This is a genomic window from Nocardioides insulae DSM 17944, from assembly GCF_000422825.1.
Lineage (GTDB): Bacteria > Actinomycetota > Actinomycetes > Propionibacteriales > Nocardioidaceae > Nocardioides > Nocardioides insulae.
Map to the genome: position 1 here is coordinate 1 of NZ_KE383929.1, position 56982 is coordinate 56982.

General features: G+C 70.4%; 56 protein-coding genes and 1 rRNA gene (1 of these 57 only partly in view). 39 read left to right on the plus strand and 18 right to left on the minus strand.

What is annotated here, in order from left to right; all coding sequences use genetic code 11:
• Positions 1 to 107 precede the first annotated feature (107 nt).
• Together rrf and G515_RS0114595 are read left to right on the plus strand one after the other, a co-directional pair.
• A 5S ribosomal RNA gene (gene rrf / locus G515_RS0114590) occupies positions 108 to 224 on the plus strand.
• Positions 225 to 624: 400 nt separating this feature from the next.
• Complete coding sequence (locus G515_RS0114595) at positions 625 to 1014, plus strand: single-stranded DNA-binding protein (RefSeq protein ID WP_245565424.1); 390 nt, start codon at positions 625 to 627, stop codon at positions 1012 to 1014.
• On the opposite strand, the gene G515_RS0114600 is transcribed toward G515_RS0114595, so the two are convergent.
• A complete protein-coding gene (locus tag G515_RS0114600) occupies positions 989 to 2107 on the minus strand; it encodes a DUF1015 family protein (protein ID WP_028660727.1) in 1119 nt (372 codons plus the stop codon). The genes G515_RS0114595 and G515_RS0114600 overlap by 26 nt on opposite strands.
• A gap of 179 nt (positions 2108 to 2286) precedes the next feature.
• Between G515_RS0114600 and G515_RS21660 the strand changes: the two genes are divergently transcribed.
• The 9 genes from G515_RS21660 (at position 2287) to G515_RS0114645 (ending at position 13521) form a co-directional block, all read left to right on the plus strand.
• On the plus strand, positions 2287 to 3282 hold the full coding sequence (locus G515_RS21660; protein ID WP_036555864.1) for an HAD-IIA family hydrolase: 996 nt from the start codon (positions 2287 to 2289) through the stop codon (positions 3280 to 3282).
• Positions 3279 to 3485, plus strand: a complete 207-nt coding sequence (locus G515_RS0114610; protein WP_028660728.1) for a hypothetical protein — start codon at positions 3279 to 3281, stop codon at positions 3483 to 3485. Before G515_RS21660 ends, G515_RS0114610 begins: the two co-directional genes overlap by 4 nt.
• Before the next feature lie 10 nt (positions 3486 to 3495).
• Entirely contained in the window at positions 3496 to 4407 is a 912-nt protein-coding gene (locus G515_RS21665; RefSeq protein WP_084653624.1) for a TlyA family RNA methyltransferase, read from the plus strand.
• Positions 4404 to 5417: an NAD kinase gene (locus G515_RS21670; protein ID WP_051218449.1), complete on the plus strand. Its 1014-nt coding sequence runs from the start codon at positions 4404 to 4406 to the stop codon at positions 5415 to 5417. The genes G515_RS21665 and G515_RS21670 overlap by 4 nt, the downstream gene beginning before the upstream one ends.
• Positions 5410 to 7212, plus strand: a complete 1803-nt coding sequence (recN, locus tag G515_RS0114625; RefSeq protein ID WP_028660729.1) for a DNA repair protein RecN — start codon at positions 5410 to 5412, stop codon at positions 7210 to 7212. The genes G515_RS21670 and recN overlap by 8 nt, the downstream gene beginning before the upstream one ends.
• Before the next feature lie 355 nt (positions 7213 to 7567).
• Positions 7568 to 9256: a CTP synthase gene (locus G515_RS0114630; protein WP_028660730.1), complete on the plus strand. Its 1689-nt coding sequence runs from the start codon at positions 7568 to 7570 to the stop codon at positions 9254 to 9256.
• Positions 9253 to 9846 (plus strand): NUDIX domain-containing protein, encoded by a 594-nt coding sequence (locus tag G515_RS0114635; protein ID WP_245565425.1) that lies wholly within the window; start codon positions 9253 to 9255, stop codon positions 9844 to 9846. The genes G515_RS0114630 and G515_RS0114635 overlap by 4 nt, the downstream gene beginning before the upstream one ends.
• A 14-nt stretch (positions 9847 to 9860) precedes the next feature.
• Positions 9861 to 10802, plus strand: a complete 942-nt coding sequence (xerD, locus tag G515_RS0114640; RefSeq protein WP_028660732.1) for a site-specific tyrosine recombinase XerD — start codon at positions 9861 to 9863, stop codon at positions 10800 to 10802.
• A gap of 103 nt (positions 10803 to 10905) precedes the next feature.
• Positions 10906 to 13521 carry a DEAD/DEAH box helicase gene (locus tag G515_RS0114645; protein ID WP_028660733.1) on the plus strand — a complete coding sequence of 872 codons (2616 nt, stop codon included), beginning with the start codon at positions 10906 to 10908 and terminating at the stop codon, positions 13519 to 13521.
• A gap of 22 nt (positions 13522 to 13543) precedes the next feature.
• Here G515_RS0114645 and G515_RS23945 read toward each other — a convergent pair whose 3' ends face one another.
• Positions 13544 to 14398 carry a helix-turn-helix domain-containing protein gene (locus G515_RS23945; protein ID WP_028660734.1) on the minus strand — a complete coding sequence of 285 codons (855 nt, stop codon included), beginning with the start codon at positions 14396 to 14398 and terminating at the stop codon, positions 13544 to 13546.
• A 50-nt stretch (positions 14399 to 14448) separates the two neighbouring features.
• Between G515_RS23945 and G515_RS0114655 the strand changes: the two genes are divergently transcribed.
• The 11 genes from G515_RS0114655 to G515_RS0114705 all read left to right on the plus strand — a co-directional run bounded on the left by G515_RS0114655 (position 14449) and on the right by G515_RS0114705 (position 23370).
• Complete coding sequence (locus tag G515_RS0114655) at positions 14449 to 14997, plus strand: maleylpyruvate isomerase N-terminal domain-containing protein (protein ID WP_028660735.1); 549 nt, start codon at positions 14449 to 14451, stop codon at positions 14995 to 14997.
• Positions 14998 to 15153: 156 nt separating this feature from the next.
• Positions 15154 to 15441 (plus strand): GNAT family N-acetyltransferase, encoded by a 288-nt coding sequence (locus G515_RS0114660; RefSeq protein ID WP_028660736.1) that lies wholly within the window; start codon positions 15154 to 15156, stop codon positions 15439 to 15441.
• A gap of 256 nt (positions 15442 to 15697) precedes the next feature.
• Complete coding sequence (locus tag G515_RS0114665) at positions 15698 to 16555, plus strand: ParA family protein (protein WP_051218450.1); 858 nt, start codon at positions 15698 to 15700, stop codon at positions 16553 to 16555.
• A complete protein-coding gene (locus G515_RS0114670; RefSeq protein WP_028660738.1) occupies positions 16537 to 16887 on the plus strand; it encodes a hypothetical protein in 351 nt (116 codons plus the stop codon). The genes G515_RS0114665 and G515_RS0114670 overlap by 19 nt, the downstream gene beginning before the upstream one ends.
• A gap of 16 nt (positions 16888 to 16903) precedes the next feature.
• Positions 16904 to 17782, plus strand: a complete 879-nt coding sequence (locus tag G515_RS0114675) for a segregation and condensation protein A (RefSeq protein ID WP_211221057.1) — start codon at positions 16904 to 16906, stop codon at positions 17780 to 17782.
• On the plus strand, positions 17779 to 18477 hold the full coding sequence (gene scpB / locus G515_RS21675) for an SMC-Scp complex subunit ScpB (RefSeq protein WP_051218451.1): 699 nt from the start codon (positions 17779 to 17781) through the stop codon (positions 18475 to 18477). Before G515_RS0114675 ends, scpB begins: the two co-directional genes overlap by 4 nt.
• Positions 18470 to 19219 carry a pseudouridine synthase gene (locus G515_RS0114685; RefSeq protein ID WP_028660740.1) on the plus strand — a complete coding sequence of 250 codons (750 nt, stop codon included), beginning with the start codon at positions 18470 to 18472 and terminating at the stop codon, positions 19217 to 19219. The genes scpB and G515_RS0114685 overlap by 8 nt, the downstream gene beginning before the upstream one ends.
• Before the next feature lie 116 nt (positions 19220 to 19335).
• Positions 19336 to 20511, plus strand: a complete 1176-nt coding sequence (locus G515_RS21680) for an LLM class flavin-dependent oxidoreductase (RefSeq protein WP_036555865.1) — start codon at positions 19336 to 19338, stop codon at positions 20509 to 20511.
• On the plus strand, positions 20508 to 21188 hold the full coding sequence (locus G515_RS0114695; protein ID WP_028660741.1) for an FMN reductase: 681 nt from the start codon (positions 20508 to 20510) through the stop codon (positions 21186 to 21188). Before G515_RS21680 ends, G515_RS0114695 begins: the two co-directional genes overlap by 4 nt.
• Positions 21189 to 21332: 144 nt before the next feature.
• Positions 21333 to 22286 (plus strand): YihY/virulence factor BrkB family protein, encoded by a 954-nt coding sequence (locus G515_RS21685; protein WP_084653626.1) that lies wholly within the window; start codon positions 21333 to 21335, stop codon positions 22284 to 22286.
• A 76-nt stretch (positions 22287 to 22362) separates the two neighbouring features.
• The gene (locus G515_RS0114705) at positions 22363 to 23370 is read left to right on the plus strand and encodes a potassium channel family protein (protein WP_245565468.1); all 1008 of its coding nucleotides are present in this window, start codon (positions 22363 to 22365) and stop codon (positions 23368 to 23370) included.
• Between the two features lie 31 nt (positions 23371 to 23401).
• Here the strand turns inward: G515_RS0114705 and G515_RS0114710 are convergent, their stop codons facing one another.
• Positions 23402 to 23836, minus strand: coding sequence for an acyl-CoA thioesterase (locus tag G515_RS0114710; protein WP_028660743.1), 435 nt, complete (start codon positions 23834 to 23836; stop codon positions 23402 to 23404).
• A gap of 93 nt (positions 23837 to 23929) precedes the next feature.
• On the opposite strand from G515_RS0114710, the gene G515_RS0114715 reads away from it, so the two are divergent.
• A complete protein-coding gene (locus G515_RS0114715) occupies positions 23930 to 25432 on the plus strand; it encodes a potassium/proton antiporter (protein WP_028660744.1) in 1503 nt (500 codons plus the stop codon).
• A 335-nt stretch (positions 25433 to 25767) separates the two neighbouring features.
• Positions 25768 to 26367: a flavin reductase family protein gene (locus G515_RS21690; protein WP_084653627.1), complete on the plus strand. Its 600-nt coding sequence runs from the start codon at positions 25768 to 25770 to the stop codon at positions 26365 to 26367.
• Between the two features lie 25 nt (positions 26368 to 26392).
• On the opposite strand, the gene map is transcribed toward G515_RS21690, so the two are convergent.
• Positions 26393 to 27169, minus strand: a complete 777-nt coding sequence (gene map, locus G515_RS0114725) for a type I methionyl aminopeptidase (protein ID WP_028660745.1) — start codon at positions 27167 to 27169, stop codon at positions 26393 to 26395.
• A 133-nt stretch (positions 27170 to 27302) separates the two neighbouring features.
• Here map and G515_RS0114730 point away from each other — a divergent pair, with 133 nt between their 5' ends.
• Positions 27303 to 27929 (plus strand): ClpP family protease, encoded by a 627-nt coding sequence (locus tag G515_RS0114730; protein ID WP_028660746.1) that lies wholly within the window; start codon positions 27303 to 27305, stop codon positions 27927 to 27929.
• Entirely contained in the window at positions 27926 to 28528 is a 603-nt protein-coding gene (locus tag G515_RS0114735; RefSeq protein WP_028660747.1) for a ClpP family protease, read from the plus strand. The genes G515_RS0114730 and G515_RS0114735 overlap by 4 nt, the downstream gene beginning before the upstream one ends.
• Positions 28529 to 28531: 3 nt before the next feature.
• Here G515_RS0114735 and G515_RS23950 read toward each other — a convergent pair whose 3' ends face one another.
• The 4 genes from G515_RS23950 to G515_RS22780 all read right to left on the minus strand — a co-directional run bounded on the left by G515_RS23950 (position 28532) and on the right by G515_RS22780 (position 30967).
• A complete protein-coding gene (locus tag G515_RS23950) occupies positions 28532 to 28855 on the minus strand; it encodes a helix-turn-helix domain-containing protein (RefSeq protein WP_028660748.1) in 324 nt (107 codons plus the stop codon).
• Positions 28856 to 28923: 68 nt separating this feature from the next.
• Entirely contained in the window at positions 28924 to 29265 is a 342-nt protein-coding gene (locus G515_RS0114745; RefSeq protein ID WP_157571133.1) for a hypothetical protein, read from the minus strand.
• 227 nt (positions 29266 to 29492) lie between these two features.
• The gene (locus tag G515_RS0114750; RefSeq protein ID WP_028660750.1) at positions 29493 to 30164 is read right to left on the minus strand and encodes an MBL fold metallo-hydrolase; all 672 of its coding nucleotides are present in this window, start codon (positions 30162 to 30164) and stop codon (positions 29493 to 29495) included.
• Complete coding sequence (locus G515_RS22780) at positions 30161 to 30967, minus strand: maleylpyruvate isomerase family mycothiol-dependent enzyme (RefSeq protein WP_051218453.1); 807 nt, start codon at positions 30965 to 30967, stop codon at positions 30161 to 30163. Before G515_RS22780 ends, G515_RS0114750 begins: the two co-directional genes overlap by 4 nt.
• 127 nt (positions 30968 to 31094) lie before the next feature.
• Here G515_RS22780 and uvrA point away from each other — a divergent pair, with 127 nt between their 5' ends.
• The 12 genes from uvrA to G515_RS0114815 all read left to right on the plus strand — a co-directional run bounded on the left by uvrA (position 31095) and on the right by G515_RS0114815 (position 43883).
• Complete coding sequence (gene uvrA / locus G515_RS21700; RefSeq protein ID WP_036555866.1) at positions 31095 to 34049, plus strand: excinuclease ABC subunit UvrA; 2955 nt, start codon at positions 31095 to 31097, stop codon at positions 34047 to 34049.
• 106 nt (positions 34050 to 34155) lie between these two features.
• Positions 34156 to 34641 carry a Rieske (2Fe-2S) protein gene (locus tag G515_RS0114765; RefSeq protein ID WP_028660751.1) on the plus strand — a complete coding sequence of 162 codons (486 nt, stop codon included), beginning with the start codon at positions 34156 to 34158 and terminating at the stop codon, positions 34639 to 34641.
• Between the two features lie 77 nt (positions 34642 to 34718).
• Entirely contained in the window at positions 34719 to 36698 is a 1980-nt protein-coding gene (uvrC, locus tag G515_RS0114770) for an excinuclease ABC subunit UvrC (RefSeq protein ID WP_028660752.1), read from the plus strand.
• A 5-nt stretch (positions 36699 to 36703) separates the two neighbouring features.
• A complete protein-coding gene (gene rapZ, locus G515_RS0114775) occupies positions 36704 to 37609 on the plus strand; it encodes an RNase adapter RapZ (protein ID WP_157571134.1) in 906 nt (301 codons plus the stop codon).
• Positions 37609 to 38586, plus strand: a complete 978-nt coding sequence (locus tag G515_RS0114780) for a gluconeogenesis factor YvcK family protein (protein WP_028660754.1) — start codon at positions 37609 to 37611, stop codon at positions 38584 to 38586. The genes rapZ and G515_RS0114780 overlap by 1 nt, the downstream gene beginning before the upstream one ends.
• A gap of 69 nt (positions 38587 to 38655) precedes the next feature.
• Positions 38656 to 39639 (plus strand): DNA-binding protein WhiA, encoded by a 984-nt coding sequence (whiA, locus tag G515_RS0114785; RefSeq protein ID WP_028660755.1) that lies wholly within the window; start codon positions 38656 to 38658, stop codon positions 39637 to 39639.
• A 231-nt stretch (positions 39640 to 39870) separates the two neighbouring features.
• Positions 39871 to 40056, plus strand: coding sequence for a DUF1918 domain-containing protein (locus G515_RS0114790; RefSeq protein WP_028660756.1), 186 nt, complete (start codon positions 39871 to 39873; stop codon positions 40054 to 40056).
• A gap of 148 nt (positions 40057 to 40204) precedes the next feature.
• On the plus strand, positions 40205 to 41200 hold the full coding sequence (gene gap / locus G515_RS0114795) for a type I glyceraldehyde-3-phosphate dehydrogenase (protein ID WP_028660757.1): 996 nt from the start codon (positions 40205 to 40207) through the stop codon (positions 41198 to 41200).
• Between the two features lie 14 nt (positions 41201 to 41214).
• Positions 41215 to 42414, plus strand: coding sequence for a phosphoglycerate kinase (locus G515_RS0114800; RefSeq protein WP_028660758.1), 1200 nt, complete (start codon positions 41215 to 41217; stop codon positions 42412 to 42414).
• Between the two features lie 3 nt (positions 42415 to 42417).
• Positions 42418 to 43236, plus strand: coding sequence for a triose-phosphate isomerase (tpiA, locus tag G515_RS0114805; RefSeq protein ID WP_245565426.1), 819 nt, complete (start codon positions 42418 to 42420; stop codon positions 43234 to 43236).
• A 30-nt stretch (positions 43237 to 43266) separates the two neighbouring features.
• Positions 43267 to 43497 carry a preprotein translocase subunit SecG gene (secG, locus tag G515_RS0114810; RefSeq protein ID WP_028660760.1) on the plus strand — a complete coding sequence of 77 codons (231 nt, stop codon included), beginning with the start codon at positions 43267 to 43269 and terminating at the stop codon, positions 43495 to 43497.
• A 26-nt stretch (positions 43498 to 43523) separates the two neighbouring features.
• Positions 43524 to 43883: an RNA polymerase-binding protein RbpA gene (locus G515_RS0114815; protein ID WP_028660761.1), complete on the plus strand. Its 360-nt coding sequence runs from the start codon at positions 43524 to 43526 to the stop codon at positions 43881 to 43883.
• A gap of 390 nt (positions 43884 to 44273) precedes the next feature.
• On the opposite strand, the gene pgl is transcribed toward G515_RS0114815, so the two are convergent.
• From pgl to tkt, 6 genes are all read right to left on the minus strand, one after another.
• On the minus strand, positions 44274 to 44999 hold the full coding sequence (pgl, locus tag G515_RS0114820) for a 6-phosphogluconolactonase (protein WP_028660762.1): 726 nt from the start codon (positions 44997 to 44999) through the stop codon (positions 44274 to 44276).
• Positions 44996 to 45913, minus strand: coding sequence for a glucose-6-phosphate dehydrogenase assembly protein OpcA (locus tag G515_RS21705; protein ID WP_036555867.1), 918 nt, complete (start codon positions 45911 to 45913; stop codon positions 44996 to 44998). Before G515_RS21705 ends, pgl begins: the two co-directional genes overlap by 4 nt.
• Positions 45910 to 47445 carry a glucose-6-phosphate dehydrogenase gene (zwf, locus tag G515_RS0114830; RefSeq protein ID WP_028660763.1) on the minus strand — a complete coding sequence of 512 codons (1536 nt, stop codon included), beginning with the start codon at positions 47443 to 47445 and terminating at the stop codon, positions 45910 to 45912. The genes G515_RS21705 and zwf overlap by 4 nt, the downstream gene beginning before the upstream one ends.
• Positions 47442 to 49115, minus strand: a complete 1674-nt coding sequence (gene pgi, locus G515_RS0114835; protein ID WP_028660764.1) for a glucose-6-phosphate isomerase — start codon at positions 49113 to 49115, stop codon at positions 47442 to 47444. The genes zwf and pgi overlap by 4 nt, the downstream gene beginning before the upstream one ends.
• Entirely contained in the window at positions 49112 to 50224 is a 1113-nt protein-coding gene (gene tal, locus G515_RS0114840) for a transaldolase (RefSeq protein WP_028660765.1), read from the minus strand. Before tal ends, pgi begins: the two co-directional genes overlap by 4 nt.
• Positions 50225 to 50346: 122 nt before the next feature.
• On the minus strand, positions 50347 to 52482 hold the full coding sequence (gene tkt, locus G515_RS0114845) for a transketolase (RefSeq protein WP_281168307.1): 2136 nt from the start codon (positions 52480 to 52482) through the stop codon (positions 50347 to 50349).
• A 139-nt stretch (positions 52483 to 52621) separates the two neighbouring features.
• Between tkt and G515_RS0114850 the strand changes: the two genes are divergently transcribed.
• The gene (locus G515_RS0114850; protein WP_028660767.1) at positions 52622 to 53560 is read left to right on the plus strand and encodes a heme o synthase; all 939 of its coding nucleotides are present in this window, start codon (positions 52622 to 52624) and stop codon (positions 53558 to 53560) included.
• 383 nt (positions 53561 to 53943) lie between these two features.
• Here the strand turns inward: G515_RS0114850 and G515_RS21710 are convergent, their stop codons facing one another.
• The 4 genes from G515_RS21710 to G515_RS0114870 all read right to left on the minus strand — a co-directional run.
• Positions 53944 to 54864 carry a COX15/CtaA family protein gene (locus tag G515_RS21710; protein ID WP_157571135.1) on the minus strand — a complete coding sequence of 307 codons (921 nt, stop codon included), beginning with the start codon at positions 54862 to 54864 and terminating at the stop codon, positions 53944 to 53946.
• Entirely contained in the window at positions 54861 to 55661 is an 801-nt protein-coding gene (locus G515_RS0114860) for an ABC transporter permease (protein ID WP_028660768.1), read from the minus strand. The genes G515_RS21710 and G515_RS0114860 overlap by 4 nt, the downstream gene beginning before the upstream one ends.
• Positions 55654 to 56598, minus strand: a complete 945-nt coding sequence (locus G515_RS0114865; RefSeq protein ID WP_028660769.1) for an ABC transporter ATP-binding protein — start codon at positions 56596 to 56598, stop codon at positions 55654 to 55656. Before G515_RS0114865 ends, G515_RS0114860 begins: the two co-directional genes overlap by 8 nt.
• Positions 56599 to 56772: 174 nt before the next feature.
• Positions 56773 to 56982 carry the final stretch of a xanthine dehydrogenase family protein molybdopterin-binding subunit gene (locus G515_RS0114870; protein WP_211221058.1) on the minus strand. The gene runs 2127 nt beyond the window's last position, so the window shows 210 of its 2337 coding nt (coding positions 2128-2337); its start codon lies off the right edge, out of view; it ends in the stop codon at positions 56773 to 56775.

A 56982-nucleotide genomic window follows, 5' to 3' on the forward strand; every position in this document is an offset into this window, starting at 1 on the left:
CACGGGACCCTGAAAATCGGGGTCTGGGTGTGTGGGGTGTGAATTGAATACAGGTTTCAACCCCACCCAAACCAGTTACTGGTTGTGTGGTAGGGGTTGGGTAGAGTTACGGCGGTCATGGCGAGAGGGAAACACCCGGTCCCATCCCGAACCCGGAAGTTAAGCCTTTCAGCGCCGATGGTACTGCAACCGAGAGGTTGTGGGAGAGTAGGACGCCGCCGGACAATTATTGAGCGTGTAGGGGCCACCCGTTGGGGTGGCCCCTACACTGCATTTCCCACCCAATATGCTGCCGACCCGACCCCGGGTTGCTGGACCAGGCCCGTCTCGGCTCTGTCACTGGTGCGTGATTGCCCCCGGTGACGGTCCGTTGCCGACCCGTGCCGGCCGGGTGAGGTGTCGGTTGTCGCGCGTTTCAGGTTTCGACGAGGGCCGGTTGGTCGCAGCACGTCGAAACGGGCTTCAGGGGTCGACACCCGCGGCGATGTCGGCCCCACATCCACTTGTCGGTCACGGCCGCCTTTCGCTCACAGACATTATCGCGGCCGGCCTTCTCCACCGTCCGGCGCCACACTCTCGTGCCCCGCCGCGCTGGCTGGAACCGTGAGAGGTGGAGGTGGGAGCGTGGAGTTTTCAGAGTGCGGGGCGGAGGCCCCAGTTCTCCCCAGCGGCATGGAGAGCCATGGGGATCTCAACGAGGTGCGCGTCTCCGGCAGGGTCTCCGGGGAGGTCCAGATGCGCGATCTGCCCAGTGGGGATCGGGTGCTGGCGTTCCGTCTGGTGATCCGAAGACCGTCGGGGCATGTCTCTCGGCAGTCGGTGGACGTGCTCGACTGTGCCGTGTGGAAGACCGGCCTGCAGCGACGGATGACGCGTTGGTCCGAGGGCGACCTGGTCGAGGTGAGCGGAGCCGTGCGACGACGGTTCTACCGCCGAGGTGGGGCGGCCGCGTCCAGGGTCGAGATCGAGGTCGCCGGAGGGCGCCGCCTCAGCCGTCGGGCAGCGCCCGGATGAGCACGCCGAGGCTCGGCTTGGGCTGGAAGGAGGTCGCCTTCTCCGGGAGCAGGTGCCCTCGAGCTGCGGTGGCCATGACCTGGTCGACGGTGGCCGCGGGGAGCAGCACCGACACCGAGCCGGGGTGGCGCGCGGCGAGGGCATCCTCGACGCTGTGGTGATGGTGGATCCCGCGCGGTCCACGCGGTAGGGCGGGGATGACCAGTTCGTGGAACAGGTCCACGGCGGTGTGATCGGCATCCACGGGTAGGCCCAGGCTCAGCCAGGTTCGGCCGTCCGTGACCACGGCGGTGACAGGGGTGAGTGCATCCAGCGGGCGATCATCTTCAACCGGATGATGAGGCAGGCCCAGGATCCGGCAGGCGTTGGCGACGTCCTCCATCCGCACTCCCGAGAGTGTGCGATGGATGGCCCCCAACTGTAGGGGAGTCTCGCTTTGATCGATGAGCATGGCCAGGCCCCGGTCGTGGGACCCGCCGGGGGAGCGTCCCTGTACCCGGAGATAGGCGGCGTAACGGTGATGGCCGTCGGCGATCACCGCGACGCTGTCGGCGAGTTCGTGCTGAACCTCCTGGCGGGTCTGGCCCGGCCGCAGGGCCCAGACCCGGTGATGCTGTTGCTCGTGATCCTCGAAGCTCCACAGTGGCTCACCGGCGCTGATCTCGCCCATCAGCCGTCCCAACCGGGGGCTACCCCGATGGACCAGCAGGATCGGGGCGGGATTGACCTGCATCTCCTCCATCCGGTCGGCGAGTTCGTCGGCCTGCCTTGGGTGCACACCTTCGTGGGGGAACACGGCCTGATCGGAGGAGCGAGTGGTTCGTCGGGTGAGATCCAGGGCGCCCACGAGGCCGCGGACGGTGAGCCCCGTCGCTGTGTACTCGTGGAGGTAGAGGGCGGGCGAGACGTCGCTGCGCAGCCTGTTCCTGTCCTCCCACTGATCCATCCGGTGGGTGACCTGACGCAGGGGCCGGGCGAACAGCCGCCTCGACGCGGGGTCGCCGACCTGTCTGGGCGCCAGTGCTCGCGCGCGGAACGGCAGGAGACGCAGGGGGCCGGCGAGAGACGGAGGCGTCACCACGCTGGCATTCATCCGCGCATCCTAGGAGACCGGCGAAGAACGATCCCGTGTACGCGCCGCGCCATCGGCGGCTGGGGCACCCGGCGGCTGGGGCACCCGGCGGCTCGGGCGGAGATAGCTGCCGCTCATACCCGCCGCGCCTTCGGCGGCTCGGTGGGTGGACTGTCGGTCCCGGGCCCTACTCTGGCGCCATGCTCGCAACGACGTCCGATCCACTGTGCAGCGTCCACGATCTGGTGATGCTCGATCTCGACGGGGTCGTCTACGTCGGCGATCGCGCGGTTCCGGGCGCGCCGGAGGCACTGAGCGCCATCCGCGCTCGAGACACTCGGGTCGCGTTCATCACCAACAACGCCGCGCGCTCGCCCGAGGAAGTGGCCCAACGGCTGGCGAGCCTCGGGGTGGAGGCCGACGCCACCGACGTGGTGACCTCCGCCCAGGCGGCGGCTCGGGTGCTCGCCCAGCGCTGCGGAGTGGGCGCTCGGGTCGCGGTCCTGGGCGGTGGAGGGCTGCGGTCAGCCATCCAGAGAGCGGGTCTGCTTGCCGTCGCGGTCGACGAGGAGGCGGACGCCGTTGTCAGCGGATTCGGTCCGGACGTGCCGTGGCGCGACATCATGCGTGCCGCCGTTCGCATCAAGGACGGTCTGCCCTGGGTGGCCAGCAACGCCGATCTCTCCCTGCCGACCGACTACGGGCAGGCTCCCGGGCACGGCGTCCTGGTGGAGACGCTGCGCCGGTTCTCGGGAGTGGAGCCGGTGATCGCCGGCAAGCCGGCTGCGCCGCTGTTCGACGAGACGATCCGTCGGTGCGGGGGAGAGCGGCCGCTGATGGTGGGTGACCGCCTCGACACCGACATCGCGGGAGCGAGGGCCGCCGGTCTGCCGTCGTTGCTCGTGCTGACCGGTGTGACCGGGCTGGCCGACCTCGTCGCTGCACCACCCGACCAGCGGCCGACGTACCTCGCCGAGGACCTGGGCGGTGTGCTCGAGGCCCACGAAGCACCCCTGGTGCGCGGCGATGCTGTCGAGCTCGGCGGCTGGTCCGGGCGAACCCCGGACGGTGTCCTGCAGGTGGACGGTGCCGGCGTCAGCGCCGACTGGTGGCGAGTGGCGGCGGCCACGGCGTGGCGACATCTCGATGCCACCGGGACCTCCGCACGACTCGACGCGGTAGCCTCACCCGCATGAGCGAGCAGCCACAGGACGGCGCCGCAGCCTCCACCGATGCCGGCTCCCCGGCGATCGGAGAGGTCGGGCTTCCCGAGATCGACGCCGCACTGGCGGAGGTCGGTGGGCTCACCGAGCGCCCGGTCGCCGAACACGTCGAGGTTTTCGAGCGAGCTCAGGACACCCTGCGTCGCACGCTCGAGACCTCCTCGGACGACGGCTGAGGCGGGGATCGTGCCTCCTCGCCGACTGCGTCTCGACGCCGAACTCGTCCGTCGCAGACTGGCCCGCTCCCGAGAGCACGCCAGCGAGATGATCGCCGAACAGCGGGTGCTGGTCGGTGGTGTGCTGGCGGTCAAGCCCGCGACCGGGGTCACCACCGACGTGGCGATCGTGGTGAAGGACGACCCGGATCGCCCGGACTACGTGTCGCGCGGTGGGCACAAGCTGGCCGGTGCCCTGGCCGCGTTCGCGCCCGCTGGTCTGACGGTCTCCGGGCGTCGCTGCCTGGACGCCGGTGCGTCCACCGGCGGGTTCACCGACGTCCTTCTCCGACACGGAGCCGCGCAGGTGGTCGCCGTCGACGTCGGCTACGGCCAGTTGGCCTGGCGCCTGCAGCAGGACGAACGGGTGCAGGTGCACGACCGCACCAACGTGCGCGAACTCAAGTTGGAGACGATCGGCGACCCCGTCGAGGTGGTGGTCGGCGACTTGTCCTTCATCTCGCTCGAACTCGTCCTGGACGCCCTGGTCCGAGTGACCGCGGCCTCGGGTGATCTCGTCCTGATGGTCAAGCCGCAGTTCGAGGTCGGCCGCGAGCGGGTCGGCAAGGGCGGCGTGGTGCGCAGTTCTACGCTTCGCGCAGAGGCGGTCAACTCGGTGGCCGATGCGGCGGCCGGCCGGGGGTGGGGAGCCCGTGCGGTCACGACCAGCCCGCTGCCCGGCCCCTCCGGGAACGTTGAGTTCTTCCTGTGGCTGCGGCAGGGGGCTGCGGAGCTCACCGCCGAGGAGATCGCCCAGGCCGTACACGACAAGGTCGGCCTCGATTCGCCGAACGACGCGGGCGAGGCAGACGACGCGGGGCACGCGAGCCACCCGGGCGAGGCAGGCGACGCGAGCGATCACGACGACGGGCGGGCAAGGTGAGTACGCCGCCGCCCCCGGAGCAGGATCCCGACCGGGCCGAGGGTCGCCGTGTCCTGGTCCTGACCCACACCGGCCGTCCCGAGGCGCGGGCGGTGGCCCTGGCGTTCTGCGAGGCACTCACCGGACACGGCATGACCGTCCGGGTGCCGGCCCAGGAGGCCGTCGATCTGGGCATGGACCCCGCCGGCTACGACCCGCCCATCGAGCTCACCGAACTCGGCGACTCACCGGGGGGCGGGCAGGACGACGTCCATCCGACGCTTGGCTGTGAACTGGTGCTCGTACTGGGTGGAGACGGCACCATCCTGCGCGCCGCGGAGCTCACCCATGGCTGCGGCACCCCGGTGCTCGGGGTCAACCTCGGGCACGTCGGGTTCCTCGCAGAGGCCGAGCACGACGACGTCGAATCGGTCATCCACGCCATCGTCCACCGCCGCTACACCGCGGAGGACCGGCTCACCCTCGAGGTGTGCGTGTTCCGCGACGGCGAGGAGGTCTTCCGGACCTTCGCGCTCAACGAGGCGACGGTGGAGAAGGGCGCCCGCGAGCGGATGCTGGAGCTCGTCGTGGAGATCGACGGCCGGCCGCTGTCCCGCTGGGGGTGCGACGGGGTCGTGTGTGCCACCCCCACCGGTTCGACCGCCTACAGCTTCAGCGCCGGTGGCCCGGTGGTCTGGCCGGGCGTGGAGGCTTTGGTGATGGTGCCGATCAGTGCGCACGCACTGTTCGCCCGTCCGATGGTGGTGGCCCCGACCTCGCGGCTGGCCATCGAGGTGATCGCACGCCCAGACGGAGCGGGCGTGCTGTGGGCGGACGGCCGCCGAGCGGTCGAACTACCTACCGGGGCGCGCATCGAAGTGACCAGAGGCAAGACGCCGGTCCGACTCGTCCGACTCCACGAAGCCCCTTTCACCGACCGGCTGGTGGCCAAGTTCGGCCTCTCCGTCGAAGGCTGGCGTGGAGCCGCCGAGCGCCGGCGCGAGGCACGCAAGGGAGGAACTCGTGCTTGAGGAGATCAGGATCGCGTCGCTCGGAGTGATCGACGCCTCCACGCTGGAGCTCGGTCCCGGGCTGACCGTCGTCACCGGTGAGACCGGTGCCGGCAAGACCATGATCGTGACCGCCCTCGGTCTGCTCCTCGGTGGCCGCGCGGATGCCGGCGCCGTACGCACCGGGCGCAAGCAGGCCCGCGTCGAGGGGGTCGTCGTCACCGAACAACTGCCCGACTTCGCGGCCGCGGTGGACGAGACCGGTGGCGAGGTCGAGGAGGATCGGGTCGTCCTCGCGCGCACCGTGGCCGCCGAGGGCCGATCACGAGCCTTCGTGGGCGGCGCGGCCGTCCCCATCGCCACCCTGGGCGGGCTGTCCTCGCCGCTGGTGGCGGTGCACGGGCAGTCCGACCAGCATCGGCTGCTGCGGGCCCGCGCCCAGCGAGAGGCACTGGACCGCTTCGGCGGCGAGGACCTCGGTGCGCTACTGGCCACCTACCGCACGCTGTACGACGAGTTGGCCGCCACCGAGCAGGAACTCGGCGAAGTGGTCGCCTCAGCCCGGGAACGCGCCCGTGAGGCCGACCTGCTCCGCTTCGGCCTGGGCGAGATCGAGGCCGTCGACCCGCAGCCCGGCGAGGACGACGAACTGGCTGCCGAAGAGACCCGGTTGGGCTTCTCAGACACCCTCCGAGGCGCCGCCGAGCAGGCCCGGGAGGCGCTGTCCAGCGACACCGTGGGCGCCCCGGACGCGCTCGCGGCCACCTCGACCGCGCGCGGTCTGCTGGACGGCGTACGCGATCACGACCAGGAGGCCGGTGAGCTGGCCGACCGGTTGGCCGAGGTCACCTACCTGCTCTCCGATGTGGCGGCCGACGTCGCCTCCTACGCCGCCCGCATCGAGACGGACCCGGCCCGGCTGGCGACCGTCTCCGAACGGCGCGCGATGCTCACGGCGCTGACCCGCAAGTACGGCGACACCGCGGCGGAGGTGCTGGCCTGGGCGGAGCGGGCCTCGAAACGACTGCTCGAGCTGGACGGCACCGACGACCGGATCCAGGTCCTCCGCGGTGAGCAGGAACGGCTGCGGGGGGAGCTCGCACACGCTGCCGGCGCGCTCTCGCAGGCACGCACGCGCGCCGCCGAGAGCTTGGCGGAGGAGGTGACCGATGAGCTCGGGCTGCTGGCGATGCCGCACGCCCGGGTGGCGATCGAGGTGCGTCAGCAGGAGACGAAGGAGCCGGCCACGACCTCGGCGGAGGAGCCCTCGGACCGCACCCCGGGTGGGGCGGAGGGGGAGGAGCGGGTCCCGCTGCTGGTCGGGGACCGTTGGCTGCGGTTCGGCCGTAGTGGCGTCGACGAGGTCGAGTTCCTGCTCGCCGCCAACACCGGCAGCGAGCCACGCCCCCTGCACAAGGGTGCCTCCGGCGGTGAGTTGTCCCGGGTGATGCTGGCCCTGGAGGTTTCACTGGCCGGCACCAGTCCGGTCCCGACGTTCGTCTTCGACGAGGTGGATGCGGGGGTCGGGGGAGCGGCGGCGGTCGAGATCGGACGCCGACTGGCCCAGTTGGCCCGGTCGGCACAGGTGCTCGTCGTCACCCACCTGCCGCAGGTGGCGGCGTACGCCGATGCGCACGTGGTCGTGGAGAAGGCCAGCGACGGCACCGTGACCAGTTCGGGGTTGACCCGGCTCGACGAGGCCGGCCGCGAGCGTGAGCTCTCCCGGATGCTGGCGGGATTGGCCGACTCCGACACGGCGCTCGCACATGCCCGCGAACTGCTCGAGGTCGCCCAGCCGGCCCGCGCTCTCGCCTGAGCCCGGGCCACCGGCCCGCGTCTGCTGCGCGCCGCCATCCGGCCGCGCCGCCGCCTCGTGGCGCCTCGACGAGCCTCTGACCTGCCCTCGACACTCTGTCCTCCAGACTCCGCCAAGCCGGCACCGCGTCCGGTGGGGTTCGCGACGGCGACCAGCGGTGGCTCCAGGCTGAGCAGACCCGGCCCGCGGGCGCCCGCCGGGACCGCTCAACGGTCGAGCTCCGCAAGGGCACGGCCGCAGCCGGCCGCGGCGGTGACGCCGACTCGGCGAAGGCGACCCAGATCACGGCCACCGGTCGCGACCTGGGCGCGTCAGGAATCGAAGCTTCCACCCGGCTGGGATAGGATCGAGACCCATGAAGTCGGGCTCCCAGACCAAGCACGTGTTCGTTACCGGGGGCGTCGCCTCCTCTCTCGGCAAGGGCCTGACGGCTTCGAGCCTCGGCCGCCTCCTCCGCTCTCGCGGACTGCGGGTCACCATGCAGAAGCTGGACCCCTACCTCAACGTCGACCCCGGCACGATGAACCCCTTCCAGCACGGCGAGGTGTTCGTCACCGAGGACGGTGCGGAGACCGATCTGGACATCGGTCACTACGAGCGGTTCCTCGACACCGACCTGTCCGGCAAGGCCAACGTCACGACCGGTCAGGTCTACTCCACGGTGATCGCCAAGGAGCGCCGCGGTGACTACCTCGGCGAGACGGTGCAGGTGATCCCGCACATCACCAACGAGATCCGCGACCGGATGCTCGCCATGGACGGCGACGACGTCGACGTCGTGATCACCGAGATCGGCGGCACCGTCGGCGACATCGAGTCCCTGCCGTTCCTCGAGGCCGCCCGCGAGGCGCGTCAGCAGATCGGTCGCACCAACTGCTTCTTCGTGCACGTCTCGCTGGTGCCGTACATCGGGCCCTCCAAGGAGCTGAAGACCAAGCCCACCCAGCACTCGGTCGCTGCCCTGCGTCAGGTCGGCATCCAGCCCGACGCGGTGGTGTGCCGTGCCGACCGCGATCTGCCGGAGGGGATCAAGAGCAAGATCGCGCTGATGTGTGACGTCGACTCCGAGGCGGTCATCACCTGCGCCGACGCGCCCTCCATCTACGACATCCCCAAGGTGCTGCACCGTGAGGGCCTGGACGCGTACGTCGTCCGCCGGCTCGACCTGCCCTTCCGCGATGTCGACTGGACCGTCTGGGACGACCTGCTCCGCCGGGTGCACCACCCCAAGGAGGAGATCACCGTCGCCCTGGTCGGCAAGTACATCGACCTGCCCGACGCCTACCTCTCGGTGGCCGAGGCCCTGCGCGCCGGCGGCTTCGCCAACGAGGCCAGGGTCGAGCTGCGCTGGATCCCCTCCGACGAGTGCGAGACGCCCGCGGGAGCGGCCAAGCACCTGCACGACGTCGACGCGGTCTGCGTGCCCGGCGGGTTCGGCATCCGCGGCCTGGAGGGCAAGCTGGGGGCGCTCACCTACGCGCGCACCCACCAGATCCCGACCCTCGGGCTGTGCCTCGGCCTCCAGTCGATGGTGATCGAGTACGCCCGCCAGGTGCTGGGCCTGGAGAAGGCGGACTCCACCGAGTTCGACCCGGAGACGCCGGAGCCGGTGATCGCGACGATGGCCGAGCAGCACGCCTTCGTCGAGGGCGCTGGCGACCTGGGCGGCACCATGCGGCTCGGTCGCTACCCCGCCGTCCTGCGCAAGGGATCGGTGGCGGCCGAGGCCTACGGTGCCACCGACATCGACGAGCGGCACCGCCACCGCTACGAGGTCAACAACGCCTACCGGGAGCCGCTGGAGAAGGCCGGCCTGGTCTTCTCCGGCACCTCCCCGGACAACAACCTGGTCGAGTTCGTCGAACTGCCGCGCGAGGTGCACCCCTACTACGTCGGCACCCAGGCCCACCCCGAGCTCAAGTCCCGACCGACCCGGCCGCACCCGCTGTTCTCGGGTCTGGTGAAGGCCGCGATCGTGCGCCAGAAGGATCAGCGCTTCCCGATCGACGAGGACGGTCTCTACCGCGACGCCGACGAGGCGTGACCCGGGTGGGGGTGCCACTGCGCGACGAGGACCAGCGCTGGCCGGTGGTCTCCACGACCGACCTGCATCGGGACGAGTGGGTGGTGGCGCTGCGTGCCGACGAGATCCAACGGCCCGGTGCGGAGGATGAGAGACCGTTCCGCCGGCTGGTGCTCGAGCACCCCGGCGCCGCCGTCGTGCTCGCACTGGACGAGGAGCACAAGGTGGTGTGCCTGCGGCAGTACCGCCATGCCGCGGCCCGGCGCTTCGTCGAACTCCCGGCCGGACTCTGCGACGCCGTGGGGGAGGACCCCCTGGAGGTGGCCCGCCGCGAACTGCGCGAGGAGGCACAGGTCTCGGCAGCCGAGTGGACGCACCTGACCTCGGCGTACTCCTCGCCGGGGCTGTCCGCGGAGCTCATCCACTACTACCTGGCCACCGAGCTCACCCCGGTGGACCGCGGCGACTTCGAGCTGGTGCACGAGGAGGCCGACATGGAGCTCCTCCGGGTGCCGTTCGCAGAGCTGTACGACGCCGTACTCGCCGGCCGGGTGACCGACGCCCCGCTGGTCGTGGCGGTGCTCATGGTCCGGGCGCGCGGTCTCGCCTGAAATACACTCACGCCATGACCACCCCCACGACCTCCTCCGCGCCCGTCCGCGCGGTGCAGGTGTATCTCGACCACCTGAGCGTGGAGCGGGGACTCGCGGCGAACACGCTGGCTTCCTACCGCCGGGACCTGCGGCGCTATCTGGGCTACCTCGGCCGGGAGGGCATCGAGGACCTGGATGCGATCGGCGAGCAGACAGTGGCCGGCTTCCTGGTGAGCCTGCGGGAGGGGGACGCCGAGCATCCGCCGTTGGGGGCGAGCTCGGCCGCGCGCACGGTCGTGGCGGTGCGCGGGTTCCACCGGTTCGCTGTGGCCGACGGCCTCGCCCGGCTCGATCCGGCGGAGGGGGTACGCCCGCCGAGGCCGGCCAAGCGGCTGCCCAAGGCGCTGCCCCTGAACGATGTCGAACGGATCCTGGAGGCCGCCGGTGCGCCCGGCACGACCCTCGCGCTGCGCGATCGAGCGCTGCTGGAGGTGCTCTACGGCACCGGGGCGCGGATCTCGGAGGCGGTCGGGCTCGATGTCGACGACCTCGATCCCGTCGAGGGCACGGTGCTGTTGAGCGGCAAGGGCGGCAAGCAGCGGCTGGTGCCGCTGGGCTCCTACGCCCGGGAGGCCGTGGACAGCTACCTGGTCCGGGGGCGTCCGGATCTGGCGACCCCGGCGACCCCGGGCGGAGCGCTGTTCCTCAATGCCCGCGGCGGCCGGCTCTCCCGGCAGTCGGCCTGGACGGTGCTGGTCAGGGCCGCGGATCGGGCCGGGGTGAGCGCGGACGTGTCGCCGCACACGTTGCGGCACTCCTTCGCCACCCACCTGCTGGACGGCGGTGCCGACGTCCGCGTCGTGCAGGAACTGCTCGGCCACGCCTCGGTCACCACCACCCAGATCTACACCCTGGTGACCGTCGACAACCTGCGCGAGGTGTTCGCGACCGCGCACCCGCGAGCGAGAGGATGACCTTGACCACCCCATTCGCCGGCTGGCAGCGCCCCGGCAGCCACCGGGACGCCGCCCGCCGGGTGCGCATCGCGGGAGCGGCACCGACGTTCGGACACCTCGCATGACGGCGTCGTGGGTCCCAGAGGTCGGCACCAGCCCCGACGACGTCTACCTCGCGGTCTCCGGGTGGACCGAGGACCGCGGCCTGGCTCTCTACCCCCACCAGGACGAGGCGATCATGGAGCTGCTGGCCGGCAGCAACGTCGTGCTCGCAACACCCACGGGGTCGGGGAAGTCGCTGGTGGCGGTGGGCGCGCACGCGGCGGCACTGGCCGATGACCGGGTCTCCTTCTACACCGCACCGATCAAGGCGCTGGTGAGCGAGAAGTTCTTCGACCTGTGCGAGGTCTTCGGCGCCGACAACGTCGGCATGCTCACCGGCGACGCCGCGGTGAACGCCGACGCCCCCATCATCTGCTGCACCGCGGAGATCCTCGCCAACATCGCCCTCCGCGAAGGCTCGTCGGCAGACGTCGGACTGGTCGTGATGGACGAGTTCCACTTCTACGCCGAACCCGACCGGGGCTGGGCCTGGCAGGTGCCGCTGCTGGCGCTGCCGCAGGCGCAGTTCCTGCTGATGTCGGCGACGCTGGGTGACACCACCGGACTCCGCGAGGACCTCACCCGCCGCAACGGTCGCGAGAGCGTCCTGGTGGATCAGGCGGAGCGACCCGTCCCGCTCGACTTCAGCTACGCGATGACCCCGCTGCCGGAGACCCTGGAAGAACTGGTCAGCACCGGTCAGGCCCCCGTGTACGTCGTCCACTTCACCCAGGCGGCCGCGGTCGAGCACGCCACCTCGCTGCTCACCACCCCGGTGGCGGGCCGCCCCCAGGACGAGCTGCTCGAACGGTTGGCCGGCGTACGCTTCGGCGCGGGGTTCGGCAAGACCCTCTCCAAGCTGTTGCGCAAGGGGATCGGCGTACACCATGCCGGCATGCTGCCGCGCTACCGGCGGCTGGTCGAACAACTGGCCCAGCGCGGGCTGCTCCGGGTCATCTGCGGCACCGACACCCTCGGCGTGGGCATCAACGTGCCGATCCGGACCGTGCTCTTCACCGGTCTGGCGAAGTTCGACGGGCAGCGTCAGCGGGTGCTGCGCCAGCGGGAGTTCCAGCAGATCGCAGGCCGTGCCGGACGGGCCGGCTTCGACACCATCGGCTTCGTCGTGGTGCAGGCTCCCGTGCACGTGATCGCGAACGAGGCCGCCAAGGCCAAGGCAGTTGCCCGTCAGGCGGCGGGCAAGAAGCGGAGCAAGGCCCAGTTGAAGAAGCCGGCCGAGGGCACCGTCGTGTGGAGCGAGCAGACCTTCGAGAAGCTCGTGCACGGGACACCGGAGCCGCTGGTGAGCCGGATGAAGGTCGACAACGCGATGATCCTCAACGTCGTCGCGCGGGCCGAGGACGCCTTCCCGGTGCTGCGCCGGATCCTGTTCGACAATCACGAGACCCGGCGCAACCAGCTCCGGCTTGCGCGGCGGGCGTTGCGGTTGACCCGATCGCTGGTGCACTCCGGCGTGCTGCGTCGGCTGGAGGCCCCCGATGCGGACGGCCGACGCTATGTCCTCACCGAGGAGCTGCCGGCCGACTTCGCGCTCAACCAACCGCTCGCGCACTTCGCCCTGGCCGCGTTGGACACGCTCACGCCCCCGGAGGAGCGAGCCGACGCCTCGGCGTACACCCTCGAAGTCGTCTCCGTCGTCGAAGCCGTGCTGGAGGCGCCACGCCAGGTGCTCTTCGCCCAGCAGCACGAGGCGCGCGGGGTGGCCATCAACGAGCTGAAGGCCGACGGGGTGGAGTACGACGAGCGGATGGCCCTGATCGAGGAGATCACCTGGCCCAAGCCGATGGCCGAGCAGCTCGAGGCGCTCTACGAGATCTACCGGCGCCGCCACCCGTGGCTGCGCGAGGACGCCCTGGATCCCAAGGCGATCGTGCGGGAGATGTACGAGCAGGGGATGAGCTTCTCCGACTTCTGCCGCCGCTACCAGTTGGCCCGCTCGGAGGGGCTGGTGCTGCGTTACCTCACCGACGCCTATCGCACCTTCCGTCACACCCTGCCCGACTCGGTCCGCACCCCCGAGGTGGAGGACCTGATCGAGTGGCTGGGCGAGACCATCCGGCAGACCGACTCCTCACTGCTCGACGAGTGGGAGGCACTCTCCGACCCCGACCACGTCGACCCCGCAGCGGTCGGCGGGTACGTCGGGCATCACGAGCCGCCGCCCAGCCCCCGTCCGATCAGCCAGCAGGAGCGCGCCTTCACCGTGATGGTGCGCAACGCGATGTGGGCGAGGGTGGACGCGGTCTCGCGCGACGACCTGGACTCGCTGGTGCGCCTGGAGCGCTCCGCCGCGGACCGGGTCGAGCCGGCGCGGGCGGTCGTGATGGGCCGCTCGTCGTGGGACGACGCCCTGGAGGCCTACTACGCCGAGCACGACTCGGTCGGCATCACCGCGGACTCACGCTCACCCAAGCTCCTCACCTGGTCGGCGGAGCGCGGTCTGCCCGCCGGCGTCGACCCCGAGGACCCCGACGCGCGGTTGTGGCGACTGACCCAGACCATCGACGACCCGGCCGGCGACCATGACTGGGTGATCGAAGCGACCGCCGACCTCGATGCCTCGGACGAGACCGGCGAACTGGTGCTCCAGGCCGTCACATTCCGTCGGCTGTGACCGGGGACTGAGACGCGGACGGTCACTCCGAGCGGGGCTCGGCGGCGAAGGTGCCGGGCGAGAGCCCGGTGACGGCGCGGAAGTCGCGGGAGAGGTGGGCCTGGTCGGTGTAGCCGAGCTCCGCCGCGACCCGGGCCAGGTCGCCGCGTCGTCCGGTCGCGGCGCCGGCGCGCAGCCGTCCGGCCACCTCGTGCAGCCGACGGCGCTGGATGAGCCACTTGGGGGTGAGCCCCACCCGACGGGCCAGCAGACGCTGCAGCGAGCGTTCTGACCGACCGGTCCGCTCCGAGAGCTGATCGACCCGCAGGACGTCGTCGTGCTCCTCGACGAACTCCACGATCCGGTTGACCAGGACCCCCTCCTCGTCGACCGGCAGGAGGCTGCGCAGTGCCTCTGCGATCACGGCGACCGCTTCGCGCCGGCGGTCCTCCGACTCCGGATCCCCGGCCATCAGGTCACGGATCCGTGCGACCACATCGTCTGCGGCGGGGAACCGGGTCATGGTGAGATCGCGATGGGTGTCGCGCAGTTCGGCCACCGGGGCACCGAGCAGGGGCTCGCCGGCAGCCGGTTGCAGCATCGCTCCCACCACCCAGCCGGAGTCGCGGAGCTCCTGGGTGGCCAGCCCGGTGTGCGGCCCCACCAACCGCGCGTAGGACGGCCCCACGACCACCTGGCACACGGGATACTGGAGCACCCGCTGGACGCTGACCTCGCCGGGAGGAAGTGACCACACCGGCACCCAGAACCGCCGGATCACCTCGGTCAGGTCGGCGGGGGCGGCGTACCGGTGCAGCGGTGGGCTGAAGCCGTGGGCGTCCATGAGGTGGGCGCGCTCGACCAGGTCGGGCGAGGGTTCCTCGGGCCGTTCGGGCACGTGACGGATTCTTACAAGCAATCCGTCTCGGCGCACGCCAGGCTGGTGGCATGCAGACCACCAGTGTGCTGGACCAGTACCGCCTCGCCGCCCGCCGGATCGACGAGGTCGCCGGGAGAGGCGGGGACTGGGCGGGCCAGAGCCCGTGTGAGCAGTGGACCGCCGTCGAGGTGATCGACCACCTGATCGACACCGAGAGGGATTTCCTCGGCCGGTTCGCGACCCTGCCGGAGGCTCCCGAGGGTGATCCGGCGATGCGGTGGGCCGCCCATGTCGAGACCGCCGTCGGGCTGCTCGCCCCGGAGCTGCTGGCGCGCGAGTTCGACGGCTTCTTCGGCCCCACCACGGTGGAGGCGGTGTGGCGGGAGTTCTACGCATGGGACGTTCTGGTGCACCGCTGGGACCTGGGGGTCGCCCTCGGACAGTCGGTGCGGCTCGACGACGCCGAGCTCGACGAGATCGAGGCCGCTCTCCCGTCGCCCGGCGAGCCGAAGTACGACGCCTTCTACAGCCCCGGGATCTGCGCCGCCCCACTTCCCGTCCCTGCGGACGCCGACAGGCAGACCCGGGTGCTCGCCCGCCTCGGACGGGCGGCCTGAGCCGGAACACTTGCCGACGCCGCTGTTGCGGCCGCCGTGAAGGAGCGGACCGAGCAGCTGTCGTCGCGGTGCCCAACCACCACCGGCCCACCAGCGCCCCGCCGGAACACCGCGCGCCACGGCAGCTCGTGCGCCGGCACGCCCTAGGCTCGCGGGATGAGCGATGTCGAGGTACGGGACAACCCGGGACAGCAGCGGTTCGAGGCCTGGCTGGATGGTGAACGGGCCGGGTTCGCCGAATACCGCGTGAGCGGGGAGGTGGCGACCTTCACCCACACCGAGGTCGATGAGCGGTTCGGCGGACGCGGTGTGGGCGGCGCCCTGGCGCGCGGGGCCCTGGACGCCGTCCGAGAGCGCGGGCTCGGCGTACGGCCGCTGTGCCCCTTCATCCGCGGGTGGATCGAGAAGCATCCCGACTACCAGGACCTCGTCGGACAGCGATGAAGCGAGACCGCGTGCTTCCACAGATCTCTGCACAGCGTGAGGTCGGTCTGTGCACGGTGGGAAGGGGCCCGTCCACAGGCGACGTGGTGCAGCCGACAGATCGCGGCACCCGCCTTGTGGCCGCGGACCACGCACGCCTAGGCTCGCCGGCAGCACAAGTCGCCCTGTCGACAAACCAGTGAGTCGTGTCGACCCAATTCCAGAGGTGAGAGGGACCTGATCGTCCGTGGCTGAAGCCCTTCCTTTCGAGAGTCCCATGGCCGAGCGTGCCGAGCTCGGACCCACCGGTCGACCGTGGCCGGTCATCCCCGAGCCCCGTCCGGTGACCCACCACGGCCCGGCGAGGGTCGTGGCGATGTGCAACCAGAAGGGCGGAGTCGGGAAGACCACCAGCACGATCAACCTGGGGGCCGCTCTAGCGGAGTTCGGTCGCAAGGTCCTGCTGGTCGACTTCGACCCGCAGGGCTCGCTCTCGGTCGGGCTCGGGCTCAACCCGCACGACATGGAGCTGACCGTCTACAACCTCCTGATGGAGAAGGACGTCACCGTCGACGAGGTGATCGTCGACTCCGGGATCGAGGGCGTCGACCTGGTGCCCGCCAACATCGACCTCTCCGCCGCCGAGGTGCAACTGGTCCACGAGGTCGCCCGCGAGCAGACCCTGCAGCGCGTGCTCCGGCCGGCGCTGGCGCACTACGACGTCATCCTGATCGACTGCCAGCCGTCCCTCGGCCTGCTCACCGTCAACGCGCTGACGGCCTCCCGTGGGGTGATCGTCCCGCTGGAGTGCGAGTACTTCGCCCTCCGCGGCGTGGCGCTGCTCAAGAGCACCATCGACAAGGTGCAGGAGCGGCTCAACCCGGACCTGGAGGTCGACGGTCTGCTCGGCACCATGTTCGACGGTCGCACCCTGCACAGCCGGGAGGTCATGGAGCGGCTCGTCCAGGCGTGGGGGGACGCCGTGTTCCACACCGTGATCCGGCGTACGGTGAAGTTCTCCGACTCCACGGTCGCGGGTGAGCCGATCACCTCCTACGCCGACTCCTCGCGCGCTGCGCACGAGTACCGCCAGCTCGCCAAGGAGGTGCTCGGCCGGTGGCCGCACGACGTGTGAGTCTGCCCTCCGCGGACGACCTGTTCCGGACCGGCGTCCCGGCGCAGGCACAGGAGTCGCGGGAGCGTGCGGTCCGGGCCGTCCCGGACACCGCGCGTGCGCCGGAGCCGCGCAAGCCCAGCGGGCGGGTGCGGCACGACGAGAAGATGACCGTCTACGTGACCTCCGACGAACTGCTGGAGATCGAGCACGCCCGCCTCACGCTGCGCCGCGAGCACGGGCTGGCGGTCGACCGCGGGCGACTGGTGCGCGAGGCGCTCCACCTGGTGCTGGCGGACCTGGAGCAGCGCGGCCAGGACAGCGCCCTGGTCCGACGGCTGACCGAGGACTGAGCGGGTTCTGGACGTGGTGGCCGAGGTCGCACCCGACACGGGCGAGCACGGCTCCTTCGCGGTCCGGCTGGACAACTTCGAGGGTCCCTTCGACCTGCTGCTCAGCCTGATCGCCAAGCACAAGCTCGACGTCACCGAGATCGCGCTCTCCCAGGTCACCGACGAGTTCATCGCCCACGTGAAGGCCGCGGGGGAGGTCTGGGATCTCGAGCAGACCTCCTCGTTCCTGGTGGTCGCCGCGACCCTGCTCGATCTCAAGGCCGCCCGCCTGCTCCCCCAGGGAGATCCCGAGGACGAGGAGGACCTCGCCCTCCTGGAGGCCCGGGACCTGCTCTTCGCGCGCCTTCTCCAGTACAAGGCGTTCAAGCAGGTGGCAGCCCTGTTCGGTGACCGGCTCGACACCCAGGGGCGCCGCCATCCGCGCGCCGTCGGGATGGAGGAGCGGTTCGCCACGCTCCTGCCGGAGGTGCTCATCGGGATCGGGCTGGAGCAGTTCGCCCAGCTGGCCGCCAAGGCCATCGCCGCCCGGCCGGGGCCTCCCGAGGTGAGCCTGGAGCACATCCACGCGCCGGCGGTGAGCGTGCGCGACCAGGCCGCTGTGGTGGTCGAACGGCTGCGCCGTGCGGGCGCCCTGTCCTTCCGCGCGCTGTGCCACGACTCCCCGGACTCGCTGACCACGGTCGCGAGGTTCCTCTCCCTGCTCGAGCTGTTCCGGGAGGGGGTGGTCTCCTTCGAGCAGCTCTCGCCGCTGGGGGAGCTCACCGTCCGCTGGACCGGCGACGACGACACCGATGCCGAGGAACTCGTGCGCGACGAGTTCGACGGCGCCCCGCCACCCGACGCCGCCCCGACCGGCGCACCCGACCAGGCAACCCCTCGGGAGGAACCGACATGACCAATGGGACCGAGCAGCCTCCCGACCCCGAGCCGGATCAGCGTGCCGGCGTCCAGCTGCATCCGGCTCTCGAGGCGGTGCTGATGGTGGCCGACCAGCCGCTGGACGCGACCGTGCTCGCCACCGCCGTCGGGCACCCGATCCCCGCCGTCATCGCCGCGCTGGAGTCGCTGGCACAGGAGTACGACGCCCAGGGGCGCGGGTTCGAACTGCGTCACCTGGCCGGCGGTTGGCGGTTCTACACCCGCGAGGAGTACGCCGGCGTGGTCGAGGAGTTCGTCCTGGACGGTCAGCAGGCGCGACTCACCCAGGCGGCCCTGGAGACGCTCGCGGTGGTCGCCTACAAGCAACCGGTCTCCCGGGCGCGGGTGTCCGCCATCCGCGGGGTCAACGTCGATGGCGTGATGCGCACCCTGCTCACCCGCGGACTGGTCGAGGAGACCGGCCGGGACGAGTCGACCGGTGCACACCTGTACACCACCACCGGCTACTTCCTCGAGCGGATCGGCATCACCGGCCTGGACGACCTGCCCGAGTTGGCGCCGTACCTCCCCGACATGGACGATCTGGAGGACGAACTCGCCGAGATGGTGGCCAGCGCGCCGCCCGCGGCGGACGCGTCGGTCCCGGGCGCCCCCGAGGATCCTCCGGCCGGTGAGGCCACACACGAGAAGGACGACCACGCACGTGACTGACATCCCCCTCGACGACGAGGGCCTGATCCGCCTGCAGAAGCTGCTCGCGCTCTCCGGGGTCGCCTCGCGCCGCAAGTGTGAGGAGCTCATGCTGGAGGGGCTGGTGGTGGTCGACGGCGAGGTCGTGACCCGGCTGGGCACCAAGGTCGACCCGCGCACCGCGGTGATCAAGGTCGACGGGCGGCGCCTGCCGCCGGTCTCGGAGAAGGTCTATCTCGCGCTGAACAAGCCGCGCGGCGTGGTCTCGACCATGTCCGACCCGGAGGGGCGCCGGACCCTGGGCGACCTGGTCGCCGACCGGCCCGAGCGCCTCTTCCATGTGGGCCGGCTCGACACGGACACCACCGGGCTGATCATCCTCACCAACGACGGCGACTTCGCCCACCGGTTGGCCCACCCGTCCTACGAGGTCGACAAGACCTACGTGGCCGAGGTCGAGGGCGAGATCTTCCCAAGCACCCTCAAGCAGCTCCGGGCAGGGGTGACCCTCGAGGACGGTCCGGTGACGGTCAGTGCGGCCCGGGTCGTGGAACGCACCCGCGAGCGCTCCATCGTCGAGCTGGTCATCCACGAGGGACGCAACCGGATCGTCCGGCGTCTCCTGGCCGAGGTGGGGCACCCCGTACGCCGCCTCACCCGCACCCGGATCGGCCCGGTCGCCCTCGGCCGGCTCGGGAACGGCGAACTGCGCGACCTCACCACAGAGGAGCTCGGCGCTCTCCTGGACGCCACCGAGCTGTGACGGGGGAGGGGCGCTGTCCGGCGTAGCGGAATAGCGTGGGGTGTGAGTGGGTTGGAACCTTTGTAGTTCAACATGCAACTAAAGCAGTGGGCCACCACCAGACCTCAGGAGCGGTCATGCAGATCGGCATCTTCACCGTGGGCGACGTCACCACCGACCCGACCACCGGGCGCACCCCTACCGAGCAGGAGCGGATCCGGGCGACCGTCGAGATCGCGAAGAAGGCCGAGGACATCGGCCTGGACGTGTTCGCCACGGGTGAGCACCACAACCCGCCGTTCATCGCCTCGGCGCCCACGACCACGCTCGCCTACATCGGTGCCCAGACCGAGCGGATCATCCTCTCCACGGCCACCACCCTGATCACCACCACCGACCCGGTGCTGATCGCGGAGAACTACGCCAAGCTGCAGCACCTCACCGGCGGCCGGGTCGACCTGATGATGGGTCGGGGCAACACCGGGCCGGTCTACCCGTGGTTCGGCAAGGACATCCGGCAGGGCATCAACCTCGCCGTGGAGAACTACGCCCTGCTGCACCGGCTGTGGCGCGAGGACGTCATCGACTGGGAGGGGCGCTTCCGCACCCCGCTACAGGGCTACACCGCCACCCCGCGCCCGCTGGACGGCGTGCCGCCGTTCGTGTGGCACGGCTCCATCCGGAGCCCGGAGATCGCCGAGCAGGCGGCGTACTACGGCGACGGCTTCTTCCACAACCACATCTTCTGGCCGGCCTCGCACACCGCGCAGATGGTGTCCCTCTACCGGCGTCGCTACGAGCACTACGGCCACGGCAAGGCCGAGGAGGCCATCGTCGGGCTGGGCGGGCAGTTCTTCATGCGGAAGAACAGCCAGGACGCCTGGAACGAGTTCCGCCCCTACTTCGACAACGCGCCCGTCTACGGCCACGGTCCCTCCCTGGAGGACTTCACCGAGGCCACCCCGCTCACCGTCGGCTCGCCCCAGCAGGTGCTGGAGCGCACCCTCTCCTTCCAGGAGTACGCCGGCCACTACCAGCGCCAGCTCTTCCTGGTCGACCACGCCGGGCTGCCGCTCAAGACCGTGCTCGAGCAGTTGGACCTGCTCGGTGAGATCCTGCCCGACCTGCGGAAGGGCTTCGCCGAGGGCCGCCCCGCGAACATCCCCGACGCCCCGACCCACGCTTCGCTGGTCTCGGCGGCGGGCGGGGGTCACGACAGCACCGTCTACGCCGAGGGCGACAGCGCCACCGGCACCTCCGACCGGGCCCCGGAGGACCCGGACGTCGAGCGCATCCTGGAGGGGGAGCTGTGAAGCGCATCGTCATCGTCTCCGCCGGGCTCTCCGTCCCGTCCTCCACGCGTCTGCTCGCCGACCTGCTCGGTGAGGCGACCGAGGGAGCGATCCGTGCACGGGGTGCCGAGGTCTCGGTGGAGTATGTCGAGCTGAGGCCGCTCGCGCATGCGCTGGCCGACCATCTGCTCACCGGCTTCCCGGCGGGCGAGCTGTCCACGGCGCTCGAGGCGGTCAGGGCCGCCGACGGGCTGATCGTGGTGACGCCGGTGTTCTCGGCGTCGTACTCGGGGCTGTTCAAGACCTTCTTCGACGTCCTCGACCAGGGTGCCATCGACGGCACCCCGGTCCTGATCGCGGCCACCGCGGGTACGCCCCGGCACTCGCTGGTGCTGGAGCACGCGCTCCGGCCGCTCTTCTCCTACCTGCGCGCCGTGGTGGTGCCGACCGGGGTCTTCGCCGCCAGCTCCGACTTCGGTGCGGTGGCCGGTTCGGCCGGCGCCGGTGCCGACACGATCGGCAAGCGGGTCGAGCGGGCGGCCGCGGAGCTCGCCGTACTGGTGACCGCATCGGGCGGAGGAGGGGCGGCCCACGATCCTCACGGTCACGGCAGCTCTCGTCGGGTCGAGGACGAGTTCGACAACCCGACGCCGTTCGAGGAGCTGCTGCGCGGGGCCCGGGGCGACTCGATCCGCTGAAGCCGGTCCGCGAGCCGCGCCACGAGCAGACGGAATCAGTGGCTCGGTCGGACCGGGTCCGGGCCCACCAGGCGGCTCCGGAGTGGCCGGCGCCTCGGCCTCGCCTGCCGGACTCGGGGCGGTCGCTGACCTAGCGTAGGGGCCATGTCGGTACGCGCGGAGGGACGTCGTCTCTCCGCGCGTTATCGGGCTCTCGCGGGTGGCCGCGCGGCCGCGACGACCGACCTGTTGTGGCGCCTCGTCGTGGCGACGGTGAGTTCCTGCCTGCGCTACCGAGTGACCGGGCTCGCCGCCGAGGGTGCCTTCTTCGCCGTGCTCTCGGTGCCGCCGCTGATCTTCGCGCTCGCGGGCGCGGTCGGCTTCCTCACCGAGCAGTTCGATGTCGCCCAGGTCGAGGAGATGCGCCAGGGGATCGTGGAGGCCTCCGGTGCCTTCCTCACCCAGTCCGCGGTGGACCGGGTGATCGAACCCACCGTGAACTCGGTGCTGAGGGGCGGTCGGTTCGACGTGATGTCGGTCGGCTTCGTCCTCGCGCTGTGGTCCGGCAGTCGGGCGCTCAACGTGTTCGTGGACACCATCACGATCATGCACGGGCTCGGCGGGCGACGCGGGATCCTGCGCACCCGGGCACTGTCGTTCGTCCTCTACGTCCTGGCGATCGTGACCGGGATGTTCGCGGTACCGCTCGTGCTCGCCGGGCCGACCCTGGTGGGCAGTTGGCTGCCACCCGGTCTGACCTTCCTGATGGTCTTCTACTGGCCGGCCGTCGTGGCGCTGGGCATCTGCTTCCTGGCCGCGCTCTACCACGTCTCGCTGCCGGTCCGGTCGGCCTGGCGCTTCAACCTGCCCGGCGCGACCTTCGCGCTCCTCACCTGGATCGGGGGCTCCTACCTCCTGCGGGCGTTCCTCACCGCGACCGCGAGCGACTCGAGATCCATCTACGGGCCACTGGCAGCCCCGATCGCGGTCCTGCTGTGGCTCTACCTGGTCGCCATCGCGGTGCTCATCGGGGCCGCCGTCAACGCGTCCTGCCTGAGCATGCTCGGGCGGGGTGCGGAGGATGCGGCACCCCGTCGACTAGATTCAGCGCGTGGCTGAGTCCGAGCAGGAGATCGCGCCGTACGACGCGGTGAAGCTGCCCGAGCGGGTTCGCTCGCCCTGGGTGCAGTTGGCGATGCGTCTTGCCCTGGCCTTCCTGCTGGTCGCCTTCATGACGATGCTGGTCTACGTCGACGGTGACGCCTACGTCGACAACAACGATCCCGAGGACGGGATCACCCTCCTCGATGCGCTGTACTACACCACCGTGTCGCTGAGCACGACCGGGTACGGCGACATCGCGCCGGTGGCACCGCACGCGCGGGCGATCAACGCCTTCGTGATCACACCGCTGCGGGTGGCCTTCCTGATCCTGCTGATCGGCACCACGCTCGAAGTGCTCACCACCCACACCCGCGACCTGCTGCGGGTCAACCGATGGAGGAAGAAGATGAGCGGCCACGTGGTCGTGATCGGTTACGGCACCAAGGGGCGCAGCGCCGTCGACACGCTGCTCAACAACGGCCAGGACCGCGAGAAGATCGTGGTGGTCGACCCCAGCGCCCGTGCGCTCCATGAGGCCAATCAGGACGGACTCTCGGTGGTGCAGGGTGATGCCAGTCGACGGGACGTGCTCAATCGGGCACTGGTGCGCGACGCGAGCCACATCATCATCACCACCGACCGCGACGACACCAACGTGCTCGCCACCCTCACCGTGCGCCAATTGAACGCGGACGCCTTCATCGTCGCGGCGGTGCGGGAGCAGGAGAACACCCCGCTGATGAAGCAGTCGGGAGCCGACTCGGTGGTGACCTCGGCCGAGGCGGTCGGGCGACTGCTCGGGCTCTCCTCGCTGTCCCCGACGCTCGGCACGGTGATGGAGGACCTGCTCACCTACGGCGCCGGCCTCGAGGTGGCCGAGCGGGAGCTGCTGGTCAGCGAGGTCGGGCGACAGCCGCAGAGCCTGATCGACCAGGTGATCGCCGTCGTCCGCGACGAGAAGGTCTTCCGCTACTTCGACCCGGTGGTCTCCCAGTTGGCGCGCGGGGACCGGCTGGTCGTCGTACGCGCGTCGAAGGAGCTTCCCTGGGCGCCGCGTCCGGGCACCCACGACGAGGACTTCGCCTCCGAGGATCGTTGAGCCCCAGCCCCAGCCCCAGCCCCAGCCTGGGTCAGGCGGTGTCGGTGTCGAGCCGCCAACGGGCGAACCTCTCCCTGGTGGCCTCGCCCAGCGGCTCGGGACGCCGGCTCGTCTCGTCGAACTGGACGATCACCGTCTCGGCCCGGGCGACGACGTCCTCACCGGCGACGAGCACCTGTTCGAGGCCGACCGAGGACGAACCCACCCGGGTCACGCCGGTGCCGATGTGTACGTTGCCGGGCCAGCGGAGTTCACCGACGAAGTCGACCGCGAGCCGGGCGATCACCCAGCCGCACCCCGGCTCGGCCAGCGAGCCGCCGTCGGGGTGCAGCATCTCCACCCTCCCGGTCTCCAGGAAGGTCGCCAGGGTGGCGTTGTTGACGTGGCCCATCGGATCGGTGTCGGCGAACCGGATCTTGTCGAAGGTCACGAGCGGATAGTCGTCCAGAGCGCGAAGACTGGTCACGGCCGCGATCATGGCAGGTCGCCCCGGGACGGTCGGTGACGGGCCATACTGTGAGGCACGGATCCCCGAGCACGACGAGGAGCGGCTGTACGGATGGACCCTGACGAGCTCAACGTGTTGGTGCTCGCGGGGATGAGTGTGTTGCTGATCGGGATCGCCGCGGTACGGATCTCGACCGGTGCGGGCCTGCCCAGCCTGCTGCTCTACCTCGGCCTCGGGCTGCTGATCGGGGAGGCGGGTCTCGGGTTCGAATTCGAGAACGCCGAACTCACCCAGGTGCTCGGCTCGCTCGCGCTGGCCGTCATCCTGGCCGAGGGCGGACTCACCACGAGGCTGTCGGTGATCCGGCCGGCCGCGGCGCCGGCCGCCGTCCTCGCCACGGTGGGGGTCGCGATCAGCGTCACCGTGACCTCGGCTGCGGCCTGGTGGCTCCTGGACGTCGACCCGCGCACCGCCGTCCTGCTCGGCGCGGTCGTCTCCTCCACGGATGCGGCGGCCGTCTTCGCGATGGTGCGCACGATGCGGCTGCGCCGGCGTACCCGCGCGATCCTCGAGGCGGAGTCGGGGTTCAACGACCCGCCGGTGATCATCCTGGTGACGCTGGTGGTCTCCGACGTGTGGTTCGAGTTCGATCCGACCCAGGCGCTGATCGGGTTCTTGCAGCAGATGCTGGTCGGTTTCGTGGTGGGCCTGGTGATCGCGCTGGGGGGACAGTGGTTGCTGCGCCGGATCGCCCTTCCCGCGACCGGGCTCTACCCGCTGGCCACGATGGCGATCACGATGCTCGCCTTCGGCGCCTCCGGCGTTGCGGGCGGGAGCCCGTTCCTGGCCGTGTACGTTGCCGGCGTGGTGCTCGGCAACGCGAGCCTGCCGCACCACGCCGCCTCGCTCGGTTTCGCCGAGGGCCTGGCCTGGCTCTCCCAGATCGGGCTGTTCGTCCTGCTCGGCCTGCTCGCCTCACCGGCGCGCCTGGTCGATGCCCTGGTGCCGGCGTTGGTGGTCGGGGTGGCACTGACCGTCCTCGCTCGGCCGCTGTCCGTGCTGATCTGTGCCAGTCCGTTCCGGATACCCCTGCCCGAACAGGCCTTCATCTCCTGGGCGGGGTTGCGCGGCGCCGTACCCATCGTGCTGGCGACCTTCCCGATCACCGCCGGACTGGCCGGGGCGGAGCGGGTCTTCGACGTGACCTTCCTGTTGGTCGTGGTCTTCACGCTGGTCCAGGGGCCCACCCTGCCCTGGCTGGCTCGCCGGCTGGACGTGGTCGAACCCGGCCAGACCCGGGAACTCGAGATCGAGTACGCGCCGCTGGAGGACCTCGGCGCAGCCATGCTGACCTTCGACATCCCGGACGGCAGCCGGATGGTCGGGGTCGAGGTGGGCGAACTCCGCCTGCCCGGTGACGCCGTCGTCTCGCTCGTACTGCGGGCCGGTGCGCTGTTCGTGCCCACTCCGGCCACCACCCTGCGCAGCGGTGACCAGTTGCTCCTCGCCGCGACCGCGGCGCAGCAGGCGGCGGTCGAGGCCCGGCTGCGTGCAGTGAGCCGTGCGGGCCGACTGGCGGGGTGGCACGGTGAACGTGGTGACGGGGTGGACTGAGACCCACTGGCCAGTGCGACGCTCGCACCGGTTGGGTGCGGCAGTGTGGGCGCGCAGGCGGTGGATACTGGCGCTCGCGCCCATCGGGGAGTGCGACGCGCTCGCACCGGTTGGGTGCGGCAGCGTGGGCGCGCAGGCGGTGGATACTGGCGCTCGCGCCCACCGGCGAGCACGACACGCTCGCACGGTTAGAAATGAGTTGAACCGCTGGAGTCTCGGGTCACCAGCGGTTCAACAAGCAGAACTGTAGCAGCGGTCGTTGAGGAATCAAAGACCCTTCGGTAGGTGAGTCGCTTCACACCGGGGCATGGCGCGGTCGGGTCTACCGTGGAGGCATGTCCTCTGAGCCAGCAGACCGCCCGGCCGCCGAGGATCGTCCGCTCGAGGAGGGGCCGCCCTGGGGGAGTGAGGTCGAGGACGAGCTGGCCAGTTTCGACAATCTGGTCGAGCGCCGTGCCGCGCGACGCTTCCGGGACGTGATGGGGCACTTCGCCTCGGGGATCACCGTGGTCACGGCCCAGGGAGAGCACGATCTGCTGGGGCTGACCTGTCAGTCCTTCACCAGCGTCTCGCTCGACCCGCCGCTGGTGCTCTTCGTCCCCGCGCACAGCTCACGGGCCTGGCCTCTCATCCGGGAGGTGGGGCGGTTCTGCGTCAACGTGCTCTCCGCCGACCAGGAGTGGATCTCCGACCAGTTCGCCGGACGCTGGGTCCCCGGCATCACCCACAAGTACGACGGCGTCGAGTGGAGTCGCTCCCCGGTGACCGGGTCACCGCTGATCACCGGTTCCCTGGCCTTCGTGGACTGTTCGGTGGACGCGGTCCATCCGGCGGGCGACCACGACATCGTGGTGGGCCGGGTGCATGCGATGGGGCACGCGGAGACCGGTGCGCCGCTGCTCTACGACCGCGGCCACTACCGCACCAGCCGCTGAGGCTCCGCTCGGCCTGGATCCAGGCCTAGTCGAGGAAGCTGCGGTCGGTCAGGACGATCGCGTCGCCCTCGGTGACCGCGATGGTGTGCTCCATGTGCGCACCGCGGGAGCCGTCCTGGCTGCGCAGGGTCCAGCCGTCGGGGTCGGTGAAGATCTCGTCGGTGGTGTGCAGGAACCACGGCTCGATGGCGATCACCAGGCCGGGCTTGAGCTTGAACCCGCGGCCGGGGCGGCCGTCGTTCGGAACGTGCGGGTCGCCGTGCATGGTGCGACCGACGCCGTGACCACCGAACTGGGTGTTGATCCCGAGCCCCTTGGCGCGGGCCACCTCGGCGATCGCGTGTGAGATGTCGCCGATCCGATTGCCGGCGCGCGCGGCGGCGATGCCGGCGTCCAGCGCACGGGAGGTGGTGTCGATGAGGTCGAGATCCTCCTGACGCGGCGTGCCGACGACCAGGCTGAGAGCCGAGTCGGAGACCCAGCCGTCCACGCTCACGGCGAAGTCGACGCTGAGCAGGTCGCCGTCCTGCAGCACGTAGTCGTGGGGGAGACCGTGCAGGACGGCGTCGTTGACGCTGGTGCACAGCACCTTCCCGAACGGACTGGCACCGAAGGAGGGGTGGTAGTCGATGTAGCAGGACTCCGCGCCACGGTCCTTGATCATCTGGTGGGCGAGTTCGTCGAGTTCGAGCAGGTTGACGCCGACGTCCGCCTTCTCCCGGAGTGCCGAGATGACCTCGGCCACGAACCGGCCGGCGGGGCGCATCTGCTCGATCTGCTTGGGCGTACGGAGCTCGATCACCCCTGCACCCTAGCCCGATCCTGGAGGCGGTACGGAGCCGGCGTACGCCGGATGTGGGAGCCCTCTGCCGAGGGCAGATCAGCCGGGAGCGGATCTCCTTGAGCGCGGCACGGCCTGCGACGAGCCTCGAAGCATGACCGAGACCAGACAACCGGCTGTGGGCGGCTCCCTCGACGAGCAGCTCCTCACCAGACTCATGAACCAACGCATCGTCGTGCTCGGCCAGGAGGTCGACGATGCGATCGCCAACCGGCTGTGCGCGGCGCTGCTGCTCCTGTCCGCAGAGGATCCACGCCGCGACATCAGCCTCTACATCAACTCGCCGGGCGGCTCCGTCTCCGCCGGCCTCGCCGTCTACGACACGATGCGGCTGATCCCCAACGACATCAGCACCTTGGCGATGGGGCTGGCGGCCAGCATGGGCCAGTTCCTCCTCACCGCCGGTACGCCGGGGAAGCGCTACCTGCTGCCCCACTCCCGGGTGCTGCTGCACCAGGGGTCGGCCGGGCTGGGCGGGACGGCGATGGATGTGGAGATCCAGGCCGAGAACCTCGAACACGTCAAGGACGTGATGATGCGGCTCACCGCCGACCACACCGGCCAGCCGGTCGAGAAGGTCGAGAGGGATGCTCTGCGTGACCGGTGGTTCACGGCCGAGGAGGCGGTGGACTACGGATTCGCCGACAGCGTGCTCAGCGACATGGCCTCGGTGCAGCCGGCCCGCAACGGGTCGGCCTTCGGCCTGGGCGGGCGGTCATGAGCCAGTACACGATCCCGTCCGTCGTGGAACGCACCCGCCACGGGGAGCGGGCGGTCGACATCTACAGCAGGCTGCTCACCGACAGGATCGTCTACCTGGGCACCGAGATCGACGACGGCGTCGCCAACGTGGTGATCGCCCAGCTCCTGCATCTGGAGTCGGAGCAGCCCGAGCGGGAGATCAACCTCTACCTGAACAGCCCGGGCGGCTCGGTCAGCGCCATGTTCGGCATCTACGACACGATGCAGTTCATCCGCGCCCCGATCGCGACCTCGTGCGTCGGGCAGGCCGGTTCGAGCGCCGCCGTACTCCTGGCCGCCGGCGCGCCCGGACGTCGTACGGTCCTTCCGCACGCCCGGGTCGTCCTGCACCAACCCTCGGGAGGCGGACAGGGCGCCCTGCCCGATCTCGCGGTCCAGGCGAAGGAGCTGGCCCGGGTCCGACACGAGATGGAACAGGTGCTCGCCGACCACACCGGGCACGACCCGGAGAGGATCCGGGAGGACACCGACCGCGACCTCATCCTCGGCGCGCACGAGGCAGTGGCGTACGGCGTCGCCGACGCCGTGCTCCCGAGCCGGAAGCTGGAGCTGGCCTGATCCTCAGGCGGCCAGGCAGACCGGACCGGGCGCACGGTCGGTGGCGAGCCGGTGAGTGACCCGGGCGGTGAGGTCGACCAGCTCGAGTCGGAGCGCTCCGCCGACGGCCTCGAGCACCTCGGAGCTGGGTTCCTTGCGGCCGCGCTCGACCTCGGAGAGGTACTGCGTCGACACCCCGGCCTCACCGGCGACATCGGCCAGGGTGCGCCCCCGCTCGTGGCGCTCGTCGCGGAGCACCTGACCGACCGCCTCGCGCCACAGCGGCGGCGCCTTGGTCGCCTGCGTGGGCCTGGCCGCGGGTCTCGGGAAGCCGATCACCTCACCCATGCTCCGACGTTAGACCTGGTGTCCCCGGAGGCGGAGCGTGTTCGCGCCGGGCGAACGTACTCCAGGGTTCAGCGGCAGAACGCGTGCACGGTCAGACCGTGGTCCGCGCCGTCGAACACCTGCTCCAGCGCCATGTCGGTCAGGTGGTCACCGCCGTACGTCGCAGCCACCGCGTCCTCCCGGGTGACCACCACGTGTCCGGGGATCACGCCCTCCGGTCCGGTGCCGGTCCAGCAGCCGTGGGCCTCGATCAGCGCGACGGGTGAGCCGTCCGCGTGCGGGCGGTGGTCCATGACGTCGGGGCCGGCCACGTCGCGGGAATCGGCCTGGTTCGCCGCGCCGATGAACAGCGCGGCGAAGACGGCGAACCACACGACGCCGTGGAGAACCGTGGATCGAACGCGACTCATTCCCAACCTCCGGAGCGGGTGGGGGCGCTCACCGGTCAGCGGTGCTGGAGCGCCCCTCACCCGTGAGACGTTCACCGGCCGACGGTCATGACGACGCGAGGTCTGTGTGCTGGGTCACCTCTGGGCGGCTGCTCGCGACAAGCGCTCCCGCACCTCGACGACCCCGCAGTCCTTCACGCGGATCGGGTCGCTGCCCAAGCGCGGCATCCTCTCGGCCCGGCTCGGGCTCACCAACCGCGTTCGCGCCACTCGGCCAGATGGGGGCGCTGCTCGCCGAGGGTGGAGTCGTCGCCGTGGCCGGGGTAGAACCAGGTGTCGTCCGGCAGACGCTGGAAGATCCGCTCCTCCACGTCGTCGACGAGCTGGGCGAAGGCTGCCTCGTCGCCGAAGGTGTTGCCCACTCCGCCCGGGAAGAGCGAGTCGCCGGTGAACAGGTGAGGTGTGCCCTGCGGGTCGGTGTAGAGCAGGGCGATCGAACCCGGTGTGTGACCGCGCAGGGCGATCACCTCCAGCGTGGAGTCGCCCACCGACACGACGTCGCCCTGGGCGAGCGGGCGGGTGACAGGTACGCCGGTCTGCTCGGCCACCGCGTCGGCGTCCGGCGCGCCGGCCAGCACATCGGCACCGGTGGCGTCGACGACCTGCTTCAGCGCGCGGTGGTGGTCCCAGTGCTGGTGGGTCGTCGCCACCGCGGTGAGACCGGCATCGCCGATGATGGGGAGCAGCGTCGGGGCCTCGGCGGCGGCATCGATCAGGAGTTGCTCGCCGGTGCTGTGGCAGCGGAGCAGGTAGCAGTTGTTCGACATCTTCGGGTCGACCGCGACCTTGGTGATGGTCAGGGCGGACAGCCGCCTGACATCCGCGGGACCGCCGGGGGAGACCTGGCCGGTGTAGTTCACATTCCCTCCATCCGCGGCATCTCGCCGCCTTCGCAGCTCAGGGGTGCACCATCCTGCCCGGGCCGGGTGGGGTCCGCGCCGACGGGTCGCCCGGTCGACCACCACGCCAGGCTCGAGGCGGGGCCGCGCACCGTGGGGTGCTGCCAGTCTTCGGAGTCGGGGGCGGCGTCGCCGTCGACCCCGAAGACCCAGTAGGCCCCCAGGTCGGTGGCGTGCGCGCGGAAGGGGGCGCCGTCGTACCCGCCCGACCGGGTGTCGAGGAGAGCCGTCACGAACTCGGTCGGCCAGTCGGCGGCTTCGTAGCCGAGGCCGAGATCGGCGTGGTGGATCTCGACCTCCCGCAGCCGTGCGAGCGGCAGGGTGGAGACACGGAACCTGCGGGCGCTGCCGGGGGTGCGCTCGATCACCGCGTCGCCGAGTTCGGGCACGGCCGATCCAGCAGCCAGCGCGCGGGCCAACTCGGTGGTGGCCCCCATCAACCGGTCGCGGAGCACGGGAGGGGACGCGGTGGCGAGCCGGTCGATATCGGAGTTACGGCGAGCGACCGAGGCGTACATCGGGGTCTCCTCACCCTCCAGCAGCGCCACCACCGCTCCGGCGACACCTTCGGCGTGCAGGGCCAGATGGGCGACCACATGTGCTCGGCTCCACTCGGGCAGGCGGGACGGTGAGGTCCAGTCGCCGTCCTCGATCCCGTCGACCGTGCGGACCAGCCGGATCGTCGCCGAACGGAGGTCGCCGAGGGCGTCGGTCGCCGGGTCTGGTGTGGTCGGGAACCGGGTGTCACGCTGGTCACCTGACATGCGGCCATGAAACCACCACCGGCGCCCGCGTGTGAGCAACCAGACCAAGGGCTGGAAACCCGGCGGGTCCCCGACTGCCTGCTAGGATGACGAACATCTGTTCGAACCGGCGTCACACGGAGGGCCAGTGGCCGACCAGCTCATCATCCGGGGAGCCCGGGAGCACAACCTCAAGGACGTCTCGCTCGACCTTCCCCGCGATGCTCTGATCGTGTTCACCGGCCTGTCCGGCAGCGGGAAGTCGTCGCTGGCCTTCGACACGATCTTCGCCGAGGGACAGCGCCGCTACGTCGAGTCGCTCTCGGCGTACGCGCGACAGTTCCTGGGCCAGATGGACAAGCCGGACGTCGACTTCATCGAGGGGCTCTCGCCGGCGGTCTCGATCGACCAGAAGTCGACCTCGAAGAATCCGCGCTCGACGGTCGGCACCATCACGGAGGTCTACGACTACCTCCGCCTCCTCTACGCCCGTGCCGGGCGGCCGCACTGCCCGGTCTGTGGGGCGCCGATCCAGCGCCAGACCCCGCAGCAGATCGTCGATCGCATCATGGAGTTGGAGGAGGGCCGGCGCTTCCAGGTGCTGGCACCGGTGATCCGGGCCCGCAAGGGGGAGTACGTCGAGCTCTTCTCCCAGTTGCAGAGCCAGGGGTACTCCCGGGCCCGGGTCGACGGCGAGCTCCACATGCTCGACAACCCCCCGAAGCTGGCCAAGCAGAAGAAGCACACCATCGAGGTGGTGGTCGACCGGCTCGCGGTCAAGCCGTCCAGCAAGCGCCGGCTGACCGACTCGGTCGAGACCGCCCTCGAGCTGGCCGGCGGCCTGGTGGTCTTCGACTTCGTCGACGACGGCACCGAGCTGAAGTTCTCCGAGAAGATGTCGTGTCCCAACGACCACGTCATCGAGTCCGACGACCTCGAGCCGCGCTCGTTCTCGTTCAACTCGCCGTTCGGCGCCTGCCCCGCCTGTCACGGCATCGGCACCCGGATGGAGGTCGACCCCGAGCTCGTCGTCCCCAACACCGAGGCGACCCTGGGCGAGGGGGCGATCGCACCCTGGAGCCAGGCCCACGTGGCCGACTACTTCCTGCGGCTGATGGGTGCGCTGGGCGACGAGCTCGGCTTCGACCTCAACACCCCGTGGGAGCGGTTGCCGGAGGCGGCACGGAAGGCGGTGCTGGAGGGACATCCGACCAAGGTGCACGTCGTCACCCGTAACCGCTACGGCCGGATGCGCGCCTACGACGCCGAGTTCGAAGGCGTGCGGTCCTACATCGAGCGCCGGCATCGCGATGCCGAGTCCGACACCAGCCGGGAGCGGTTCGAGGGCTTCATGCGCGAGGTCCCGTGCCCGACCTGCCGCGGCACCCGGCTCAAGCCGGTCTCGATGGCCGTGACGCTGGGGGCGCGCGACCAGGGCGGGCTCAACATCGCCGAGCTCTGCGCGATGCCGGTGAGCGAGACCGCCGAGTGGCTGCATCGCGTGGAATTGAGCGAGCGTGAGCGTCAGATCGGTGCCCGGGTGCTCAAGGAGATCCAGGATCGCCTCGCCTTCCTGCTCGACGTCGGGCTCGACTACCTCTCCCTCGACCGACCCTCGGGCTCGCTCTCCGGGGGTGAGGCGCAGCGGATCCGGCTGGCCACCCAGATCGGTGCCGGCCTGGTCGGTGTCCTCTACGTCCTCGACGAACCCTCGATCGGTCTCCACCAGCGCGACAACGAGAAGCTGATCGACACCCTCGTGCGGCTCAAGGATCTGGGCAACACCCTGATCGTGGTCGAGCACGACCAGGACACCATCCAGGTCGCCGACCACGTCGTTGACATCGGCCCGGGTGCGGGTGAGCACGGCGGCCAGGTGGTGCATACCGGCACGGTGGCCGAGTTGATCGCCAACGAGGAGTCCCTGACCGGGCAGTATCTCGCCGGCCGTCGCGAGATCCCGATCCCCGCCGTACGGCGGCCCCGGACCAAGGGTCGCTCACTGACCGTGAAGGGTGCCCGGGAGAACAACCTGCGCAACATCGACGTCGAGTTCCCGCTCGGAGTCTTCCTCGCGGTCACCGGCGTCTCGGGCTCGGGCAAGTCGAGCCTGGTCAACGACATCCTCTACACCGCTCTGGCCAAGGAGTTCTACCGCGCCCGCACCGTTCCCGGCCGGCACAAGCAGATCCTCGGTGTCGACCACCTCGACAAGGTGATCCACGTCGACCAGGGGCCGATCGGCCGTACGCCGCGCAGCAACCCCGCCACCTACACCGGCGTCTTCGACAAGATCCGGGGCCTCTTCGCCCAGACTCCCGAGGCGAAGATGCGCGGCTACCAGCCGGGCCGGTTCTCCTTCAACGTCAAGGGCGGCCGCTGCGAGGCCTGCGCCGGCGACGGCACCTTGAAGATCGAGATGAACTTCCTCCCCGACGTCTACGTCCCCTGCGAGGTCTGCCACGGCGCCCGCTACAACCGGGAGACGCTCGAGGTCCACTACAAGGGCAAGACCATCGCCGAGGTGCTCGACATGCCGATCGAGGAGGCCCAGGACTTCTTCGCCCCGGTGCAGTCGATCGCGCGCTACATGAAGACACTCGTCGAGGTCGGGCTCGGCTATGTCCGCCTCGGTCAGCCGGCGACCACCCTCTCCGGCGGCGAGGCGCAGCGGGTCAAGCTCGCCACCGAACTGCAGAAGCGCTCCACCGGCCGCACGCTCTACGTTCTCGACGAGCCCACCACGGGCCTGCACTTCGAAGACATCCGCAAGCTGCTCGGCGTGCTCTCATCGCTGGTCGACAAGGGCAACAGCGTGCTCGTCATCGAGCACAACCTGGATGTGATCAAGACCGCCGACTGGATCATCGACATGGGCCCGGACGGCGGGCACCGCGGCGGGCTGGTGGTCGCCGAAGGCACTCCCGAGCAGATCGCGGCCAGCCCGGAGTCACACACCGGGCGCTTCCTGAAGTCCATTCTGGACGGTAAGGAGGCGACCGCGTCCCCGCTGCTCGCCGCCGCTGAGTCCGAGCCGCCGGCCAATGCGAAGGCGTCACGCAAGGGTGGCGCCAGGGGCCGGGCCAAGTCCGCGCGGGCGTGAACCACCCAGCCGCTGGGTCCGTGTCAGTACCGTGAGACTGCCGTGCGGGAACGCCGGCGGCCGTACCACCGGATCAGTGTCCACCGATGCGAAGAGGGTGCTCCAGATGACCGACGTACGACCGTGCTTCGACCGGCGCCGCGCCCTTGCGGGTGCGGCGGGGATCGGGATCGGCGCCCCCCTGTTGGCCGCCTGTGGCGGTGAGGAGTCGGGAAGCTCGAGTTCCGGTGCCTCCTCCTCCGCGCCGGCATCCCCTTCATCCTCGGCACCCGGTTCGGCCGGGAGCGCCGGCTCGAGCGGGGCGGCGGAGGGGTTGACGAGCACGAGCGAGATCGCGGTCGGTGGGGGCACCATCTTCCCCGACGAGAAGGTTGTCATCACCCAGCCGGAGGAGGGCGTCTTCAAGGCGTTCGACTCCACCTGCACCCACCAGGGGTGCACGGTGACCGATGTGGAGAACGGCGTGATCGTCTGCCCGTGCCACTTCAGCCAGTTCTCCGTGGCCGACGGGTCGGTCCAGGACGGCCCGGCCGAGGATCCGCTGCCGGAGGTGGCGATCACGGTGACCGGCGACCAGATCAGCCTCGCCTGAGTCGGAGCCACCCGACCGCACCGGCGACCTGCCGACTCCGGTTCGGGACCGTCGGTGCCCCCGACTAGGTTTGACCTGTGCCGAACCCGCTCAGTTATCGCCCCCGGCCGGGCACCATCCCCACTCAGCCCGGCGTCTACCGTTTCCGTGACGGCAACGGTCGGGTGATCTATGTCGGTAAGGCGAAGAACCTCCGGGCGCGGCTGTCCTCATACTTCCAGGACGTCGGCAACCTGCATCCGCGTACCGCGACCATGGTCACCACCGCGGCCGGTGTCGAGTGGACGGTGGTCAACACCGAGGTGGAGGCGCTCGCGCTCGAATACTCCTGGATCAAGGAGTACGACCCGCGGTTCAACGTCAAGTATCGCGACGACAAGTCCTACCCCTGGCTCGCGGTGACTGTAGGGGAGGAATTCCCGCGGGTGATGGTGGGTCGGGGGGCCAAGCGCAAGGGCACTCGCTACTTCGGCCCCTACGGCCACGCCTGGGCCATCCGAGAGACGGTCGACATCTTGCTGCGGGTCTTCCCGATGCGCAGTTGCTCACCCGGGGTCTTCAAGCGCAGTCAGCAGGTCGGCCGGCCCTGCCTGCTGGGCTACATCGACAAGTGCTCAGCCCCCTGCGTCGGACAGATCAGCACCGCGGACCACCGTCGCATCGTCGATGACTTCTGCGACTTCATGGCGGGGCGCACCAGCGCGTTCACCAAGCGCATCGAGCAGGAGATGTACGCCGCCTCGGAGGCGCTCGAGTTCGAGCGGGCCGCCCGGTTGCGCGATGATCTCGGGGCGCTCGAGCGGGCGATGGAGAAGCAGGCCGTGGTGCTCGGTGACGGTGCAGACGCCGACGTCATCGCCCTGGCCGAGGATCCGCTGGAGGTCGCCGTCCAGATCTTCTACGTCCGTGGCGGCCGGATCCGCGGCCAGCGCGGCTGGGTGGCCGACCGGGTCGATGAGGGGGAGACCGACAAGCTCGTCGAGGACTTCCTGCTTCAGCTCTACGCAGGGATCGATCGGGCGGAGGCGCGGGACAGCATTCCCCGGGAGATCCTGGTGCCCGCGCTGCCACCCGATGTCGAGACGGTGGAGGAGCTGCTCTCGGAGATCCGGGGGAGCAGGGTGCGGGTGCGGATCCCGCAGCGGGGTGACAAGAAGACCCTGATGGAGACGGTGGCACGTAACGCCGGCCAGACCCTGGCACTCCACAAGACCAAGCGGGCCAGCGACCTGACCACCCGCAATCAGGCGCTGGAGGAGATCCAGGAAGCCCTCGAGCTCGGCGAGGTGCCGCTGCGGATCGAGTGCTACGACATCTCCAACCTCCAGGGCACCGAGGTGGTCGCCTCGATGGTGGTCTTCGAGGATGGCCTGCCGCGCAAGAGCGAATATCGACGGTTCGTGATCCGTGGCGTCGACGGGCAGAACGACGTCGCGTCGATGGACGAGGTCATCACCCGCCGGTTCAAGCGGCTCCTCGACGAGCAGGCCACCTCGGTGGTCTCGACCGAGGTGGACGGTGCCGACGGGCCGATGCTGGTCGACCCGGAGACCGGCCGGCCGCGCAAGTTCGCCTACGCTCCCGGCCTGGTGGTGGTCGACGGAGGGCCCCCGCAGGTGGCGGCGGCCAGGCGGGCCCTCGACGCTCTCGGCATCGAGGACATCCCGGTGGTCGGCCTCGCCAAGCGACTGGAGGAGGTGTGGGTGCCCGAGGAGGAGGACCCGGTGATCCTGCCGCGCAGTTCCGAGGGGCTCTATCTGCTCCAGCGCATCCGCGACGAGGCGCACCGGTTCGCGATCACGCACCACCGCAACCGGCGCAGCAAGTCGATGGTGGAGAGCACCCTCGACGACGTCCCCGGGCTGGGGGAGGTGCGCCGCAAGACCCTGCTCAAGCATTTCGGATCGCTGCGCAAGCTCCGTGCTGCCAGTGTCGAGGAGCTGAGTGAGGTCCCTGGCATCGGCCCTCGCACCGCCCAGGCGATCAAGGCCGCCGTTGCAGACCAGGCGCCGGCGATGGCGGTCAACACCGCCACCGGCGAGATCGAGGAAGGATGACGGGCATGGGGATGCCGAGTGAGGGATCAGCTCCCGGCGTGTACGCCGAGGGGGGCGGCGAGGTCGTGGTGGTGACCGGGATGACCGGCGCCGGCCGCAGCACCGTGGCCAAGGAGTTGGAGGATCTCGGCTTCTACGTCGTGGACAATCTGCCGCCGTCCCTGCTGCCGCAGGTGGTCCGGTTGGTCGACGAGAGCCGGGGGCGGTCCCAGCGGATCGCGGTGGTGGTCGACGTACGCTCCGGGTCGTTCTTCGACGACCTGCAGGAGGCACTGGCGCCGGGCGCCACTGGGCGTCGCAGCACGATGGTCTTCCTCGACGCCGCCGACGAGGTCCTGGTGCGACGCCAGGAGGCGGTACGCCGCCCGCATCCGCTCCAGGGCCACGGTCGGCTGCTCGAAGGGCTCGAGCGGGAGCGCGTGGCTCTCGCCGACCTGCGCGGATCCGCCGATCTGGTCATCGACACCACGACCCTCAACGTGCACCAGCTGACCAAGCGGATCACCGAGGCCTTCGGCACGCCCGACACCACGAGCCTGAAGATGGTCGTGATCAGCTTCGGGTTCAAGTACGGCATCCCGGTCGACGCCGACTTCGTCGCGGACATGCGGTTCCTGCCCAACCCGTTCTGGGTGCCCGAACTCCGCGCCGGCAACGGCCGCGACAACACCGACGTCGCCGCCTACGTCTACAGCCGTCCGGGTGCTGAGGAATTCCTCGAGGGCTACCTCCCGGTCCTCACCGGGGTGGCCGAGGGCTACCTGCGTGAGGGCAAGCGGTTCATGCGGGTGGCCGTCGGATGCACCGGGGGCAAGCACCGGAGCGTCGCCATGTCCGAGGAGATCGTGCGACGCCTGACCGCCGAGGGGTACGACGCGCGTGCGGTCCATCGTGACCTGGGGCGGGAGTGATGGTCTCGGGGTTCGATCGAGCCCAATCGGCGGTCGCCTTCGGGGGCGGTCACGGGCTGCACGCCTCGTTGAGCGCGCTGCGCCGACTGGTCGACGACCTGACCGTCGACGACCTGACCGCGATCGTGACGGTGGCCGACAACGGCGGTTCCTCGGGGCGGCTGCGGGAGGAGTTCGACGTCCTGCCGCCCGGCGACCTCCGGATGGCGCTGGCCGCCCTGTGCGGAGCCGACGAGTGGGGCAGCACCTGGGCGGAGGTGCTACAGCACCGGTTCGCCGGCGAGGGGGAGATGCGCGGGCACAGTCTGGGCAACCTGCTGATCGTGGGTCTCTGGGAGCGGCTCGGAGACCACGTGGAGGCGTTGGACTGGGTGGGCCGACTGCTCGGCGCCAAGGGCCGGGTGCTCCCGATGGCGCTCACCCCGATGGACATCACCGCGCAGGTCCGTGGACTGGTGGCCGACGAGCCGGAGGCCCGGGTATCGGTGCGCGGCCAGGTGCAGGTCGCCACCACCGGAGGGCGGATCGAGTCGATCGCCCTTACCCCGCCCGACCCGGCCGCCGCCCCTGCGGCGCTGGCGGCGATCGCCGAGGCCGACTGGGTCTTCCTGGGGCCGGGGTCGTGGTTCACCTCGGTGATCCCGCACCTGATGGTTCCGGCCCTGCGCGCGGCCCTGGTCGAGACCCCGGCCCGGATCGTCGTGGTGCTCAACCTCTCCGAGCAGGCCGGTGAGACGCACGGTCTCGGTCCGGCCGAGCACCTTTCCGTCCTCCGAGCACACGCACCCGACCTGGCGGTGCACACCGTCATCGCCGACCGGAGCCACGTCGGCGAGCACCAGGTCGCCGCCCTGGAGGCGCTGACCACCTCCGCCGGCACGCGCCTCGTACTCGAGGACGTCGCCGCGTCGGACGGCTCACCGAGGCACGATCCGGCGAAACTGGCCAGCGTGTACGCCGCGGTCATGGAGACATGACTCACCACCCCTCCGATCCGGCGGGGACGGTTGCCCAGGGTTGTTGACGCTCGTGGGAGGATCGCTCGCATGGCGATGACGGGACAGGTGAAGGCCGAGCTCTCGAACACGCAGATCACCAAGACCTGCTGTCGAAAGTCAGAGGTGGCCACGACACTGCGCTTCGCCGGCGGATTGCACATCACCAACGGCAAGATCGTGATCGAGGCGGAGCTCGACACCGGGGCGGCCGCGCGTCGGCTCCGGCGCGACATCGCCGACGTCTACGGGCACACCTCGGACATCGTGATGGTGCAGGGCAACGGGATCCGCAAGGGCAGCCGCTACCTCGTCCGGGTGAGCAAGGAGGGTGAGGCGTTGGCCCGCCAGACCGGGCTCCTGGACGGGCGTGGGCGACCGGTGCGCGGTCTTCCACCGGCAGTCGTCTCCGGCGGCGCCTGCGACGCCGTGGCCGCGTGGCGGGGTGCGTTCCTCGCGCACGGTTCGTTGACCGAGCCCGGCCGATCCTCGGCCATGGAGGTGACCTGCCCGGGTTCGGAAGCGGCCCTGGCCCTGGTCGGGGTGGCCCGCCGCCTCGGCATCCAGGCGAAGGCGCGCGAGGTGCGCGGCGTGGACCGCGTCGTGATCCGTGACGGGGACGCCATCGGGCAGTTGCTCACCCGCCTCGGTGCCCACGAGTCCTTGATGGCCTGGGAAGAACGCCGGATGCGGCGCGAGGTCCGGGCCACCGCCAACCGCCTCGCCAACTTCGACGACGCGAACCTCCGGCGATCCGCACGAGCCGCTGTCGCCGCCGGCGCCCGCGTCGATCGAGCCCTCGAGATCCTCGGCGAGGAAGTGCCCGACCACCTCCGCCAGGCGGGCAACCTCCGACTCGAACACAAGCAGTCCTCGCTCGAGGAGCTCGGCCAACTGCACGACCCGGTGCTGACCAAGGACGCCATCGCCGGACGCATCCGCAGACTCCTCGCGATGGCCGACAAGCGTGCCGAGGAGCTCGGCATCCCCGATACCGAGGCATCTCTCACCGCCGACATGCTCGCCGACGACTGACGGTTCCTCTCGGCGCGAGCGTGTCGCCGCTCGGGGTGCGTGCAGAGACCAGGGTGCACCCGGCGACGCCACGCTGCCGCGCGAGTGCCCGGGCCAAGCCAGGGCGCACCCCGGCGACGCCACCCTGCGGCGCGAGTGCGTTGCTGGCTCCGGGGATCCTTCGTCGCCACCTTGCCGGGTTCTCTTGTCCTTCGCCGATCTTCGGCGGACAGTGGAGTCGGAGGTGGAGTGATGAAGGCGAACGTGGGGGACCGGTTGGTCGTCGAGGGACACACCGACTCGGAGCACCGGCACGAGGGCGAGGTGCTCGAGGTGCGGGGTGAGGATGGTGCGCCGCCGTACGTCGTGCGCTGGCAGGACGGTCACGAGGGGCTGACCTACCCCGGCCCCGACGCGCACGTGATGCCGCCGGAGTGACCCACCGGGGTCCGGCCGCCGGCGGTCGACCCGCCCTGCCTGTCCACGTGTTGGATCGTGCCAATTGCGCACCCCCTCGGTGGTGTGCGTGCCGGTAGTGTCGTCACCGCCAAGCACCGCCTTTCATCCGACAGAGCAGGAGCGAGCAGTGACCGTACGTGTAGGGATCAACGGGTTCGGACGGATCGGGCGAAACTTCTTCCGCGCAGTTCGCGCGTCAGGGCTCGATCTGGAGATCGTCGGCGTCAACGACCTCACCGACAACGCCTCCCTGGCCCACCTGCTGAAGTTCGACTCAGTCCTGGGCCGCCTGGATGCCGAGGTCGGTTCGACCGATGAGGCCCTGGTGGTCGGTGACCAGGAGATCCGGACCTTCGCCGAGCGCGATCCCGCGGCGTTGAAGTGGGGGGAGCTGGGGGTCGACGTCGTGGTCGAGTCCACCGGGTTCTTCACCGACGCCACCAAGGCGAAGGCGCACGTGGACGCGGGTGCGAAGAAGGTGATCATCTCCGCACCCGCGAAGAACGAGGACATCACGGTGGTGATGGGGGTCAACCACGAGCTGTACGACCCGGCGGCGCACACCGTCATCTCCAACGCCTCCTGCACCACCAACTGCCTCGCCCCGATGGCCAAGGCGCTGCACGACAGCATCGGCATCAACAAGGGCCTGATGACCACGGTGCACGCCTACACCGCCGACCAGAACCTCCAGGACAACATCCACCGCGACCTGCGCCGAGCGCGAGCCGCCGCGATCAACATCGTGCCCACCTCCACCGGAGCGGCGAAGGCGATCGGGCTGGTCCTGCCCGAGCTCAAGGGCAAGTTGGACGGCTACGCCCTGCGCGTGCCCACTCCCACCGGGTCGATGACGGACCTGACCTTCGAGGCCTCGCGGGAGACCTCGATCGAAGAGGTCAACGAAGCGGTCAGGGCCGCGGCCGACGGACGCATCCTGCGCTACTCCACCGACCCGATCGTCTCCAGCGACATCGTCACCGATCCCGCATCGTGCATCTTCGACGCACCGCTGACCAAGGTGATCGGCAATCAGGTGAAGGTCGCCGGCTGGTACGACAACGAGTGGGGCTACTCCAACCGTCTGGCGGACCTCATCACCTACGTCGGTGCCCGGCTCTGACAGACTCCGGGGCCATGGCCATCTACTCCGACCTCGGTGAGGTCGCCGGGAAGCGTGTTCTCGTCCGTTCCGACCTCAACGTCCCTCTCGACGGACGCACCATCACTGACGACGGTCGCATCCGGGCCAGCGTCCCGACCATCCGAGCCCTCGCCGAGGCGGGGGCCCGGGTGGTCGTGACCGCGCACCTCGGGCGGCCGAAGGGCGCACCCGAGGAGCGGTACAGCCTGGCACCGGTCGCCGAACGCCTCGGCGAGGTGCTCGGCCGCAAGGTCGCCTTCGCCACCGACACGGTGGGGGAGAGCGCCCGCGCCACCGTGGCCGGGCTCGGGGACGGCGAGGTCGCGCTGCTCGAGAACGTCCGGTTCAACCCGGGCGAGACGAGCAAGGACGCCGAGGAGCGGGGGGCCTTCGCCGACCAGCTCGCCGGGCTCGCGGACGCCTTCGTGTCCGACGGGTTCGGCGTCGTCCACCGCAAGCAGGCATCGGTCTACGACGTGGCGCAGCGCCTGCCGCACGCGATGGGTTCGCTGGTCGCCGCGGAGATCGACGTACTCCGCCGGCTCACCGAGTCACCGGAGCGGCCCTACGTCGTCGTCCTGGGCGGGTCGAAGGTCTCCGACAAGCTCGGGGTGATCGACAACCTGCTCGGCAAGGCCGACCGGCTGCTGATCGGGGGTGGCATGGTCTTCACCTTCCTCAAGGCCCAGGGACACGAGGTGGGTCAGAGCCTGCTCGAGGAGGACCAGCTCGACACCTGCCGGGCCTACCTCGCCCGCGCGGAGGAATCCGGCGTCGAGATCGTGCTCCCGACCGACGTGGTGGTCGACACCACCTTCCCGTCCGGGGAGCGGAAGCCGCAGCCGCGCGTCGTACCGGCCGACGCGATCCCGGCCGACGCGTTGGGGCTCGACATCGGGCCGACGTCGGGACAGGCCTTCGCCGCGGCGCTGGCCGAGGCGCGGACGGTGTTCTGGAACGGGCCGATGGGCGTTTTCGAGGTGCCCGAGTTCGCCGAGGGCACCCGGGCCGTTGCCGAGGGCCTCACCCGGATCGAGGGGCTGTCCGTGGTCGGCGGTGGTGATTCCGCCGCGGCGGTGCGCACCCTGGGCTTCGAGGAGTCCCAGTTCGGCCACATCTCCACCGGAGGTGGAGCGAGCCTCGAATATCTCGAGGGCAAGCAACTGCCCGGCATCACCGTCCTGGAGGGCTGAGAGATGGCGAAGCGACAGGCCAAGGCCCCGGTCGAGGGCCGGATCCCGCTGATGGCCGGCAACTGGAAGATGAACCTCAACCACCAAGAAGCGGTGGTACTGGTCCAGAAGCTCGCGTGGACGCTCTCCGACAAGCGCCATGACCGCACCCGTGCGGAGGTGGCGGTCTTCCCGCCGTACGTCGACATCCGGTCGGTCCAGACCCTGATCGACGGTGACGACCTCCCGATCGCGTTCGGCGCCCAGAACGTCTCGGTGCACGAGAGCGGTGCCTACACCGGCGAGGTCTCGGCGAGCATGCTGGCCAAGCTCGGCTGCTCGTACGTGATCGTCGGCCACTCCGAGCGCCGCGAGCACTACGGCGAGACCGACGAGTGGGTCGCGCTCAAGGCCCAGGTGGCACACCGGCACGGCATCATCCCGATCGTGTGCGTGGGCGAGGGACTCGCGGTCCGCAGGGAGGGCACGCACGTCGCGTTCACCACCGACCAGGTCAAGCGGTCCCTGGAGGGCCTCACCGCCGAGCAGGTGGCGCAGAGTGTGATCGCCTACGAACCGGTGTGGGCGATCGGCACCGGCGAGACCGCCACGCCCCTCGACGCCGAGGAGGTGTGCGCCGGGATCCGAAACCAGATCGACCGCACCTACGGCGGCGCCGCCGCGGAGTCCATCCGGATCCTGTACGGCGGCTCGGTCAAGGCCGGCAACGTCGCCGCGCTCATGCAGCAGCCCGATGTGGACGGTGCCCTGGTGGGCGGCGCGAGCCTCGATGTGGAGGAGTTCTCGGCGATCTGCCGCTACTACGAGATGCCAGTGATGTGATGTGGGTTCTGTGACGTAGGATTCACGATCGTGGAACTCTTCTTCACCATCATCCTGGTCATCGCCAGCCTGCTGATGATCCTGCTGGTCCTTCTGCACAAGGGCCGCGGCGGCGGCCTGTCCGACATGTTCGGCGGCGGGATGTCCAGCTCCCTGGGGGGATCGTCGGTGGCGGAACGGAACCTCGATCGATTCACGATCGGTGTCGGAGTCATCTGGTTCGCCGTCGTCGTCGCGCTGGGTCTGCTCAAGGCCTACTGACCCACATCTGAGAGGGGACACAGATCATGGCAGGCGGAGGGAACGCGATCCGGGGGAGCCGGATCGGCGCAGGACCGATGGGCGAGGTCGAGCGCGGCCAAGCGGCCCCGCGCAAGGCAGTCGAGTACTACTGCGGTCACGGGCACCGATCGGTGGTGACCTTCGCCGTGGAGGCGCAGGAGCCCGAGTCGTGGGATTGCCCCAAGTGCGGTCTCCCGGCGAGCACGGACGCGGCCAACCCGCCGCCCGCGCCCAAGGTGGAGCCCTACAAGACCCACCTGGCCTACGTGAAGGAGCGCCGCTCCGACGAGGAGGCCGCTCAGATCCTCGACGAGGCGGTCAAGCTCCTCCGTTCGCGGCGCAAGTCCGGCGACATCATCTTCTAGAGCCTCCACGCACACATCCCCGATCGAGTCGGCGTCCGCGGACGCCGGCTCGATCGGCGTTTCCGTGGTCCGGTGTTCTCTCCGACCTCGGGGACGAGACGGTCGAGTGGGGACTCATGGACTGTTGAGTGGTCCGTGGTGGACGGTCGAGTTGGGAGTTCCGGAGGCCCAGTCAACTGTCCGGAAGACGCAAGTCAACGGTCCGGGAGGCCTAGCTCAACGGTCCGGGAGGCCCGACTCAACGGTCCGGGAGGCCCAGCTCAACGGTCCGGGAGGCCCAGCTCAACGGTCCGGGAGGCCCAGCTCAACGGTCCGGGAGGCCCGACTCAACGGTCCGGGAGGCACAACTCAACGGTCCAGGAGGTCCGGGTCGACGGCGGGGGAGAGCGGTCAGAGGCGGGAGGCTGCGGCGCGGTCGAGGAACCAGACCGTCTCGTCGGTGCCGGTGACACCGGCGGCAGGGGTCTCGTGCACGTCGTCGCCGGCGAGGGCCGAGGCCACGGCACCGGCCTTGGCCTCGCCGCTGACCAGGAAGAACACCGTCCGGGAGCGACGGAGGGCCTCGAAGGTGAGGCTGATCCGCTGCGGGGGCGGCTTGGGTGAGTCCGAGACTCCCACTGCCACCTCGGAGACCACGTCGAGCTGGGGCGAACCGGGGAAGAGGGAGGCGATGTGGCCGTCCGGACCGACCCCGAGCATGAGGATGTCGAAGTGCCCCTGGCCCTGCGAGCGCACCTCGGCGGCGTAGGTCGCCGCACCGGAGTCGACGTCGTGGGCGTCGGCGGTCGAGGGCATCGCATGGATCCGGTGCTCGGGTACCTCGAGCGCGTCGAGGAACGCTGCGCGGGCCTGGCCGGCATTGCGCTCCGGCGAGTCGGGTTCGACGAAACGCTCGTCACCGAACCAGAACTCCACCGCACCCCAGTCGACTCCGGAACCGTCGGCGAGGCGGGCGATCTCGCGGTGGACGGCATCGGCGATGGTGCCGCCGGTCAGGCCGACGTGCGGGACCAGCCCGGCCGCTTGGAGGTCCGCGATCCGATTCAGGACCTCGCCGGCGATGATGATGGCCAGTTCCTCGGGGGTCTCGTGGACCTCGATGAGCACATTGCTCACGGCGTCGTCTCCTTCAGCAGCGCCTGCACGGTGGCGGCGTAGATGTCGTCCTCGTCGAGTCGGCGCAGTTCCTCGGCCAGCAGTTCTGGCAGGGAGCGACGCTTGAGCGCGACCGGTCTGTCGGGATGTCCGGGGCTGGTGACGGTGGCCAACCGTCCGTCGGTACGCCGGATGCCGATCCGGCCGCGGTCGGTGTCGAGCACCACGTCGGTGAGGCCGGGACCGTCGGAGTCCGTCCGTTCGACCGGTACGCCGAGGCGGTCGCCGAGCCACGCGGCCAGGAGGTCCGCGCTGGGGTTGCCCGGCTCGCCGGTGACCTCGGCGGCGGTCACCGCACCGGCCGCGGGATGATCCAGCGAGGCCGCGAGCAGAGCCCGCCACGGGGTGAGTCGGGTCCAGGCGAGGTCGGTGTCGCCGGCGGTGTAGGCGCGACAGCGACCGGTGAGCGCGGCCAGGGGAGAACCGTGGCCTCCGGGGGCAGCAGCGTCGGTGATCCGGCGCCGGCCCAGCTGTCCCAGCGGGTCGGCGGCCGGCTCGGCGGGCGCCCGGTCGGGCCACCACACCGCCACCGGGGAGTCGGGCAGCAGCAGCGGGAGCACTACGGATTCGGCATGGCCGACGGCGGCACCGCTGAGCCGGATCAGGGCGTGCTCGCCGCCCCAGCCATCCCCGATCCCGACCTCAGCGTCGACCTGGGGCGGGCCGTCCGAGACACCTCGGATCACGCCCAGCACGCGGGCCGGGTGTTCCCGGGAGGCGGTGCGGGCCGCGGCCATGGCCTGGTCGGCCACGGACTCCTCCACCACCACGACCAGAGTCATCACCATCCCCATGGCGGGGCTGCCGGCCCGACGGCGGTTGCTCACGAACTCGGCCGCGATCTCGGCCGCATCGGTGTCGCGCAGGGTACTCACGGCCGCCTCCAGGTGCGGCCGTCGCGGGCCACCATCCGGTCCGCGGACTCCGGTCCCCAGGTGCCGGACACGTAGAGGTCCGGGCCGCCGCCGGCGGCGTCCTCGGCGGCCCAGTGCTCGAGCACCGGATCGAGGATCCGCCAGGAGAGTTCGACCTCCTCGTGGCGTGGGAACAGCGGCGGGTCGCCCAGCAGGACATCGAGGATCAGCCGCTCGTAGGCCTCGGGCGAGGATTCGGTGAAGGACCCGCCGTAGGCGAAGTCCATGGTCACGTCACGGATCTCGAGCTGGGTGCCGGGCACCTTGGCGCCGAAGCCCAGCGTCACACCCTCATCGGGCTGGACCCTGATCACCAGGGTGTTGTGGGTCAGTTCCTCGGTGGCGTGCGGACCGAAGGGCAGATGCGGGGCCCGTTTGAACACCACCGCCACCTCCGTGACCCGGCGCCCGAGCCGTTTGCCGGTGCGTAGATGGAACGGTACGCCGGCCCATCGGCGGGTGTCGACGAAGAGTTGTACGGCGGCGTACGTCTCGGTGGTGGAGGTCAGGCTGATGCCCTGCTCCTCGAGGAACCCGGGCACGCGCCGCCCACCGGCCCAGCCGGCGGCGTACTGACCGCGGGCGGCGCCCCGGGAGAGGTCATCGGGGAGCCGCACCGCGGAGAGGACCTTCTGCTTCTCCACCCGGAGCGCGCCGGCGTCGAAGGAGACCGGTTCCTCCATCGCGATCAGGGCCATCAGCTGGAGCAGATGGTTCTGGATGACGTCGCGGGCGGCACCGATGCCGTCGTAGTAGCCGGCCCGGCTGCCGATGCCGATGTCCTCGGCCATGGTGATCTGGACGTGGTCGACGTAGTGGCTGTTCCAGATCGGCTCGAACATCGCGTTCGCGAAGCGGATGGCCAGGATGTTCTGGACCGTCTCCTTACCCAGGTAGTGGTCGATCCGGAAGACCGAGCTCTCCGGGAAGACCCCCGCCAGGGTGTCGTTGAGCTCGCGGGCCGAGGCGAGGTCGTGGCCGAACGGCTTCTCCACCACCACCCGCCGCCAGGTGTCGCCCTCGGAGCGGGTCAGCCCGTGGTGCTGGAGCTGAGCCACGACCGTGCCGAACGCCGCCGGTGGGACGGCGAGGTAGAAGGCGTGATTGCCGCCGGTCCCGCGGGACCGGTCGAGTTCGCGAACGGTGTCGTGCAGCCGCTCGAAGGCCTCACCGTCGTCGAAGGAACCGGCCACGAACCGGAATCCCTCTGCGAGCTGGGCCCACACCTCCTCGCGGAACTCGGTGCGGGCATGCTCGCGGACCGCATCGTGCACGACCTGGGCGAAGTCCTGATCGTCCCAGTCGCGCCGGGCGAACCCGGTGAGCGAGAAGCCGGGCGGGAGGAGACCGCGATTGGCCAGGTCGTAGACCGCCGGTACGACCTTCTTCCGAGCCAGGTCGCCGGTCACGCCGAAGATGACCAGGCCGCACGGACCGGCGATCCGCGGGAGGCGGCGGTCGCGAGGGTCGCGCAGCGGGTTGGCAGTGCTCACGAGCGGTGCGCCCGGTAGTAGGCGAGCAGGGAACGGGTGGAGGGATCCTGCCGGGCGGTGACCTCGGCGTCGCCAGCGACCGCGGGTGCCAGCTGCTGGGCCAGCTGCTTGCCCAGCTCGACGCCCCACTGGTCGAAGCTGTCGATGCCCCACACCACGCCCTGGGTGAAGGTGAGGTGCTCGTAGAGGGCGATGAGCTGACCCAGCACGGCAGGGGTGAGGGCCGGGGCCATGATCGAGGTGGTGGGCCGGTTGCCGGTGAAGACCCTGGCCGGCACGATCTCCTCGGCGGTGCCCACGGCCCGCACCTCCTCCGCGCTCTTGCCGAAGGCCAGCGCTCGGGTCTGGGCGAAGAAGTTGGCCAGGAAGACCTCGTGGACGTCGGTCTCCCCGTCGCGCAGCGGGTAGCCGGGATTGGCGAACGCGATGAAGTCGGCCGGGATCAGCCGGGTGCCCTGATGGAGCAGTTGGTAGAAGGCGTGCTGCCCATTGGTGCCCGGCTCGCCCCAGAAGACCTCGCCGGTCGTGGTGGTCAGCGGGCTGCCGTCCCACCGCACGCCCTTGCCGTTGGACTCCATCGTCAGCTGCTGCAGGTACGCCGGGAACCGGTGCAGCAGCTGGGAGTAGGGGAGTACGGCGTGGGTCTGTGCGCCGAGGAAGTCGGCGTACCAGACGTTGAGCAGGCCCATCAGGATCGGCACGTTGTGCGCCAGGTCGGTGGTGCGGAAGTGCTCGTCGACCGCGTGCATGCCGGCGAGGAACTCGGCGAACCGCTCCGGCCCGATCGCGATCACCAGGGAGGTGCCGATCGCCGAGTCGACCGAGTAGCGCCCGCCCACCCAGTCCCAGAAGCCGAACGCGTTCGCGGGGTCGATACCGAACTCGGCCACCTTGTCCAGGGCCGTGGAGACCGCCACGAAGTGCTGGGCGACCGCCTTGGCAGCGTCGTCCCCTTCGGCCAGGGCCCCGGCGGCACGGAGTCCGTCGAGCAGCCAGGTGCGGGCGAGCCGGGCATTGGTGAGGGTCTCGAGGGTGCCGAAGGTCTTGCTGGAGACGATGAACAGCGTCGTCTCGGGGTCGAGCCCGGCCAGGGTTCTGGCGGAGTCGGTGGGGTCGATGTTGCTGATGAAGCGGCAGCTGAGCGCCGGATGGTGGTACGGCGCCAGCGCCTCGTAGGCCATCACCGGGCCGAGGTCGGAACCGCCGATCCCGATGTTGACCACGGTGCGGATGCGGCGTCCGGTGACGCCGGTCCAGGCCCCCGACCGCACCTCGTCCGCGAAGGCGTAGACCCGGTCCAGCACCTCGTGGACGCCGGCGACGACGTCCTCCCCGTCGAGGTCGACCCGGGTGCCGGCAGGCTGCCGCAGGGCCGTGTGGAGGACGGCGCGTCGCTCGGTGACGTTGATCGGCTCGCCGCGGAACATGGCGTCGCGCCGCTCGGTCAGCCCGACCTCGTCGGCCAGGGTGAGGAGCGCGGCCAGCACCGAGTCGTCGATCAGTCCCTTGGACAGGTCGACGTGGAGGTCGGCGGCGGCGAAGGTGTAGCGCTCGGCACGGCCGGGGTCGTGTTCGAACCAGGCGCGCAGGTCCGGTGAGAAGCTGTCCGCGAGTCGGCTGAGCCGGGCCCAGGACGCGGTGGCGGTGGCATCGACCGGAGCCGGGGTCACGACTCGGCGCCCGCCTGAGCCATCTGGTCGCGGACCGTGTCGACCAGTTCACGCCACGAGACCTTGAACTTGTCGACGCCTTCCTCCTCCAGGACGGCGAACACGTCGGCCAGGTCGATGCCGACGGCGGTGAGCCCGTCGAAGTCCTGCTGGGCCTCCCCGGCCCGCCCGGTCACCTGGTCGCCCTTCGCCTCGCCGTGGTCGGCGAACGCCTGCATCGTCTTCTCCGGCATGGTGTTGACCGTGTCGGCGACCACCAGGTCGGTGACGTACAACGTGTCGGGGTAGTCGGGGTTCTTCACCCCGGTGGAGGCCCACAGCGGGCGCTGCCGGTGCGCCCCTGCCGCCGCCAGGGCCTGCCAACGCTCGGAGGCCACCACCTCTTCGAACGCGGCGTAGGCGAGCCGGGCGTTGGCCACGCCGGCCTTGCCCCGCAGTGCGAGCGCCTCATCGGTGCCGATCGCTTCGAGCCGCTTGTCGATCTCGGTGTCGACACGGGAGACGAAGAAGGAGGCCACCGAGCCGATGGTGCTCAGGTCCAGGCCCTTCGCGCTGGCCTGCTCGAGGCCGGCCAGGTAGGCGTCCATCACCTGGCGGTAGCGCTCGGTGGAGAAGATCAGGGTGACGTTGACCGAGATGCCCGACCCGATCGCCGCGGTGATCGCAGGGAGACCCTCCAGGGTGGCCGGGATCTTGATCAGGGCGTTGGACCGGTGCACCGCACCCCACAGAGCATGGGCCGAGGCGATGGTCGCCTCGGTGTCGTTGGCCAGGGTCGGCTCCACCTCGATGGAGACCCGGCCGTCGTCGGCGCTGGCCGCGGCCACGGGGGCGAGGATGTCGCAGGCGTTGCGGACGTCCTCGGTGGTCAGTTCGAAGATGACCTCGTCGACGCTGCGACCGGCCGCGACCAGGTCGCGGACCTGGCCGTCGTACCGCTCGCCGTCGGAGATCGCGGCGGCGAAGATGGTGGGGTTGGTCGTGACACCCACCACCGAATCGTGCTTCACGAGGTCGGCCAGGTTGCCGGTCTCGATGCGTTCGCGGGACAGGTCGTCGAGCCAGATCGACACTCCGGCCTCGGCGAGGGCCTTCAAGCGGTCACTCATGTCGTTCCTCCGGTCTGTGGAGTACATCTCTGCGCGATTTCGGGTGGTACGCCGCCCGCCGTCCGGTCAGGACGACGGGCGGCACTTGTCACTGGCGGATCACCGGCCGGTCATCGGCGGCATCACCGGGCCGCAGCGGAGGCCGCCGCGATGCTGTCCTTGGCGGCCTGGGCCACCGCCTCGGCGGTGATGCCGAACTCCTGGAAGATCCGGGCCCCGGACGCCGAGGCGCCGTAGTGCTCGATCGAGACGGAGCGGCCGGCGTCGCCGACGTACTCGCGCCACCCCAACCTGAGGCCGGCCTCGACCGAGACCCGGGCCTTGACCGTCGGCGGGAGCACCTGGTCCCGGTAGGCCTGGTGCTGCTCCTCGAACCACTCCACGCACGGCATCGAGACGACGCGTGCGCGGATGCCCTCGGCCGCGAGCTGGGTGCGCGCGGCCACCGCCAACTGGACCTCGGAGCCGGTGCCGATGAGGACGACGTCGGGCTCTCCGTCCTCGGCGTCCAGCAGCACGTAACCGCCCTTCTCGACACCGTCGGTGCTCGCCCAGTGCTCACCGGACTCGTCGGTGCCGCGGGGGAAGGTGGGCACCGCCTGCCGGCTCAGGATGAGGCCGGTGGGCCGGTCGTGCTCGAGCGCGGCGAGCCAGGCGGCGGCGGTCTCGTTGGCGTCGGCCGGGCGGACCACGTCGAGCCCGGGGATCGCTCGCAACGCCCACAGGTGCTCGATCGGCTGGTGGGTCGGTCCGTCCTCGCCCAGTCCGACCGAGTCATGGGTCCAGACGTAGACCACCGGCGCCTTCATCAGCGCCCCGACCCGCACCGAACCACGCATGTAGTCGGAGAAGGTGAGGAAGGTGCCGCCGAAGACCCGGGTGAGGCCGTGCACGGCGATGCCGTTCATCACCGCACCCATACCGTGCTCGCGGATGCCGAAGTGCAGCACCCGGCCGTGCAGCGGGTCCCCGCTCCACTCGCCGGTCGAGCGGCTCTCCGGGATGAAGGAGGGCACCCCGTTGATGGTGGTGTTGTTGGAGCCGGCGAGGTCGGCCGAGCCGCCCCACAACTCCGGCATGACCGGTGCGATCGCGTTGATCACCTTGCCCGAGGCGGCCCGGGTGGCCACTCCCTTGGCGTCCGGCTCGAAGACCGGGAGCGCGTCGGCCAGCCCGGTGGGAAGGGTGCGGCGGCGCAGCCGGTGCAGCAGCGCGGCCCGCTCGGGCTGTTCGGCCGCCCAGGCGTCGTACCGGTCCTCCCACTCGGCGGCCAGGGCCTTGCCGCGGGCGATCAGGCCGCGGGTGTGCTCGAGCACCCGCTGCGGCACCTCGAAGTGGGCCTCCGGGTCGAAGCCGAGCACCTTCTTGGTCGCCGCGACCTCGTCCTCGCCCAGCGCGCTGCCGTGCGACTGCTCGGTGTTCTGCGCGTTGGGGGCCGGCCAGGCGATCACCGTGTGCAGGACGATGAGGGAGGGGCGGTCGGTGACCTGCTCCGCCGACCGCACCGCCGCGTGCAGGGCGTGGACGTCCTCGTGGTAGTCGCCGCCGTCGTAGGCCGAGCCGGAGTCGGTCCAGTCGACGGTCTGGACGTGCCAGCCGTAGGCCTCGTACCGCTTCGCGACGTCCTCGGAGAAGGCGACGTCGGTGTGGCCCTCGATGGAGATCCGGTTGGCGTCGTAGATCACGGTGAGGTTGCCGAGCTGCTGGGTGCCCGCGATCGAGGACGCCTCACCGGAGACGCCCTCCTGGAGGTCGCCGTCGGAGCACAGGGCGTAGATGTGGCGGTCGAAGAGGGACTCGCCGGCCGGAGCGTCGGGGTCGAGCAGTCCGCGCTCGCGACGGGCCGCCATCGCCATGCCCACGGCATTGGCGACGCCCTGGCCGAGCGGCCCGGTGGTCACCTCGATCCCGGAGGTGTGGCCGTACTCGGGGTGGCCGGGGGTCTTGCTGCCCCAGGTGCGCAGCGCCTTGAGGTCATCCAACTCCACTCCGAACCCGCCGAGGTAGAGCTGGATGTACTGGGTGATCGAGCTGTGGCCGCAGGAGAGCACGAAGCGGTCGCGACCGATCCACTCCGGATCGGCGGGGTGGTGCCGCATGACCTTCTGGAACACGAGGTACGCCGCCGGCGCGAGGCTCATCGCGGTGCCGGGGTGACCGTTGCCGACCTTCTGGACGGAGTCCATGGCGAGGACACGGATGGTGTCCACCGCCAACTGGTCGGTTTCGGTCCACTCGAGGTCTGGGGTGTCTGGCACGAGGTTCCTCTCGCTCACGGATGCGATGTGAGCCTTCACACGGAGTTGAGGCGCACGGTTGTACGGCCGGTGGGCGCACCCGACCGACGGGCCGAATGCTGATGACGAGCCTACCCACCATGGGCGTTAGACTCACCCGGTGACCTACGTCGGCCAGCAAGTTCCGGATGTCGAGGCATCCGACCCGACCCGGGCGACCTTCAAGGACGTGGTGGCCGCCTACGTCGGGCTCACCAAGCCCCGGGTGATGGAGCTTCTGCTCCTGACCACCGTGCCGGTGATGTTCATCGCCGAGAAGGGCATCCCCGACCTCGGCCTGGTGATCGCGACCGTGCTCGGCGGGATGTGCTCCGCCGGATCCGCCTCGGTGTTCAACTGTGTCTACGACCGTGACATCGACGAGCAGATGCGACGCACCCGACGGCGCGCGCTCCCGCGCCACATCGTGACCCCGACCGCGGCGCTGGTCTTCGGCGGCGTCCTCGCGGTGCTCTCCACCGTCATCCTGGCGGTGTGGGTCAACTGGCTCTCCGCCGCGCTGGCCGTGACCGCGAACGCGTTCTACGTCTTCGTCTACACCATGCTGCTCAAGCGGCGCACCACGCAGAACATCGTGTGGGGCGGCCTCGCGGGCGGCTTCCCGGCGATGATCGGCTGGACGGCGGTCACCGGCTCGCTCGACTGGGCGCCGTTCATCCTGCTGATGGTGGTCTTCTTCTGGACGCCCCCGCATACCTGGGCGCTCGCACTGCGCTACCGCGAGGACTATGCGAACGTCGATGTCCCCATGCTCCCGGTGGTCAAGCCGGCCAGGAGTGTTGGGCGCCAGATCGTCGTCTACACCTGGGTCACGGTCGCCACCTCGCTGTTGCTGTGGCCGGCCGTCGACACCGGCTGGTTCTATCCCGCGGTGGCGGTGATCCTCGGCGCGGTGTTCATCGTGCAGGCCCACCGGCTCTACGCCCGCGCCAAGACATCGGAGGACCTGTCGGTCCTCCAGCCGATGCAGCTGTTCCACAGCAGCAACCTCTACCTCGCCCTGCTGTTCGTCGCGGTCGCTCTCGACCCGCTCTTCTGATCCGTCGCGGTCCTCGACCCGCTCATCCGAGCAGCGGGGGACACCGACCCACTCGGAGGACGGCGCGAGCACGTCGCGAGGGCGACGGCACGACGCTGGCTCCCGATCGGCGCCCCGACGCACGGTCCTCGGGGAGCATTCTCCGCACGGGGTCGGTGGATCGGCTGCTGCTCACCGTGATCGGTGGACGGCGCTGCGCCCGGTTCGGAGACCTTCGAGGCCGTGCAGGCCGGGGTGGCGCGATCGGCCGGGCTCGCCTGCGCAGATCAGGCCAGCGGGGCAAGGTCACGGCGGTATTCCAGGGGCGAGGAGCTCGTCCCCGAGTAGGTACCCGAGCCGACCCCTGCTGAAACCCGAGCGTCGCGGGTGAGCCCGCGGACGGCTCAGCCGCGGGACCGGGCCCGAGTGGTGAGCAGCAGCCAGGTGATCGCGGCCGACGTGAGTGCGGCGCCCAGCATGTGCAGGCCGACCAGCACCGCCGGCAGACCGGTGAAGTACTGGACGTAGCCGATCACGCCCTGGAGGAGTTCGACGCCCAGGAGCAGCAGCGCGGCCGAGGTCACCAGCCGCAGCCGCATCCGCCGGGCGAGGACGATCGCGACCACGGTGAGCGCGACCAGCGCGTAGACGGACAGAGCATGGACGCGGGAGACGACCTCGGGGTCCAGTCCGGTCCGATGCGAATCGAGGTCCCCGGAGTGCGGACCGGAACCCGTCACGACGGTGCCGAGCCAGAGCACGACCCAGCCCACGACGAAGGTCAGCAGGCCGGTCACGCGCAGCGAGGAGCCGGCCGCCGGCCGCTCGGGACCGCGCAGGACGTCGAGCAGCAGCACACAGACACCGACCATCGCCATCGAACAGAGCAGATGCAGGGCGACGACGTACGGATTGAGGTCGGTGAGCACCGTGATCCCGCCGATGACCGCCTGCATGGGGATGCCCAGCGCGATGATGGTGGTGAGCACCAGCGGACGCCGGTCCACCGAGCCGCCGGACCGGCGCTGCGCACGGACGACGAGCAGGGCCAGCACCCAGCAGCCGATGGCGATCGCGGCGAGCACGAAGGTGAGCAGCCGGTTGCCGAACTCGATGACGCCGTGCCAGCCGAGCGCCCCGTGGGCGACGTAGGAGCCCTCCGAGCACTGCGGCCAGGTCGGGCAGCCGAGGCCGGAACCGGTCAGCCGGACCACGCCGCCGGTGACGATGATGCCGATGTTGGCGACCAGGTTGGCCACGGCGGTCCACCACAACCAGCGACCCAGGCGGGTCGTGCGGGAGGGGAGCGGTGCGGTCTGGGTCATTCCCACTTGAAGGTCCTTGCGGTGAGTCCGGTGCCGATCACTGCCCAACAGGCGAGCACCCCGAGGTCGCGCCAGGCGATGCCGCCGTCGACCAGGGCGGTGCGCATCGCCTCGCCCAGCGCCCCCGACGGCAGCCACTGGGCCAGGGCACCGATGGCATCGCCGTACACGGAGGCGGGGAGGACGACGGCGCCGCCGGCCAGCAGGAGCAGGTAGATGAGGTTGGCCGCGGCCAGGGTCGCTTCGGCTCGCAGGACGCCGGCCACGAAGAGTCCGAGGGCGGCGAACGCGGCGGTGCCGAGCAGGATCGCGAGCATCAGCCCGATCGCCCCGGGTGCGGGTGTCCAGCCGAGCAGTTGGCCGACGCCGCCGATGACGAACAGTTGGACCAGTTCGACGGCGAAGAGGGCCAGCACCTTGCCGGCCAGCAGCCCGGTGCGGGGCAGGGGAGAGGCGCCCAGCCGTTTGATCACGCCGTACCGGCGCTCGAAGCCGGTGGCGATCGCGAGCGAGGTGAAGGAGGTCGACATCACCGCCAGGGCGAGGACGCCGGGGGTGAGCAGGTCGACGAGGGGTCCGTCGATGTCGAGGCCGAGATGGGCGCCGCCCTTGACGCCGCCGATCAGGACCACGACCGGGATCACCAGGGCGAGCAGCAACTGCTCGCCGTTGCGCAGCATCAGCCGCGCCTCCATCGAGGCCTGCGCCAGGATCTGGCGGCCCAGGGGAGCGCTGCCGGGGCGCGGGCTGAAGTCGAGCGCGCGCGTCGGCGCGGAGGAGGTGGGGGACTCAGTCACGGCTGAGCTCCCGCCCGGTGAGTTCCACGAAGACGTCCTCCAGACTGCGTCGGCCGAGGGTGAGCGACTCGGGGAGCACGTCGTGCTCCTCGCACCATCGCGAGACCCGGGCCAGGGTGCTGCCGTCGGCCGGACCGGTGACCACCAGGCTGCGGGCGTCGAGCTGGGTCACCTCGATCCCCCGGCCGAGCACGGCCCGCAGGCTCTCCGGTGCCCCCGGCGGGAACGGGCGGGTGACCACGAGCCGGATGGTGGCGGTGGCTCCGCCGCGGGTGAGCTCGAGGGGGGAGCCCGAGGCGATCAGCCGGCCGTGGTCGATGATCTGGACCAGATCGGCGAGCTGCTCGGCCTCCTCCAGGTAGTGCGTGGTGAGGACGACGGTGACGCCGTGGTCGCGCAGTTCGCGCAGCAGCGCCCAGGTGGTGCGCCGCGCCTGGACGTCCATCCCGGCCGTCGGTTCGTCGACGAAGACGATCTCGGGACGGCCGACGACGGCCATCGCCAGGCCGAGTCGCTGTTGCTGGCCGCCGGAGAGACGGCGGTACGGCGTCCGCCCGCACTCGCCCAGCCCGAGCCGCTCGGCCAGCAGATCGACGTCGAGCGGGTGGGCGTGCAGTCGAGCCACGTGGTGGAGCATCTCCATCGCCCGCGCGCCGCTCCAGGCGCCGCTGCCCTGGAGCATCACGCCGATCCGGGGGAGGAGTTGCTGGCGCTGGCGGACGGGGTCCAGGCCGAGCACCCGCACCTTGCCCTGGTGCGGCTTGCGGTAGCCCTCGCAGGTCTCCAGCGTGGTGGTCTTGCCGGCGCCATTGGGGCCGAGCACCGCGGTGACGCTGTGCCGCGGGACGGTCAGGGAGAGGTCGTCGACGGCGACCTTCTCGCCGTACCTCATCACCAGGCCGTCGATCTCGACGGCCGGTGGCACCGATGTTGACACCGCCTCAGTCTAGGCAGGGATGCCCGCCACGCCCTCCTTGCGGAGGCCCGGTGTGACGGGTCTCGCACCGGGCTCGCGCGGGCTCCGGCCGGGGTTCGGACTCAGCCGCCGGGGCCCCCGCCCGGAGCCCGACCGTGCCCGACCCCGGGACCGTCGTCCCGGGGTCGACGATGCTCACACCTCGGCGCTCTGGCTGACCGAGGCCCCCTCCGAGTCGAACGGGATCCGGTCGAAGGCCGCCGGCGGGTCCCGCCACAGGTCGGGCAGGGTGCCCGCTCGGGCCGCCTCGACGGCACGCCAGACCCGCTCGGGAGTGCACGGCAGGTCGATATGGCGGACGCCGAGATGGCTGACGGCGTCGACGACGGCGTTCTGCACCGCCGG

Excerpts from the sequence above, each read along its gene's own strand:
- G515_RS21685 (WP_084653626.1), top strand. The coding sequence starts at position 21,333 with ATGTCGGTACGCGCGGAGGGACGTCGTCTCTCCGCGCGTTATCGGGCT.
- G515_RS22780 (WP_051218453.1), bottom strand. The coding sequence starts at position 30,967 with ATGTCAGGTGACCAGCGTGACACCCGGTTCCCGACCACACCAGACCCG.
- G515_RS23950 (WP_028660748.1), bottom strand. The coding sequence starts at position 28,855 with ATGGGTGAGGTGATCGGCTTCCCGAGACCCGCGGCCAGGCCCACGCAG.
- G515_RS0114655 (WP_028660735.1), top strand. The coding sequence starts at position 14,449 with ATGCAGACCACCAGTGTGCTGGACCAGTACCGCCTCGCCGCCCGCCGG.
- G515_RS0114600 (WP_028660727.1), bottom strand. The coding sequence starts at position 2,107 with ATGAATGCCAGCGTGGTGACGCCTCCGTCTCTCGCCGGCCCCCTGCGT.
- G515_RS0114665 (WP_051218450.1), top strand. The coding sequence starts at position 15,698 with ATGGCCGAGCGTGCCGAGCTCGGACCCACCGGTCGACCGTGGCCGGTC.
- G515_RS21690 (WP_084653627.1), top strand. The coding sequence starts at position 25,768 with ATGTCCTCTGAGCCAGCAGACCGCCCGGCCGCCGAGGATCGTCCGCTC.
- G515_RS21710 (WP_157571135.1), bottom strand. The coding sequence starts at position 54,864 with ATGACCCAGACCGCACCGCTCCCCTCCCGCACGACCCGCCTGGGTCGC.
- G515_RS0114610 (WP_028660728.1), top strand. The coding sequence starts at position 3,279 with ATGAGCGAGCAGCCACAGGACGGCGCCGCAGCCTCCACCGATGCCGGC.
- G515_RS0114705 (WP_245565468.1), top strand. The coding sequence starts at position 22,363 with ATGCGTCTTGCCCTGGCCTTCCTGCTGGTCGCCTTCATGACGATGCTG.
- G515_RS0114645 (WP_028660733.1), top strand. The coding sequence starts at position 10,906 with ATGACGGCGTCGTGGGTCCCAGAGGTCGGCACCAGCCCCGACGACGTC.
- G515_RS0114730 (WP_028660746.1), top strand. The coding sequence starts at position 27,303 with ATGACCGAGACCAGACAACCGGCTGTGGGCGGCTCCCTCGACGAGCAG.
- tal (WP_028660765.1), bottom strand. The coding sequence starts at position 50,224 with ATGAGTGACCGCTTGAAGGCCCTCGCCGAGGCCGGAGTGTCGATCTGG.
- G515_RS0114765 (WP_028660751.1), top strand. The coding sequence starts at position 34,156 with ATGACCGACGTACGACCGTGCTTCGACCGGCGCCGCGCCCTTGCGGGT.
- rapZ (WP_157571134.1), top strand. The coding sequence starts at position 36,704 with ATGGGGATGCCGAGTGAGGGATCAGCTCCCGGCGTGTACGCCGAGGGG.
- G515_RS0114735 (WP_028660747.1), top strand. The coding sequence starts at position 27,926 with ATGAGCCAGTACACGATCCCGTCCGTCGTGGAACGCACCCGCCACGGG.
- tpiA (WP_245565426.1), top strand. The coding sequence starts at position 42,418 with ATGGCGAAGCGACAGGCCAAGGCCCCGGTCGAGGGCCGGATCCCGCTG.
- G515_RS0114660 (WP_028660736.1), top strand. The coding sequence starts at position 15,154 with ATGAGCGATGTCGAGGTACGGGACAACCCGGGACAGCAGCGGTTCGAG.
- G515_RS21660 (WP_036555864.1), top strand. The coding sequence starts at position 2,287 with ATGCTCGCAACGACGTCCGATCCACTGTGCAGCGTCCACGATCTGGTG.
- whiA (WP_028660755.1), top strand. The coding sequence starts at position 38,656 with ATGGCGATGACGGGACAGGTGAAGGCCGAGCTCTCGAACACGCAGATC.
- G515_RS0114630 (WP_028660730.1), top strand. The coding sequence starts at position 7,568 with ATGAAGTCGGGCTCCCAGACCAAGCACGTGTTCGTTACCGGGGGCGTC.
- G515_RS0114790 (WP_028660756.1), top strand. The coding sequence starts at position 39,871 with ATGAAGGCGAACGTGGGGGACCGGTTGGTCGTCGAGGGACACACCGAC.
- G515_RS0114745 (WP_157571133.1), bottom strand. The coding sequence starts at position 29,265 with ATGAGTCGCGTTCGATCCACGGTTCTCCACGGCGTCGTGTGGTTCGCC.
- xerD (WP_028660732.1), top strand. The coding sequence starts at position 9,861 with ATGACCACCCCCACGACCTCCTCCGCGCCCGTCCGCGCGGTGCAGGTG.
- G515_RS21680 (WP_036555865.1), top strand. The coding sequence starts at position 19,336 with ATGCAGATCGGCATCTTCACCGTGGGCGACGTCACCACCGACCCGACC.
- G515_RS0114800 (WP_028660758.1), top strand. The coding sequence starts at position 41,215 with ATGGCCATCTACTCCGACCTCGGTGAGGTCGCCGGGAAGCGTGTTCTC.
- G515_RS0114780 (WP_028660754.1), top strand. The coding sequence starts at position 37,609 with ATGGTCTCGGGGTTCGATCGAGCCCAATCGGCGGTCGCCTTCGGGGGC.
- scpB (WP_051218451.1), top strand. The coding sequence starts at position 17,779 with ATGACCAATGGGACCGAGCAGCCTCCCGACCCCGAGCCGGATCAGCGT.
- G515_RS0114715 (WP_028660744.1), top strand. The coding sequence starts at position 23,930 with ATGGACCCTGACGAGCTCAACGTGTTGGTGCTCGCGGGGATGAGTGTG.
- G515_RS0114815 (WP_028660761.1), top strand. The coding sequence starts at position 43,524 with ATGGCAGGCGGAGGGAACGCGATCCGGGGGAGCCGGATCGGCGCAGGA.